This window comes from Streptomyces sp. NPDC048257, from assembly GCF_043201855.1.
Classification (GTDB): Bacteria; Actinomycetota; Actinomycetes; order Streptomycetales; family Streptomycetaceae; genus Streptomyces.
In genome coordinates this window covers 223459-281129 of record NZ_JBICZI010000001.1, presented here as the reverse complement: position 1 = coordinate 281129, position 57671 = coordinate 223459, and the positions used below count along the sequence as shown (strand labels likewise).

The window sequence follows — 57671 nt, the reverse complement described above, 5'->3', positions numbered from 1 at the left end:
AGGAACCACCCGTGAAGTACGCCTTCTCCACACTCGGCCTGCCCGGCGCACCGCTCGACCACTGCGCCGCCCTCGCGGCGTCCCACGGTTTCGACGGCCTCGAACTGCGCGCCCACCCCGGGGAACCCCTGCACTCGGACAGCCCGGCCGCCGAGCGCGCCGCCGCACGGCGGACCCTCGCCGCCTCCGGGATCGCCGTCCTCGCCGTCGCGGGCTACGCCCGGGTCGCCGCCCCGGGCCCGGACGAGCCGGTCCTCGCCGAGCTGCACGCGCTGGTCCGGCTCGCCGCCGATCTGGAGGCCCCCTACGTACGGGTCTTCCCCGGCGGCGGCGACCTCCCCGGGGAGACCGCCGACGCGCACGCCGGCCGCCGGCTGCTGGCCGCGGCCCCGTTCGCCCAGCGCCACGGCGTGCGGATCCTCCTGGAGACCCACGACTCGCACCGCACCGGGGCCGCGGCCGCCCGGGTGCTCGACAGGGTCGCGCATGCGGGGGCCGGCGCCCTGTGGGACGTGCTGCACACCTGGCTGGGCGGTGAACCCCCGGCCGCCTCCCGCCGGGCCCTGGCCGCGCACCTGGGCTACGTACAGGTGAAGGACGTGAGGTCGGCGCAGGACCTCACCCCCGTCGCGCTCGGCGCCGGGGTACTGCCCCTGGCCGAGGCGGTGGCCCTCGTACCGCCGGACGGCTGGCTCTGCTGGGAGTACGAAAAGCGCTGGCACCCCGCGGCCGCCGAGCTGCCCGGACTGCTGGCGCGGGGCCGCGAGTACCTGCACGGGCTGGTGGCGCACCGGCCCCGCAGCGTCCGGGGGGCCGGGGAGGAGCAGGAACTCCCCCTGCGGGCACCCTGACGGACCCGCTCCCCGCGGAGCGCCCCGGCCCCCCCGGGTCACTCCGCACGTCGACGCAGCGGTCGGCACTGGGCCGGTGCCCACCACGCCGGTGCCAACCACTCCGGATCCCGCTCCGGGGAAGCGGGCTACCAGCCCACCGCCACCAGCTACGACTACGACGCACCCATCGGCGAGGCCGGCGAACTCACCCCCAAGTTCCACGCGTTCCGCGAAGTCATCGGCAAGTACCTGCCGCTCCCGGACACACCGCTGCCCCAACCGCCGCCCCAAATCATCCCCGCCCTCGCCACCCCCGCAGGGACCGCCGAGCTGCTCGGCCACCTCGACCTGCTCGGCGGCCCACCGGTGCTGCGCCCCGCCCCCGAATCCATGGAGCGGCTCGGGCAGAGCCACGGCCTGATCCACTACCGCACCACCCTCACCGGCCCGCGGCCGGCGATGCCCGTCAGGATCGACGGGCTGGGCGACCGCGCGTACCGCTTCGCCGACGGGGCGCCCCTCGGCGGGCGTCCTCGACCGCAATGCTCCCGGCGAAGGGCTCGACCTGCCGGTCGGCGAGTCGGGCGTGGGGCTCGACGTACTCGTGCGGGCGCAGGGGAGGGTCAACTACGGGCCGCTGCCGCTCCTCGACGACCGCAAGGGCATCCGGCGTGGCATCCGGCACGGCCCTCAGCAGTTGTTCGAGCGGGAGATCCGGCCGCTGCCGCTCACCGACCCGAGCGGACTCGACTTCGCACCGAACCGCGCGGAGCCGGGCCGGCCGGCCCTCCACCGCTTCACCCATGACCTCACGGCGCACGGGCCGGCCGACGCCTTCGTCGACAAGTCGGGTGGGGGGACCGGCCCGGGTCTGGCTGAACGGCTTCCTCCTCGGCCACTACGACACCCCGCGCGGCCCGCAGCGCACGCTCTACGCCCCCGGGCCCCTCTGGCACGGCGCAGCGGCCGGCACTCGGACCACGAACGCGATCATCGTGCTCGAACTGGAGCGCCCCGGCACCGAACTGCCTCTGCGCGACCGGTCCGACCTGGGGCCGCACCACGGTCGTCACCGTCGAGTGAGAGAATTCCCCACGTGAAGCGCACGAGCACCCGCCTCGCCGACGGCCGCGAGATCCTGTACTACGACACCGGCGACGGCGCCGTTCGCGCCTTCCCCGACACCCGCCCGCTCGGGACGTCGGCCTCCGCCACCCGTTCCGAGGTACGTCGCGATCCGCTGCTCGGCGACCGGGTCGTCATCGCCTCCCACCGGCAGGGCCGCACCCACCACCCGCCCGCCGACGCCTGCCCGCTGTGCCCCTCCACCGAAGGACGCGCGAGCGAGATCCCGGCCCCCCACTACGAGGTGGCCGTCTTCGAAAACCGTTTCCCCTCCCTCGCCGGCGACACCGGCCGCTGCGAGGTCATCTGCTTTACCCCCGACCACCTGACCTCCTTCGCCGAGCTCGACGAGGAGCGCGCCGCGCTCGTCCTCGCCGCCTGGAGCGACCGCACCGCCGAGCTCTCCGCCCGCGAGGGGATCCGGCAGGTCTACTGCTTCGAGAACCGGGGCGCCGAGATCGGCGTCACCCTCGCGCACCCGCACGGCCAGATCTACGCCTTCCCCTTCGTCACCCCGCGCACCACCCGGATGCTCGCCACCGTCGCCGACCACCGCGCGCGGACCGGCGGCAACCTCTTCGAGGAGGTACTGGCCGCCGAACGGGCCGAAGGCACCCGGGTCGTCCTCGAAACGGAGCACTGGACCGCCTTCGTGCCCTACGCGGCGCGCTGGCCGTACGAGGTCCACCTCTACCCGCGCCACCGGGTCCCCGACCTCCCCGCCCTCGGCGACGCGGCCCGCGCCGGCTTCCCGCAGATCTACCTGGAGCTGCTGCGCCGCTTCGACCGGCTCTTCGACCGGCCCGAGCCGACCCCGTACATCTCCGCCTGGCACCAGGCCCCGGTGGCGGACGAGGGCCGCGCGGACTTCGCGCTCCACCTGGAGCTCTTCACCGTCCGCCGGACCGCGGACAAGCTGAAGTACCTGGCCGGGACCGAGTCCGGCATGGAGGCCTATATGAACGACGTGCGGCCCGAGGACGCGGCGGCGCGGCTGCGGGAGGTGGCGAGCGCGTGAACGACGCGGCGCAGGACGAGTTCCGCCAGCTGTACGGGTACCCGCCCGAGGGCGTCTGGGCAGCCCCGGGCCGGGTCAACCTGATCGGCGAACACACCGACTACAACGACGGCTTCGCCCTGCCCTTCGCCCTCCCGCAGCGCACCGAGGTGGCCGCCGCCCGGCGCACCGACGGGATCCTGCGGGTCCACTCCGCCGACGCCCCCTCCGGCGCCGTCACCCTCGACCTCGCGGGTCTGGATCCGCAAAGCCCTCCGCGGGGCGCCGCGAGCTGGGCCGCGTACCCGGCCGGGGTCGTGTGGGCCCTGCTGGACGCGGGACTTCCGGTCGGCGGCGCCGACCTGCACGTACGGTCCGATGTACCGACCGGCGCGGGCCTGTCCTCCTCCGCCGCCCTGGAGGTGGCCACCGCACTGGCCCTCACCGACCTCCACGGGATCCCGCTCACCCGGCCCGAACTGGCCGTACTCGCCCGGCGCGCCGAGAACGCGTACGTCGGTGTCCCCTGCGGGATCATGGACCAGATGGCCTCGGCGTGCGCCACCGAGGGACACGCCCTCCACCTGGACACCCGCACCCTCGAACAGCGCGGCATCCCCTTCGACTGCGCGTCGGCCGGCCTGCGCCTCCTCGTCATCGACACCCGGGTCAAGCACGCACTGGCCGACGGGGCCTACGCCCGGCGCCGCGCCTCCTGCCACCGGGCGGCCGAGACCCTCGGCCTGCCCGCCCTGCGCGACATCCCGTACGGGGAACTGGAGCGGACGCTGGCCCGACTCCACGACCCGGTCGGGCGCAAGCGGGTCCGGCACGTCGTGACCGAGAACGAACGGGTGCTGCGGGTCGAGGAGTTGCTGCGCGCCGGCCGGCTGCGCGAAGCGGGCCCGCTGCTCACCGAGGGACACCTCTCGCTGCGCGACGACTACGAGGTGTCCTGCCCGGAGCTCGACCTCGCGGTGGCCACGGCTGACGCGGCGGGTGCGTACGGCTCCCGCATGACGGGCGGCGGCTTCGGCGGCTCCGCACTGGCCCTGATCGACGCGGAGGCCGAGCAGGTGGTGACCCGAGCGGTGACCGACGCCTTCCGCCGGGCGGACTTCGCCCGGCCCCGCATCACGCCGGCCGCTCCGTCCCCGGGCGCCACCCGCCTCGTCTAGTGCTGTGACCGGAAAGGTTCACCGGGTCGCGACGCCCGGCACGGCACCTCGCGGCGTTGTCGGACCACGGAAGGACGTCCAGTACGAGCCGTAACCCTCCGCCTGGCGATGCACCGCACCGGACGCCGCGACCCGGCAACCCTTTCCGGCCACAGCACTAGGTCGGGGACGCGGACGGGGCCGACGGCACTGCCGTCGGCCCCGTCGCTCATCGGCAGGGATCAGCAGGTGCCGGCCGGCCGTTCCCGGACCACCAGGTCGGTGGAGCCGGTGGTCGCGTCCAGCCAGGCGACCTGGCGGCCCGCGCCGGCCGCCGGGTAGTTCTGCTCACCGCGGTTGCAGGAGACCCGCTCGCGGCGGGAGCCGTCGGTGGTCAGCTGCCACAGCTTGGAAAGCGACTCGTTGCGGTACCGCGTGTCGGGCGTCTGGGCGACGAGGGTCAGTGCGTCCTGCGAGACCGTCAGGTCGGAAGCGATGAAGGCGCCCGGCTTGTGCTCGCTGCTGACGATGAAGGCGCCGCGGCCGTCCAGGCCGGAGCTGATCACCGACATCAGACCGCCGTCGCTCTCGTCGGTGTCGGCCAGCCAGAACACGTTCTTGCTGTTGATGCCGGTCTGGCCGAGACTCACCGGCTCGTCCAGCTGCTCGGTCATGACCGCCTTGCCGGTGGCGAGGTCGACGACCTCCACGCCCAGCCGGTAGGAGCCGCCCTGCGGGTACAGCTTCGCGTAGGCGATCTTGTTGTCGCTGATGGAGGGGAGGGCGGTCAGGGTGTTCCACTTCCGTCCGTCGGTGAAGACCGGGGCCTTGTCGGTGGGCCGCAGGTAGCCGACGTGCCGGCCGCCGAGGATGTCGTACTCCTCGAACACGATCGTGTTCTTCTCCACCCGCAGGCCCGCGACGCCGGTCATCGAGCTGTAGAGCGTCTTGATCGGGCCGCCCGCCACGGGGCGGGAGAGGACGTCGACCGAGGTCGGTCCGTACGCCGTCCACACCACGGTCTTGCCGTCGGTCGCCGGGGCGGTGTGGTAGCGGCCGTCGTTGGGGCTGATCACCTTCGGGGCGCCCTTGCCGTCCAGGCGGCCGGCGTAGACCGAGTAGGGCTCGGAGCCGTCGTCGTTGGACTTGGAGGCCGTCCACCAGCCGCCGCCCGCACCCACTCCGGAGTCGGTGGTGTTCAGCTTGCCGAAGAGGGTGTCGGTGTCGACGCCGAGGGCCTGCTCCCAGCCCGGGACGATGCCGTGGGCGTTGAACGACCGCTTGACCGCGTTCTGCTGGCCGGAGTTCGCGCCCAGCGCCTTCGCGGCCGCGAGCACCGCGCCCCGGGCCTCGTTGAACCCGTCGATCGGCGTCATGTACTCGGTGACGGCCTTGTACACGATCTTGTCGGCCAGGTCGCCGCCCAGGTCCTCGCGCATGTCCCACAGCGCGCCGGAGAAGATCGTCGAGTTCAGGTGCACGCCGCCGTTGTCGGTGGCGAACGAGACGCCCAGGAAGCTCTTCGACGTGGTGGCCCCGTCGTTGAGGTCGCGCAGGGCGCAGTCTGCGGCCGCCTTCGTGCGGCACAGGTCCTCGCCGATCAGGCCGGCGGTCGGATCGCTCATCGGCGTCCCGCTGGCGGTGACGTCGATCGCATTGCCGAAGTAGTCGGCCAGGGCCTCGTTCAGGGCGCCGGACTGGCCCGCGTAGACCAGGTTCGCCGTGTGCTCGATGACCCCGTGGGTCATCTCGTGGCCGACGACGTCCGTGTCGGCCGACATCGGCTTGAACTCCGTGTCCCCGATGCCGTAGACCATCTTGGTGCCGTCCCAGAACGCGTTGGCGTAGGGCTGGCCGTAGTACGTCACGCCGACCAGGGAGTTGACGGCCCCGCCGTTCCCGTCGAGGCTGTCGCGCCCGAGGTTCTTCTTGTAGAAGTCGTAGACCTGGCCCGCGTTCCAGTGGGCGTCCACGGCTCCCGAATCCGTCGCCGCGGCGCCGAAGGCGGTGTTCGGGGAGGTGAACATCGTGATGCCGGAGGGCCACCGGCCCGAGGTCTCCGACACGGACTTGCCGCGGGCGTCCCACGTGCCCAGCAGGCTCTTGGTGGTGGCGCGCATGCGGCCCGCGTCCGCGAGGAGATAGCTGCCGGCCGCCGGGTCGTAGGCGATGTCCAGCGAGGTTGCGGCCCCGCTGAGCCGAGCCCCGGACCCGGTCTCCGGGACCAGGTTCGAGGGCGCGGCCGGCGGGCCGTCCGCCGTCGGGCCCTCGGCGGCCTCACCGGCCGTCCGAGCCGCGGGGGCCGTCATCGTCTTCAGCGCGCTGTACTGGAGCGCCGGGTAGCCCGAGCGGGCGTCCACGTACACCTCGTCCACGACCGGCGCCCCGGTGCCGGGCGCGGTGCCGCGCACGGTGACGCGGTAGGCGAGGACGCCGGCCCCCTTGGGCAGGACGACCAGGCCCCTGGCCTCACCGGTCATGCCGGTGGCCGCCGGATCACCGGACTCGGACCGCGGCGCCTGGCTCTTGTCGAGGGCCGCTCCCAGCCGGCGGGCCGTGGCGGCCACCGCGCGGCGGACCGCGACGTCCTCGGTGACCTGGGGGGTGACCTCGGTGCTCAGGGCGGTGAAGTAGTGCCCCGAGGTGCCGGTGACCACGCGCTTGCCGTCCTGCTTCTGCATGCGCACGACGTACTGGCCGCCCAGGACGTCGACTCCGCGGTGCTTCTGCTGCAACCGGACCGTCTCGTCCTTGGAGCCGGTGGCCGTCGTCGCCAGGGGAACGAGGTCGCTGCCCGCCCGGGGGATCTTGTAGCGGCTCTTGTGCGCGGCGAGGTGCTGCCGTGCCGCGTCGGCCGGGGCCGCCTTGGCGTCCACGGGCTCCCGTATGCCCTCGACGAGCACCGGGGTCGCGGTGTCCTGGCCCGGGACGGCGTTCGAGGGGCCGGAGTCCACGGCCCACGCCGGCGACGCCTGCAAGGTCATTGCGGCGGCGAGCAGAACCGCGATTCCTCCGGCGGAGCGGAGCTCTTTCCGCCATATCCGTCGTGCGGCAGGGGTGGGCGCCGACGAACCTGCGCTGAACTCGGACAAGGGGTCTCCTCAACCATGAGTGCCTGATGCGTTGCTGTGAGTCGTCGCCATGCAAGCGTCGCGGGCGGCTCCCGACCAGAGCCGAACCCCCCTCAGAAGTGGCCATGCACACTTGTGGGGGCTCTGTGAAGGCGGTCAAAATCCCCGGCATGATCGAAACCGACCCGCACGACCGGACTCCCGCCCGCACGCAGGACGACAGCAGGGCGGTGATCCACACGGCCGGCGACCCGGCCGCCGACCCGGCCGTCGTGCTGCGCGTACTCATCCAGCGCCGGCAGGCCCTCCTGCACCAGGAGTCGGCGGACCTGAAGTCCCTGCGCTCCTACGCCGACCGGCTGGCCCACCGGCTTCCGCCGCAGCCCGCGACGCCTCCCGAAGCCGCGGCCGGCATCGAGATCCTCACAGGCGCCGAAGCGGTCGGGGCCCGCCTCGACACCATGCTCGACGCCGCCGAGACGGAGGTGCTGATCCTCGACCGCACGGCGCAGACCCCGGAGGCGCCCGGCTGCGAGGAAGCCGGGGTGACCGGGGAAGCAGGGGAGGCAGGGGAGGCCGTCTTGGCCCGCATCCGCCGCCTGCTGGCGCGCGGCGTCGCCGTACGGACCGTCACCGACCGGCGCGGCACCGATTTCCCGGACCGGGCGAAGGAGCTGATCGCCCTCACCCGGCAGGGCCTCCAGGCCCGGATCGGACAGCGCCTGCCCACTGGCCTGATCCTCGTGGACCGGCGGATCTGCCTGCTGCCCCCGCCGCCTTGCAACGGCGAAGGGTCCGACGGAGCGGCCCTGGTGTTCGGCGACTCCCTGCTGCACCAGGCCGCGCTGCCGTTGTTCGAGTCGCTGTGGGCGCGCGCCACCCCCGTCGGCAGCCCCGGCAGTCCCCTCACCGCGGACCAGCAGGAACTGCTCGGGCTGCTCGCCTCCGGCCTGAAGGACGAGACCATCGCGCGCCGGCTCGGTGTGCACGTGCACACCGCCCGCCGGCGGATCACCCGCATGCTGGAGGAACTCGGCGCCGACACCCGCTTCCAGGCCGGCGTCCAGGCCGCCATCCGCGGCTGGCTGCAACCGCGCCCCGCCCCGGACGGCGAGCCCGAGGCGCCGGGAGGGCACTTCGCGAGGTCCGGCGGCGCCGGACCCGGCGCGGTGGTGAAGGGGCTGACCCGTGGGGGCGTGGCCACGCCGGTGTCGGTCCCGTGACGGGAGACGGCCGGCCTGGAGGCGGGCTGGTCTCGTCCCGTCGCGTCCGACTGCCGCGCGCACAGCGATCCGTGAGGGGGATGTGGGCGCGGGGCCGGCCCCCGGGGCGCCCCTGGGCGCCGAGTCGTCAGGCGGGCTGGACGGTGATGGTGCAGAGGCGCTTGGTGGCCCGGGTCAGGGCTACGTACAAGTCCCTTTCCCCACCGGGGCGGGCCGTGATGATTTCCTCGGGGTTCATGACGACGACCCCGTCGAATTCCAGGCCGCGTGCTTCGGACGCCGGCACGATGCGTGCGTGGTGAGCGATGCCTTGGGCCGTCAGCTCGCCCACCCTGGTGTCCGCGCAGATCACTCCCAGAAGCCCTCCCGGGTGCGCGGTGCTCTGGGCGCGGAGTTCCCGAACGACGGCGGTGACCAGCCCGTCCGGAGGTGTGGTCACGGTGCGAGGGCTCTCACCGCTTCGCAGTGACCGTGTGGGCTTCTGGTCCGGAGCGATCCGCGTGAGCAGGTCCCGGACGCTCTCCAGGATCTCCTGCGTGGTGCGGTAGCTGACGGTCAGGTTGTGCAGTTTGAACCGCGGTCCGACGTGGGGGCCCAGTGCTTCCTTCCAGTCGCGTGCTGTTGCGACCGGGCCTGCCTGGGCGAAGTCACCCACCAGCGTCATCGCCCTTGCGGGGCAGCGGCGGACGATCATCCGCCACTGCATGGCGGTCAGTTCCTGCGCCTCGTCGACGACGACGTGCCCGTACGTCTGCTCGGGGGGGGCCGTCGACCAGGCTCGCCGCCTCGTCCAGCAACGGCACATCGGCATCGGTCCACGGGTCGTCCGGACCGCGCAGCAGAAGGGACCGCTCCTGCGCGGTCAGGCGGGGCAGGTGCTCGGCGAGAGCGCCGGCGTTCGTCAGGAGCGCCTTCACGAGGTCACCGGGTACCAGCCGCGGCCACACCACCTCGACCGCTCGGTCGACGCCGGCGTCGTCGAGGAGATCGGCTCGGATGGCGTCCAGGTCCAGCTCGTGGACCGGACCGGAGTCGGCCGCACCTTCGGCACGGCGCTGGGCGGCTCCTGTGAACCGGTCGAGGTCCATGCCCGTCATCCTGGCGGCATCGGCGTCGATCCGCTCCAGGAGGTCGCCCATGTCTCGTTGCATCGCGTCGGTGACGGCGTCGACCAAGAGCTCCCTGAACACCTGGCGCGCGGGGTTGTGCCCCGGTGCGGCTGCCACGGCGGCGTCGCGTGCCGTGGCGACTTCCTCGCGGGACAGGTGGACCAGTTCCTGTCCGACCCGCACGCTGAAGTCACCGGCGGGGGCTTGCTGGACGCGCAGCAGGCCGGCCAAGGCGTCGGCGAGGTCGGAGCTGCCCTTGAGACGCGCCGTATCGAACGGGTCCACCGTGTCCGTGGACGCTCCGGCCAGTTCCCGGCAGGTCGCCAGAACGACGTCGTTCTCTCCGAGCGAGGGAAGGACCTGGGAGATGTAGTCGAGGAACCGGGCGTTCGGGCCCACCACCAGGACGCCCTCCTCCGCGGCGCGCGGGAACGCGTACAGGACATAGGCCGCCCGGTGCAGGGCGACCACCGTCTTGCCGGTGCCGGGCCCGCCCTGCACCACGGTCACCCCGCGGTGGGCGGAGCGGACGATCTCGTCCTGCTCGGCCTGCAGCGTCGCGACGGCCGCGTGCATCCTGCCCGTACGCCGTGCCGACAGGGCATCGGTCAACGGGCCGTCCCCCACGACGTCCTCGTCGGTCGGGGCGGTTCCGTCCAGCAGTTCGTCGCTCACCGAGATGACCGTGCGCTCCACGAGGTGCAGGTGCCGGCGCCGCCGCAGGTCCATCGGGTGGACCGGTGTCGCCTCGTAGAAGGGCCGCGCCGCGTTCGCGCGCCAGTCCACGAGCAGAGGCAGGTCATCCTCCTCCGTATGCAGTCCGATCCGCCCGATGCGCAGGGCCGTGCCATCCGTCCAGTCGATGCGCCCGAAGACCAGCCCCTTTTCGGCGCCCTCCAGCCGGCCGATTTCCATGGCCAGACGCTCGGCGGCGATTTCTCTCTCGTATGCCTCACCGGCGCTTTCCGCCGGGGCCTTCAGCACACTCGCCCGATGTGCTCGCGCCTCGGAAAGCCGCTCGGTGAGCAACTCATATAAGGAGGACACATAAGCCCGCTCCGATTCAACCGCACGCACAGCCGGATCGCTAATTTTCGACAACAGGGGGCTCCTTTGATTCGAGCCACACCCTACGGTCGAATTTCCCTAAAGGTAAGTCTTGACTTACTTGGCAAGCCATGGCCCCACGGCTGAATCCATGACGGCTGACCGTATGGCGTGTCATGCATTCCGCCGATCCGTATACCGCTATTGCGCTTCCGATGCCCACCTGCCTTATGGCGAGCCCGCCCTTGGATGCCGGCGATGTTTTGCCGTGCTCGGGAAAAGGGGGAAGAGCCGGCGAGGCGGCAGGCGCCATCGAGCTCACTGCCAGGGGGCATCTGTTCGCTTCTCTGGTGACCCGACCGAGGAGACGAGCACGCAATGGGTCAAGCCCTCGACCGGTCCACCACAGCCCCGACCCGCGCCGACGGCCCCATTTCAGGTCCGCAGCACCACGCCGCCGTCGGTCGCGGCCGACCCAGAGAACGGATCGGGGAACTCTCACCCGGTTCGCCGCCGCGACGCCCGGCGGCAGGCCCGTCCGTGCCCGGACCATCCGACCCGGCCCCGCCCGACCTGGAACCGCCGACCTTCGGCCCCCGCGCCTTTGATCTCGTCAAAGGAACGAATGGCGACAGGCGCGGCGGGCGTCCGATGAACCCGGGCTTTCCGGGGCCCGGCGTCGGCGCCGATCCGATCAGATCCGATGACGGCTGATGACAGGGTTTGCTGACAGTCAAGGGCTGTCCCGTAATCCCGGGCGGGCGGGCGCGCGTCGCCGGCTACGGCACCGCGCCGCGCTGTCGGCAACATCCGGATACGCCCCGTACGAGGACGTGCCTCCGCCTTGCGATGCACCGCATCTGACGCCGCGCGCTGATCCACCCGGGATGACGGGACAGCCCTGAGGGTCGAATGCGACCACCACAACGGGGAGCGGCATGGCCAACCTGCACCGCGACCGCCTCGCCCTGCGCATCCTCGATGGCGCGTTTTCCGCGAGGGACCTCACCGCCCGCCACCCGCGTACCGGCGACCTGCTGTCCGCCGTGAAATGCATGGTGCAGACCCTCGCCGCCGCCGGTGAACTCCCGCGCGACCTCCAGCGCGAACCGACCTGCGACGGGCTGCGGGCCGCCGAGGCGAAGGGCAACAAGGGCGGGCGCCGCCCCGCCGGAGAGCCGCAGCCTGTGCAGAGGCGTGCGTGCCCGGTCGGCCGCCGAGTGCCACGGCGTCCCGCATCGCCGGCCGCGCCCGGTACGGGAGCAGAGCCCCGATACGGCAGCAGGGCCCGGACCGCGCGTCGCGGTCCGGGCCCTGCCCCGTGCTGTGCCGCCCTGCGGCGGCGGTGCGTCAGTTCTGTGCGGTGTCGTCGCCCGCTTGCCCGGCGCCATCGGCTGCGCCGGCCTTCTCGCGCATCTTGCGCACCAGCTCCGCCTTCTGGTCGGCAGCACCCCGGCGGTCGAGGTTGCGGTGCGGCCCGTTGTTCTGCCGTTCGGCGCGGGACAGCCTCTTGCGCTGGCCGCCGCCCTGGCCCACGGGGTTGTTGATGTTCTTGCTCACGGTCACGGGTTCTCCCGGTAATGATGTGAAGTGATCTGTGGATTCATCGGTGAGGGACGGGCGGCGACGTCGGAGGACGTCAGCAGGGGCCCATCACGCGCTCACTCGTAAATCGGTGTCTGGAAGAACATGACAAAGACGTTACCCGGTTCCGTGGGTCCCGCACACCAACCTTCTCGCCGCCCGGCGTCGGCCGGGCCTTCGGCGAGCGCGCGGGGTCAGGCATTTCCTTCCGGGAGTCCCAGCACCCGCCAGCACCCGCCGGTGGTCGCCCCCCGCCCGGGGCAGGTGCAGACAGACGTTACTGGGCCGTCACCGCACCATCATCCACACCAGCTCAACCGTGCTCTCGCACACCCACCTCCCGCGGGAAGCGATCAAGGTGCGCACGGGAAGCAGGCGGCCAGTCGCTTCCCGGGCGTAGGGAACCCGCATCGACACCACAGGTGACCGAGGTGTCAGGCCCCGACATCCAGCGGCAGGACGCGGTCCGGCCGCGCGGGGCTCCATGGTGTCACGGCCCAGGCAGAAAGGGGCCCTCCCGAGCGAGCCGCTCGGCTCTCTCCCCGCCCCGGCCTGGGGCGAGAGGAGCAGCATGCTGGAGGCACACAGCATCTCCACAGGGTTTATCCGAAAGTGATAATTTCCCGCAGCCCGTCTCGGCGCATCCAACAATCCGGAAGATCTTCTTCCGACGGGTCCATGACAGGTCGCCGCGCTGCCTGCCACCCCGTGTTCCGACGACAGCAACGAGGCACGGCCGAGGGAAGACCGCAAGAACCGAAGCCTTATGAGCGCGGTACGGAGGCATCAACCCGCCCATTCAGCAAGAGGATTGACGATGCAGATGTCCTTCGGTCGGCTTCCCGCCTTCCCATCGGACAGGCCTCACCCCGGTATGAACGAGGAAAACGATGTGCGAACTCCTGAACCGCATCTGGTCCCGCCCCCGAGGCGAGTGGATCCGCGTCCTACGCAGGGAGCTCCCCGTGCTGGCCGACGAGATAGTGAAGGAGCTCCTCCACGGGACTCCGGCACTCACCGCACTCGTCGACGACTACGACACCATCGACGACGAAGCGCTCAGGCACTCGGTGGAAAGAGCGCTGTGCACCGCTCTCGGCTACCGGCAATCCAGTAGCCGGAACCCGAGCGGCGGCCACCCCCGCCCCGACCGCGTGAGCGAGGGCAGACCTGACGACAGAGCGGAGGAAAGCCCGCAGTTCGCCCCGGAGGTCGTGCGGAACATCAGCCCCGTAGCCGGGCACCGCGATGGCGGCGGGACAGAGGGCGCCGGAGCGCAATGGCACGAGTCCGCCGCACCGCCCGACCGGGCGCGTCAGGAGCTGTTCAAGGCGCTCACTGACGCCAGGGCCGCCTCAGATCGTTCCCTCACCGAGCTGGCCGAAGCGGCCGACTGGCCGCTGCCAGCAGCCGTACGAGCCGTCGTACTCGCCACCCCTGGCGAGACGCAGCAGCTGGCGGGCGTACCGGACGACTCTCTCGCCGGCGTGTTCGCGGGCCAGCCCTGTCTCCTGGTTCCGAGTTCGGACGAGGACCCCCGAGCCTCGCTGGAACTCCCGCTGCGCGGCCGCCTCGCAGCCGTGGGCCACTCGGTTTCCCTGACGGACACTGCGTCCTCCCTGCGTTGGGCCCTGCGCCTGCTCGCCCTCACCCCGGCCCGCCCAGGTGTGGAGACCCGGCCCGTCTTCGTCGACGACCACCTCTCCACCCTGCTGCTCCTCCAGGACCAGCCGCTGGCCCGTGCGTTGGCAGCCCACTGGCTACGGCCCCTGGCCGGCCTGACCCCACGCCAGAGCGAGCGCCTGGAGGTGACCCTCCTCGCCTGGCTCGAAGGCGGTGGCGCCCCCGAAGCCGCGAAGGCCTTGAGCGTGCATCCCCAGACCGTGCGCTACCGCATGCGGCAGCTGGAGAAGCTCTTCGGACCGGGGCTGCGGGACCCCCGTACCCGCTTTGAGCTGGAGATGGCTCTGCGCAGCCGCCGACTGATGGCACAGGTACGAATCCAGCACTCCCGGCTGGGCCGTAGGACGGGCCGCGCCATCACGACCAACTTCGCGCCGCTGGTCGTGGAGAGGATCGCCCGCGTCAACGGCCTGTGACCTGCGGAGTTCGACCCGGCCCGCCCCGGCCGCCCCTCGCGGGCGGGCCGGGCCGCCGCACAGACCGTCCACCGTCCGGGGCCTCTGGGGATCCAGATCTCGTCGTGCCAGGGCCGACCACGGCTCCGCACCGACCACCGGGCCCTGCCCGGGGCGTTCATTGCGGGGGTCTCCGCTTTCGGCTCGCCGACACCCGCCACGCGCAGTACCAGTCAGGGTGGATCTGCCCCCGGGCCCGGCCCGGCCGGCCCGGAGGCGACGTCCGGCACGTGTCATACGGCGTTCACACCGTGCTGCCCGGATTTCCGTTCCGGGGCCCGGGCGGTCCGCCTAGACTGAACATTCGGTTGATCATGTACCCGTCGAGTCGGAGGAACGAAAACGCATGCGCTATCTCCCCCTGGGCAGTTCAGGTCTGCAGGTGTCCGCCGTCGGCCTCGGCTGCAACAACTTCGGCGGCCGACTGGACGCCCAGGCCACCCGCGCCGTCGTGGACGCCGCCCTGGACGCGGGCATCACCCTCCTGGACACCGCCGACATCTACGGCGGCGCCGGCGGCTCCGAGGTGCACCTCGGCCAGGCCCTCAAGGGCCGTCGCGACCAGGTCGTCCTCGCCACCAAGTTCGGCTACGACGGCGTGGACATGAAGTACGGGCCCGCCGCCGGATCCCGCGGTGGCCGCGCCTACATCCGGCGGGCCGTCGAGGAGTCCCTGCGCCGCCTCGACACCGACCACATCGACCTCCTCCAGCTGCACAGCCCCGACCCGGCCACGCCGATCGCCGAGACGCTGGCCGCGCTCACCGAACTCGTCGCCGAGGGCAAGGTCCGCTACCTCGGACACTCCAACCTCTCCGGCTGGCAGCTCGCCGAGGCCGCCCACGTGGCCCGCGAGACCGGCTCGGTCCCCTTCGTGTCGGCCCAGAACGAGTGGTCGCTGCTGGAGCGGTCGGCCGAGCGCGAGCTGGTCCCGGCGGCCCTGCACTACGGCGTCGGCGTGCTCCCGTACTTCCCGCTCGCCAACGGCCTGCTGACCGGCAAGATCCGCCGGGGTGCCGCCGTACCGGCCGGCTCCCGCCTCGAGGGACGCGACTCGTACGTCACCGAGGAGCGCCTCGACGTCGTCGAAGCACTGGCCGCGCTCGGCGAGAAGCACGACCGGACCGTCCTCGAGCTCGCCATCGGCTGGCTCTCCGCCCAGCCCGGCTGCGCCTCCGTCATCGCGGGAGCCACCTCCGCCGAGCAGGTACGGGCCAACGCGGCCGTCGCCGACCGCCCGCTGGACGCCGAGCTGCTCGCAGCGATCGAAGCCATCCCGGGGGCGCAGAAGCCCGAGTGACGTCCGGCCGACACGCCTTAGGCGGGCGCGCCCGTCAGGACGCCCACCTTGCCGGTGTCCAGGGAGTAGTAGGCGCCGACGACGGCCAGGGCGCCCCTCTTCACGAGGGGTGCCAGGTCGGCGTTGGCGCGCAGATCGTCCGCGGTGACCCTGATCTGGTGGTGGATCATGGTGTTGACCGGGTCTGCGCCGGGGTTCTCGACCGTCAGCCGGTAGGCCGGCTCCACCGCCTCCACGATCGCCTGCAGGTTCCCGGGCAGCGGGGCGCCGTCCTTCAGCGACTTGTACGCGGCCTCGATGGCGCCACAGCGCCGGTGCCCGAGCACGACGATCAGCGGCGTGCCGCCCGTCATGGGCCCGTACTCGACGGAACCGGTCACCACCGGGCCGATCGCCTGTCCGCCGGTGCGCAGGACGTACAGGTCGCCGAGCCCGGTGTCGAAGACGAGCTCGGGCGCCACCCGGGAGTCGATGCAGGTGAGGACCACGCCGTACGGGTTCTGCGCCGCGGCGACGAGCTCGCGCCGCTCGGGATCCCGGTCGGGGTGTTCGAGGTCCCCGTTCACCCAGCGCGCGTTGCCCTCCATCAAGCGGCTGAACGCGGCCTCGGGCGTGTCCGGTCGCGGCTGCGGGGCGGTGGTCGCCGCCTTCGGGGTGCTCGCCGTGGAGCATCCCGAGAGGGCGGCGGCGCCGGCCGCGAGGCTGCCGGCCAGTACCGCCCTGCGCGCCGGAGGTCCTGCTGTGTGCATGGGTGTACCCCTCGGTCGTGATGACCGCGATTGTTCATCGGGCCGGGGGTGAGCGGGCGGCAGCCACACACGGGCGCGGCCGCATTGCCACGGACGGCCCACGGCCCACGCCGGGCGCCGGGTCGTGGGCCGTCCGTACGGGCTCAGGACACGATGTCCTTGCGGGAGAACCCGCGGAACGCGAGCGCGAACAGCACCAGCGCGTACGACACCGACACCACCGCACCCTTGACCATCCCGCCCCACTCCAGCTGAGGCTGCAGGGCGTCCGCCCACGCGAACTGCCAGTGCGCCGGCAGGAACTCCCGCCACGATCCGAGCGCCGTCACCGCGTCCAGCACATTGCCGACGATCGTCAGCCCGACCGCCCCGCCCACCGCGCCCAGCGGTGCGTCCGTCCGCGTCGACAGCCAGAACGCCAGCCCCGCCGTCACCAGCTGCGACACGAAGACGAAGGCCACCGCCAGCGCGAGCCGCGGCACGGTGTCCCCGGCCGCCAGCGCCCCGCCCGCCGGGAGCTTCAGCGGCCCCCAGCCGTACGCGGCCGTGCCCGCCGCCAGCGCCACCACCGGCAACAGCACCATCGCGGCCAGGCTGAAGCCCAGCGCCACCACCAGCTTGCTCCACAGCAGCCGCGCCCGCGGCACCGGCGAGGCCAGCAGGTAGCGCAGCGAGGACCAGCTCGCCTCCGAGGCCACGGTGTCCCCGCAGAACAGCGCCACCGGCACCACCAGCAGGAAGCCCGCCGAGACGAACAGACAGGTCGCGGCGAAGTTCGCGCCCGAGGCCGTCGCCGTGTCGATCAGGGTGATGCGGTTGTTGCCGCCGCCCCGGCTGTCCGGCCCGCCGCCCACCGCGAACGCGATGATCATGATGAAGGGCAGTGCGGCCAGCACCCCGCCCATCACCAGCGTCCGCCGCCGGCGCCACTGCCGCAGCGCCTCCACGCGCAGCGGCAGCGTGCGGCTCGCCCGGTAGCCCGGAGCCACCTCCTGCACCGTCGTCACCGTGCTCACGCCGCACCTCCGATCAGGGTCAGGAACGCGTCCTCCAGTCGCCGGTGCGGTCCCACTCCGGTCACCGGCACCTCCAGCCGTACGAGTTCGGCGATCAGGCCCGCCGCCGTCGCGCCTTCGAGCCGTACGAGCAGCCCGTCGTCGGCGGCCACCACGGAATCCACTCCCTCCAGCGCCGCCACCTTCTCGACGCCCACCTCGTCCACCGGCTCCGCCAGTGTCACCAGCAGCATGTCCCCGCCGCCGGTGATCTCGGCGACCTCGCCCGCCGCGACCCGCTGCCCGCGGTCCATGACCACCAGGTGCGTGCAGGACTGCTCCACCTCCGACAGCAGGTGGCTGGAGACGATGACCGTCCGCCCGCCTGCGGCGTAGCGGATCATCACGTCCCGCATCTCCCGGATCTGCGGCGGATCCAGGCCGTTGGTCGGCTCGTCGAGGATCAGCAGGTCCGGCATCCCGAGCATGGCCTGTGCGATCGCGAGCCGCTGGCGCATGCCCTGCGAGTACGTGCGCACCGCGCGCTCGAGCGCATCGCCGAGCCCGGCGATCTCCAGGGCCTCGGCCATGTGCGAGTCCTCGGCCGGACGGCCGGTGGCCTGCCAGTACAGCTCCAGATTGGCGCGGCCCGTCAGGTGCGGGAGGAAGCCGGCGCCCTCCACGAAGGCGCCGACCCGGGACAGCACCGGCGCCCCGGCCCGTACCGCGTGCCCGAACACCCGGATCTCCCCGGCGTCCGGCGAGATCAGCCCCATCAGCATCCGCAGGGTGGTGGTCTTCCCGGCGCCGTTGGGCCCCAGCAGTCCCAGTACCTGCCCCTTCTCGACCCGGAAGGACAGGTCCCGCACCGCGTACCGGTCCTGCGCCTTCGCGTACCGCTTCGTCAGGCCGGTGATCTCCAGGGGTACGTCGGCCAGTGCGGCCTCCGGCTGCGGCGCGCCCGACCGGGGCCCCGAGGAGCCCCGGCCGGTCCGCCGCATCCCGAGCAGTGCCGCGGCCAGCGCCGCCGCGCCCAGGGGCAGCCACCAGGTCCAGGCGGGCAGCCCGGCCGAGGCGGTCCGTACGTCCGCGGCGACGGGAACGGCCAGCGGGCCCTCCACCGCGACGGTGTACGCGGCGGGCGCAGCCGGGGTCGCGTAGCCGAGGTCGGTCGCGGCCACCACCAGCCGCAGCCGGTGGCCGGCGACGGCGGCGTGGTCGATCGCGGGCAGTCGCAGCCGCACGGTCGCGCCCTGCTGCGCGTTCTCCACCCGCACCGGGGCGACCAGCTGGCTCGGCAGCACCTGCTGCCGGCCGTCCGGTCCCACGTCGTACAGCTTGCCGAACAGAACGGCCGCACCGTCCGCAGCCGTCGACCTCACCTTCAGGGTGAGGGTCGGGGTGCCGGTGATGCGCAGGTCCTCCGTGAGCGGCGCCGAATCGAACCGGGCGTTCTGCCCGGGGAAGTCCAGCGAGAGCCCGGCTCCGAAGGCGGCGAGCTGCCCGCCGATGCCCGGCAGCGAGGACAGCGCGGGAGGTGCGCCGCCCGCCGGATTGGCGAAGGTCTGCTCCGGCCCCGTCAGGGCGAACTCCCGAGGGCCGGAAACCAGCCCCGGGTAGCGTTCGCCGCTCGCGCCGCGCAGCGTGACCTCGCCGTCGGTGGAGTCGATGCCGCCCGAGCGCGTGACCCGGAACGCCGGGCCGGTGCCGGCGCCCTCGTCCCCCTTGAGGTGGCGGTCGAACCAGGAGGCCACCCGGGCCTCGACCCGGTCGGCCTCGCGCATGCCGCCGTCGTGCCCGCCGGCCGCCCAGTCCACGGAGACGGGTGCGCCGTTCGCCGCGATGGCCTTGGCCATGGCATCGGCCTGGTCCAGCGGGAAGAGGGAGTCGTCCTGGCCCTGCACGATCAGGGTCGGCACCTTGATCCGGTCGCCGACCGCCGAGGGGCTCCGCTGCTCCAGCAGGGTCCGGGCTTCGGCATCGGGCTTGCCCGCCACCGCGACGCGTTCGTACATCGCGCACAGCTCGGGCTGGAACCGCCCGCAGCCGGGCGCGACCGACGGGTCCGACGGGTCCGGCCGCTGTGCCGGGCGGGCCTGCTGCATCCCGTCGGTCGAACCGCTGGTGAAGAAGATGCCGGACCACAGCTTCTTGAAGACGCCGTTGGGGAAGAGCGAGTCCGCGAGGTTCCAGTAGGTGATCTCCGGAGCGATCGCGTCCACCCGCGGGTCGTAGCCGGCCGCGAGCAGGGAGATCGCCCCGCCGTACGAGGCCCCGGAGACGCCGACGCGCGGATCGCCGGCCGCGTCGAGCTGCACCTCGGGCCGGGCCGCGAGCCAGTCGATGAGCCGGGAGACGTCCTTGACCTCGTACGCCGGGTCGTTCAGCCCGATCCTGCCCTCGGAGCGGCCGAAGCCGCGCGCCGACCAGGTCATGACGGCGTACCCGTCACGAGCGAGGCGCTCGGCCTGCTCGCGGACATCGTCCTTGCTGCCGCCGAAACCGTGCCCGAGGAGCACGGCGGGACGTTTCTCCGTACCCCCGCCGTCCCCCTTCCCGCCGCCCGCGGTGAAATACGAGGTGTCGATCCCGGCGCCGGGCATGTTCACGACCTGGTCCTGGCGGTGCACGGCGGGCGCGTCGCCGGCCGCGGACGCGACCGTCCACGTACCGGCCCCCGCCACGACGACGAGCGCGGCGGCGCCCGCGAGCAGACGGTCTCGGCGGCGCCGGGGCATTCGGAGCTTCATACGGGCACCCTAAAGGCCCGGTACCCGGGGTCCGAGCACCCACAGGCGGAACCCCAGACCTTCTCGAGGAGTAGACCGCGCCCCACGTGTACCGCATCCGCGGTACACGCGCCCGACCTGCGCGGTACGCCCGGCGGCGGGAGGATGGCCGCATGCTGCTGGCCGAGGTCGCTCGCGTGTCCCGGGAGGTCGCCGACACCTCCGCCCGCTCCCGCAAGACCGCCCTGCTCGCCGGGCTCTTCGCCGACGCGCCCCCCGAGGAGGCCGGCCTGGTCATCTCCTACCTCGCCGGGCGCCTCCCACAGGGCCGCCCGGGCATCGGCTGGCGCACGCTCGGCCAGACGGTCGAACCGGCGGCCGAGCCGACCCTGACCGTCCGGGACGTCGACACCGCGGTGGGCGAACTCGCCGCCGTGGCGGGCGCCGGGGCCGTGGAGCGCCGGAGCCGGGTCCTCGCCGCCCTGCTGGGCCGCGCCACCGAGGCCGAGCAGGTGTTCCTGCGCAGCCTGCTGTCCGGCGAGGTGCGCCAGGGCGCGCTCGACGCGGTGGCACTGGAGGGCGTGGCCGCGGCCGCCGGAGTACCGGCCGCCGAGCTGCGCCGGGCGGTGATGCTGGAGGGCTCGCTGCCCCGGGTCGCGGCGGCGGTGCTGGCCGACGGCGCGGAGGCGCTGCGCACGGTCACCCTGCGCGTGGGACAGCCCGTACAGCCGATGCTGGCGGGCACGGCGAAGTCGGTCGCCGAGGCGCTGGCCGTGCTCGGGCCGTGCGCGGTGGAGGAGAAGCTCGACGGGATCCGGGTCCAGGTGCACCGCGAGGGGGACGACGTACGGGTGTACACGCGCTCCCTCGACGAGATCACCGCACGGCTGCCGGAGGTGGCGGAACTGGCCCGGTCGCTGCCGGGGGAGCGGTTCATCCTCGACGGGGAGGTCATCGGCCGGGCGGCGGACGGCCGCCCGGTCCCCTTCCAGGAGATCGCGAGCCGCGTCGGGTCCCGGATCGACGTCGAGGCCGCCCGGCGGACGCTCCCGGTCGTCCCCTGCTTCTTCGACATCCTGGTGGCGGGCGAGGACGTCCTCCTCGACCGGCCGGTCCGCGAGCGGTACGAGGCCCTGGCCGCGCTCGTGCCGGAGAGCGCGCGGGTCCGCCGCCTCGCCGTCGAGGACCCGGGGGAGCAGCAGGCCGAGGCGGAGGGGTTCTGGGCCGAGACGCTGCGCCGCGGCCACGAGGGGGTCGTCGTCAAGGGGCTGGACTCGGCCTACGCGGCCGGGCGGCGCGGCAGGAACTGGCTCAAGGTGAAGCCGGTGCACACGCTCGACCTGGTCGTGCTCGCCGCCGAATGGGGCCACGGGCGGCGCACCGGGCTGCTGTCCAACCTGCACCTGGGGGCGCGCACCGCCGACGGGACGTACGCCATGCTCGGCAAGACCTTCAAGGGGCTCACCGACGAGATGCTGCGCTGGCAGACCGGGGCCCTGGGTGCGCTCGCCACCTCGGACGACGGCTTCACCGTGCGGGTGCGGCCCGAGCTGGTGGTGGAGATCGCCTACGACGGGCTGCAGCGCTCCTCGCGCTACCCGGCCGGAGTGGCCCTCCGCTTCGCCCGCGTCCTGCGCCACCGCCCGGACAAGTCCGCGGCCGAGGCGGACACGGTGGACACGGTCCTGGAGGCACACGCCGTCTGACCGGCACCCCGCGGACCCGTTCGTCCATGCGTCTATTCGCCGTCGAGGTCGCCGTCGTCCTCGCGCAGCCTGCGCCGGAGGCGGGTGCGGTGGCGGTCTCCTCGGGCAGTTCCACGTCCACGAACAGGAACCGGGACTCGGCGAGACGCTCGCGCGCCTCCGACACATGGCCGCGCGTCAAGGTGCCCTCCGGCATGGACATCATCGATACGATCATCGTCCCTCGCCGTAGGTCATCTGGTGCGGTGCATCCCAGCCTGTACCGGCGGGCACCCCGCGCAACCGAGCTGGCGCATTCGCCCGGTAACGCGCCCTCGAACAGGTGAGGGCCAGGGTCGCTCCCACCCTGGATTTGCCTCAGAGGCAAAGCGGTTTGCCAGACAGGCAAGACTCTGGCTCAATCGGGGCATGAAACCCGGTCCTCCGCCCGGCCCCGGCCCGGACCCCGGCCCCGGCCCCGAAGACGCGGCCGACGAGCTCCCCGCCGTGGCACCGCAGCTGCGCGAGCTGCGCCGTCGCGCCGGACTCACCCTGGAGGCCGCCGCCGCACGGGCCCGGCTCTCGCCCGCCCATCTGTCCCGCCTGGAGACCGGCCGGCGCCAGCCCTCGCTGCCGCTCCTCCTCGGGCTCGCCCGCACCTACGGTACGACCGTCTCCGAGCTGCTCGGCGAGACCCCCGCCGTCGCGGATCCCATCGTACGGGCCGGCGGTCCGGGCGCCCGCGAGGCCGACGGGTGGACGTACTGGCAGGCGGGCGGCTCCGGGCGGGGGATGCAGGCGCTGCGCGTGCACGTGCCGCACGGCCGCAGCCAGGGCGAGCTGGTCCGCGTACACCCCGGCGAGGAGTGGCTCTACGTCCTGGACGGGCGACTGCGGCTGCACCTGGGCGAGGCCGAGCACCTGCTGGAGCCGGGGGACAGCGCGCACTTCGACTCGCTCACGCCGCACCGGATCGGCGCGGCCTCCTCGGGCGGGGCCGACCTGCTCTTCGTCCACACCCTGCTGCAGAGCAGCCTGGCCGGGCTGTGCCTCGGCGGCGGAGCCACGACCCTGCCCGCGCCCACCACGACGACCACGCACCACCGATAGCGCAGGAGCCTTCCCATGTCCCCAGCAGAGAAGCCCGCGACCGCGACCGCGATGACGACCGAGCCCGCGCCCGTGACGGAGCCCGTGACGGAGCCCGTGACCGAGCCCGTGACCGAGCCGGTGACCGAGCCCGTGACCGAGCCCGTGACCGAGCCCACGACCATACGGGCCCGGTTCGAATCCAAGTTCCCGCGCGGCCTGGTGATCCGGCTGGTCGCCTACTTGTTCGTCGGCCACCTCTTCGCCTTCTTCGTCTACCTCCTCTTCGTCCTGGGGGGCCAGAACCAGTAACCGGCGGGAGCGGACGAGTTCAGGCCGCGCGACTCTGGCAACGTACGGGACCTGTGGCTACCCTCCGCGCATGATTTCCACGGTTGTCTGGGGTACCGGCAACGTGGGCCGTCTGGCGATCCGTGCCGTCGAGGCCCATCCCGCGCTCCAACTCAGCGCAGTCATCGTCCACGATCCAGCCAAGGTCGGCCGCGACGCGGGCGAACTCGGCGAACTCGACCGCCTGCTGGGGGTCGAGGCCACCGACGACATCGAAGCCGTACTGGCCGCCCGCCCCCGGGCCGTGGTCTACGCCGCGTCCGGGGACGTCCGGCCCGACGAGGCCCTCGCCGACATCACCCGGGCCGTCCGCTCCGGCGCGGTCGTCGTCAGCCCCGCCCTGTACCCGCTCTACGACCACCGGAGCGCCCCGCCCGAGTTCCGCGACCCGGTGCTCGCCGCCGTCGCGGAGGGCGGCGGCTCGCTCTTCGCCTCCGGTGTCGACCCCGGCTGGGGCAACGACGTGCTCCCGCTCCTGCTCAGCGGACTCGGCACCACCATCGACGTCATCCGCTGCCAGGAGATCTTCGACTACTCCACCTACGACCAGCCGGACTCCGTCCGTTACCTCGTGGGCATGGGCCAGCCCATGGACTACGAGCCGATGATGCTCATGCCCTCGATCCCCACCATGGTGTGGGGCGGGCAGATACGGATGATGGCCCGGGCGCTGGGCGTCGAACTCGACGAGATCCGCGAGACCTCCGACCGCCGGGCGCTCGACACCACGGTCATCACCAGGACCATGGGCGAGTTCGAGGCCGGGACCCAGGGCGCGATCCGCTTCGAGGTGCAGGGCATCGTCGAGGGCGAACCCCGCATCGTCATCGAGCACGTCACCCGCATCCACGCCTCGTGCGCACCGGACTGGCCCGTACCGCCCGGCGGCGGCGACGGCGCCCACCGGGTCGTCATCGAGGGCTGCCCCCGCATCGAGGTCACCATCGAGGCCACGGACGAGGGCGACAACCGCTCGGCCGGCGGCAACGCGACCGCCGTCGGCCGCCTGGTCGGCGCCATCGACTGGCTCACCGAGGCGGAACCCGGTCTCTACGACGCCCTCGACATCCCGCTGCGCCCCGCCATCGGCAGACTCGGAAGGAAACAGTGATGAGGATCGACATCCCCGAAGGCCAGCACCCGATCGAGTACGTGTGGGGCGACATGGTCCCCGGCATCGGCATGGCCGCCGCGAACTTCTCCCTGTCGGTGTACGCCCACACCACCCTGGGCCTGCGCGAGTTCGAGGCGGCCCGGCTGCGCGTCGCGCAGATCAACGGCTGTGTCTTCTGCCTCGACTGGCGCACGGAGCGGGAGGGGGAGAAGGTCGAGGAGGAGTTCGCCGACGCGGTCACCGAGTGGCGCACGACCGGTGCGTTCGACGAGCGCACCCGGCTGGCGGCGGAGTACGCCGAGCGGTACACCCTCGACCACCACGGGCTCGACGAGGAGTTCTGGGACCGGATGACCGCGCACTACAGCCAGCTCGAGATCGTGGAACTGACGATGAGCATCGGGTCCTGGCTGGCCTTCGGCCGGCTCAACCACGTGCTCGGGCTCGACAGCGTCTGCATGTTGCCGGGGCACTGAGCGCATCGCAGCCCACGCACGGCAGGCGCAGAAAGAGGGGCCGTTCGGTGAGTCCGAACGGCCCCGGCCGCTGGGGGGAGGACGCGGCCCTACGGGAGGTCGGTGGCGATGATCTTCTCTATGTTGCGTTCGGCGAGCGCCGTGATGGTGACGAAGGGATTCACGCTCGCATTGCCGGGGATGAGCGCGCCGTCGATCACGTACAGGCCGGTGTAGCCGTGCAGGCGCCCGTAGTTGTCGGTCGCCTTGTTCAGGACCGCGCCGCCGAGCGGGTGGTAGGTGAGGGTGTCGTTCCAGATCCTGTTGCCGCCGAACAGGTCGGACCGGTAGATCGTCCCCTCCTTCGAGTTGATCTTGTCGAAGATGGTCTTGGCCATGCTGATGGACGGCTGCTTCCAGGCGGTCTGCCAGCTCAGATCGGCCTTGCCCGTCGCGGCGTTCCACGTGAACTCGGCGCGATTGGGGTTCTTGGTGATCGACAGGTAGAAGGAGGCGTACGTCTCGATCCCGGTCGGGAGCGGCGCGACCTCGGCGAACGCGCCGCCCGCGTCCCAGTTGTCGATGCCGGAGCAGGGGATGGTCGACTGGAGCTTGCCGGTCGGGTCCCACAGGTGGTTGGCGCGGCCGCACATGACGTTCCCGTTCTCGCCCCAGCCCTTGCCGACCTCGCCGTTGAGGTTCGGCAGTGCTCCGGTGGCCTTCAGCTTGACCAGGAGCTTGCTGGTGCCGACGCTGCCGGCCGCGAAGAAGACGCGGTCCGCGGTCACGGTCTTGGTGGCCACGGCGTCGCCGGTGGTGTTGATCTGGTCGATGGTCACCGTGTAGCCCCCCGCCGCGGCGGGGGAGACCGAGGTGACCTTGTGCAGCGCCGAGATGGCGACCCTGCCGGTGGCCTTCGCCTGGGCGAGGTACGTCTGCACCAGCGACTTCTTGCCGTGGTTGTTGCCGTAGAGGATCTCGCCGGCCAGGGCCGACTTGGTGGCGGTGCCGGCGGCCTCGCGCTTCATGTAGTCCCAGTCGTACACGTCGGGCACGAAGGTCCAGGCGAAGCCGGAGCGCTGGGCGTGCTTGCGGCCGACGCGCGAGAACTGGTAGCAGTCGGCGGTGTCGAACCAGGCCGGGTCGATCATGCCGACCCCGAGCCCGGCGTTGGCCCTCGGGTAGTAGGTGTCGTACATCTCGTCCGCGTTCACCGAGGGGAGGACGGCGGCGAAGTTGGCGCGCTTGGGGGTGACCGCCATACCGCCGTTGACCAGCGAACCGCCGCCGACGCCGCGGCCCTGGTAGACCGTGATGCCGGCGAAGTCCTCGGCGTCCAGGATCCCGGTGTACTTGGGGACGTCCTTGTCGATGGGGAAGCCGAGGAAGTTGCTGAGCGGCGCCTTGGTGCGGGTGCGCAGCCAGAAGGAGCGGTAGTCCGGGGTGGTCACCTTCGGGAAGATCTTGCCGTCCGAGCCCGGGGTGTCCCAGGACATGCCCATCTCGATCATCTGCACGTCCACGCCCGCCTGCGCCAGCCGCAGGGCCGCGACGGATCCGCCGTAGCCGGTTCCGATGACCAGGGCCGGTACGCGGGCACCGTCGGCGACCGGGCCGGGTGGGGCCGCGGCGGCCTGCGCCGGGGTGATGTGACCCGCCAGCGCCACAGCCCCAATAATAGAACCGGTTCTACCGAGGAAACCGCGGCGGGAAAGTCCGTTGGAGCCGTTTTTGGGCAGGGATCTTTCGCTCATGTGACGTTCCTCACTCTTGGTGGAATGGGAACGAGTTCTACTGCCGCCCGCTTGTGAAGTCACTACATACGTCTAGGTAACTTTCGGTCGCTCACGTGACAGGGGGAGCGGCTTGCGGGCTCCGGACCCAGCCCGGGACCAGCAGCGACGCGGCCGCGGCGAAGGCGCACCAGGTGGAGGCGAATTCCAGCCGCCACAGCGCTGAGCAGGCCATGGCCCCTGCCGCCGGCACCACCCCGAGGGTCCGCAGTCGCCGGTCACCGCCGAGCAGCAGGGCGCCCAGGGTGGCGAACAGATGGCCCGTCGGGATCAGCGGCATCCACGGAACATTCACGCCGTAGCCGATGGTGTGGCCCCGGATCTCGGCGGTCACCGGCCGGGTCGCGGGGCAGTACGAGAGCGCACGGTGACCAGGCCGGCGGCCATCGGCCACCACAGGCGGCGCGGACCCCGGGCGCGCCGCCAGCAGCACCCCGGCCGGCACCCATACCGCCAGCAGCGGCATGGCGATCACGGCCCAGGCCGTGGCGCCCGGGGAGCAGCCGCCGCCCGTCCGCCAGACGGCGGCCTCCACCAGCTGGTGCGCACCCAGCGGCAGCGGCAGCGCGGCGACGGGCAGATCCCGGGGCCGCCGCACCCGGGCCACGCACACGACTGCGACGGCGCACACGACGGTGCCCGCCGCCAGATCGGCCGTCGCGCTCCAGCACACGGGATCAGCCCGGCTCCTCACGCGGTTCGAGCGGCGGGGCCGACACCGCGCAGTACGTGTGGCACTGCGGGTGGCACGCCTCGGGCGCGGGGGAGCGTACGGTCACCCAGGCCACAGCGGCGCCGACCGCGAACGCCCCGGTGCACCAGAGCATGGCCCGCCCGAAAGCGGCGTCGAACTGGGTCGCCGAGCGGTACGACTCCGGCCCCATGCCGGACAGCAGCGGCAGCGCGGCCACCGCGAGCAGCCCGGCGACGCGCGCCGCCGCGTTGTTGATGCCGCTGGCCAGGCCCGCCCGGCCGGGGTCCACCGAGGCCAGCACGGTCGACGTCAGCGGGGCGACCAGGGCCACCAGACCCATGCCCATCACGACCATCGCGGGCAGTACGTCCCGTACGTACGAGGCCGCGGGCCCCACCCGCAGCATCAGCAGCGTCCCGGCCGCACACAGCAGCGGCCCCACCGTGAGCGGGATGCGCGGCCCGATCCGCTCCCCGAGCTCACCCGAGCGCGCCGACAGGAGGAGCATCAGAAGCGTGGTCGGCAGCATCGCGGCCCCGGCGGCCAGCGCCGAGTAGCCGGACACCACCTGGAGCTGCAGCACGACGAGGAAGAAGAACCCGCCGATGGCCGCGTACACGCACAGGGTGACGAGGTTGACGGCGGTGAACAGCCGGGACGCGAAGATGTCCGGCGGCACCATCGGGTCGGGCCGCCGCCGCTCCACGTAGACGAACGCGACGCCCAGCAGGACCCCGAGCACCGCCGCGACGATCACCGCCGCCGTTCCCGACCGGGCTTCGATCAGCGCGTAGGTGACCAGCCCCAGGGAGCTCGCGCCGAGTACCGCCCCGGCCACGTCGAACCGGCCGTGCGCATGCGGGTCCCGTGATTCCGGTACGTGCCGCAGCGCGACCGGCACGCACACCGCGGCCAGCGGCACGTTCAGCAGGAACACCCACCGCCAGCCCGGCCCGTCCACCAGCCAGCCGCCGAGGAACGGTCCCACGGCCGCACCCACCCCGCCGAGTCCCGACCAGAGGCCGATCGCCCGCCCGCGGTCCTCGGCGCGGATCGACGCCTGGATCAGGGCCAGGGAGCCCGGCGCCAGCAGCGCCCCGCCGATGCCCTGCAGGGCCCGGGCGGCGATCAGCACCCCGGCGTTGGGCGCGATGCCGCACAGCAGCGAGCCGACCGCGAACCACACCACACCGAGTACGAAGATCCGGCGCCGCCCGAAGCGGTCGCTCAGTGACCCGCCCACCAGGATCAGCCCGGCCAGGGTCAGCAGATAGGCGTTCACCGTCCACTGGAGCACCGCCAGATCGGCGTCGAGATCCTCCCCGATGCGCGGCAGTGCCACGTTCACCACGGTTCCGTCCAGCATGGCCATGGTCGACCCGAGGACCGTGGTCAGCAGGATCCACCGGCCACGTGCGGACGCGATCGGGACACCGGCTCCGGACGGCTCGGCGGGCGCAGTCATGTCTTCAGGCTGGCCCGCGCGACCGGTACGGGCCACCGGGGCGGGCCGGAGTACGGCTGAAAAGCCCCCCTTGTAATGAGCATGACGTCTCTATCACCATGACCCGCGCACGTCACGCGCACCCTTCCCGCACAACCCGCACACGGCGTACGAGGAGACCACACGTGGCCCAACGCGACATCCGATCCTCACGGTCCTCAGGATCCACGGGATCATCACGGCCTTCCCGGCCCGCCCGGTCCTTACGCACGGCGCTCGCCGCCCTCACCTCGGTCCTGCTCCTGCCGGTCGGCGCGGGCGTCGCCGCGGCCGCGCCGGACCCGGCCCCCGCCCCGACGGCGGCCGAGCGCAAGATCGAACCCAAGCTCCGCGCCCAGCTCGGAGACTCTGCCAAGGCCGTCTTCTGGGTCTACCTCGACAGCGCCGCCGACCTCACCGCCGCGGGGAAGCAGCAGACCCGCGCCGCCAAGGCGGAAACGGTTCTGCGGATCAAGAAGGACCACGCCGCGCGCAGCCAGGCCGAGGTCGTCAAGGCCCTGAAGGGCGCCGGAGCCGAGTACACCTCGTACTGGATCGTGAACGCCGTGCGCGTCGTCGGCAGCGAGAAGCTCGCCGGGACCCTCGCCCAGCGCCCCGAGGTCGCCCGGATCGACGCCGACGACAAGGTCGACCTGCCCAAGCCCGCCGAGGGCAAACGGGAGAAGGCCGTCGCCGACGCCATCGAGTGGAACATCGACCGGATCAAGGCCCCGCAGGTCTGGGACCAGATCGGGGTGCGCGGCGAGGGCATCGTCGTCGCCAACATCGACAGCGGCGTGGACTACACGCACCCCGCCGTGAACAACCAGTACCGCGGCAAGAAGGCGGACGGTACGTACGACCACGCCTACAACTGGTTCGACCCGGCGGGCGTGTGCACCAACGCCGCCCCGTGCGACAACAACGACCACGGCACCCACACCATGGGCACGATGGTCGGCGACGACGGCGGCGCCAACAAGATCGGCGTGGCTCCGGGAGCCAAGTGGATCGCGGCCAAGGGCTGCGAGTCGAACTCCTGCTCCGAGGCCTCCCTCCTCGCCTCGGGCCAGTGGATCGTCGCCCCCACCGACCCCAGCGGCCAGAACCCGCGCCCCGACCTCGCCCCGCACATCGTCAACAACTCCTGGGGCGGACCGGGTGGCGACACCTGGTACCAGCAGATCGTCGACACCTGGCGGGCCGCCGGCATCTTCCCGGCCTTCTCCAACGGGAACTCCGGCCCGAGCTGCAACACCAGCGGCTCGCCCGGCGACTACGCCAGCTCCTACAGCTCCGGCGCCTTCGACATCAACAACACGATCGCCTCGTTCTCCTCGCGCGGCGCCGGCCCCGGCGGCATCGTCAAGCCCAACATCTCCGCCCCGGGCGTGAACGTCCGCTCCTCCGTCCCCGGCGGCGCGTACGAGGCCTTCTCCGGCACCTCGATGGCCTCGCCGCACACCGCGGCCGCCGTGGCCCTGCTCTGGTCCGCCGCACCCGCCCTGGACGGCGACGTCGCGCAGACCGAGTCGCTCCTGGACGGCACCGCCCTGGACACCGACAGCAGCCAGTGCGGTGGCAACGCCGCCGACAACAACGTCTTCGGCGAGGGCCGGCTCGACATCCTCGCCGCCGTGAACGCCGCCCCGCGCGGCGCCCTCGGTTCGCTCGGCGGCACCGTACGCTCCGGCGGCGAGCCCCTCGCGGGCGTGAAGATCACCGCCGACGGCCCGATCGACCGTACGACCACCACCGCCGCCGACGGCAGCTACCGCTTCGCCTCCCTCTCGGTCGGCGACTACGCCCTGACCGCCGCCAAGTTCGGCTACGGTCAGCAGACCGCGACGGCCACGGTGACCGAGAACGCCACCGCCACCGGTGACTTCACCCTCACCCAGGCGGCCTCCGGCAAGCTCACCGGCACCGTCTCCTCGGCCACCGGACCGGCCGCGGGCGCCTCCGTCACCATCGCGGACACCCCGGTCACCGCGACCGCCGACGCCCAGGGCCGCTTCGAGGTCACCCTGCCGCACGGCACGTACGACGTGAACGCCACCCACGCCTCCCGCTGCGTCACCGGCGGCACGGCCAAGGTGACCGTCGCCGGCGACGCCACCGTCGCGGTGAACCTGCCCGAACGCACCGACGGCTACGGCTACGCCTGCGCCACCGCGGGCGACCGCCCGTACGTCGAGGGCACCCGCCAGCTCGCGCTCACCGGCGACAACACCACCGAGCGCGTCGACCTGCCCTTCCCGCTGCCCCTGTACGGCACGACGTACGGCCAGGCCTGGATCGGTACGAACGGCACGGTCAGCTTCGGCGGCAACAACACCGGCGACGTCAACGGGGACCTCCCGAGCACGGCCACGCCCAACGCGGCCCTGTATCCGTTCTGGGACGACCTCATCGTCGGCGCCGCCGGCAGCGGCTCCGGCGTCTTCACCGGCGTCACCGGCACCGCCCCGCACCGCAGCTACGTGATCGAGTGGCGCCAGGTGGCCCACTGGTCGGCGCAGACCGAGAAGTTCTCCTTCTCGGCGGCCATCGGCGAGGACGGCACCGTCTCCTACTCCTACAAGGGGACCGGCGGCACCGGGATCAAGGGCGGCTCCACGGCCACCATCGGTGTGGAGAACGCGGCCGGAACCGACGCCTTCAAGTACTCCTTCAACACCGCGGTCATCACGGACGGCCTGTCCATCGCCTTCCGGACCACCAAGAGCGGTGTGGTGGCGGGCCGGGTGCTCGACGCCAACGACGGCAACGGCGTCGCGGGCGCCACGGTGACCGTCGGCACGGGTGACTCGGCGGTGTCGGCCACCACGGCGGCCGACGGCGGATACGTCGTCCAGAGCCCGTCGGGCCCCCGGACCGTCTCGCTGGCGGCGCCGCAGTACGAGTCCGCCACGGCGACGGTCGACGTCAAGGCCGCCGACGTCACGGCGGTGACGCAATCCCTGCGCACCGGAAGGGTCACCGCCTCCAAGCCGTCCGTGGAGGTCGTCCTCCCGGCGGACCAGCAGCGGACGCGGACCCTGGATCTGACCAACCCGGGCCTCGGCACGGCGTTCACCGTGACCGAGGACGCGGCCTGGCTGACGGCCACCCCGGCGAGCGGGAACCTCGCGACGGGCGCGAAGGTCCCGCTCACCCTTTCGGTGGACACGACGGGCCTGACCCCCGGAGCGGTCCTGACCGCCGACCTGAAGATCACCTCGGCGAGCGGCCGGACCCCGGTGCTGTCCGTCCCGGTCAAGGTCGTCGTCCCGCGCTACCAGGTCGCCCTGGACGCGGGATCCGGCTACACGACCACGGACGGCCTGGGTGACGCCTGGTCCCCGGACCGCAAGTACACGGCCGGCTCCTACGGCTACCAGGGCAACGGCACCGTCCAGTCCACCGGCCGCACCATCGCCGGTACGGACGAGCAGCGGCTCTTCCGCAACGCCCGCGAGGGCATGTACGAGTACCGCTTCGACAACGTGCCGAACGGCACCTACACGGTGGAACTGGGCTTCGCGGAGCTCTCCTCCACCAAGCCGAACAAGCGCGTCTTCGACGTTCTGGCCGAGGGCACGCAGGTCCTGCCCTCCCTGGACATCTCCCTGGAGGCGGGCACGTACAAGGCCCTGACCCGTACGTACACGGTCACGGTCACGGACGGGGTCCTCAACGTCCGCTTCGTCACGCACAGCGGATTCGGAAAGCCCCTGCTGAACACCCTGCGGGTGACCGACCGCCCGGACAAGAGCTAGCCCGGCAGCAGACCGAAGGGGCGGGGTGCCTGCGGGCGCCCCGCCCCTTCCCGATGCGGGGGCGCGGCGCGGGCGGGGCGCCCGGCCCTGCGGTGCGCGGCATTCGGGTGGCGGGGGCGGGATCGCGCCACGGCCTGCCGGGAGGCCGTGGCCCGGCTGGCTAACGTGGGCGACCATGACGCTCCTGAGCGACCAGGCCACCGCCGTCCGGGCCCTCGTGGACTCCGCCGACCCCGGAGCCGTGTGGGCCGTCGGCGGCCTCGAGGGTCCCCAGGCGGGTTCGGAGGCCGGACACCCCGCGGACGCCGCCTTCGACGTCGGCGGCCTCACCGCCGTCCTCGCGCTCTGGCCGGCCCTCGGCAGCCTCGTCGACGAGGGCGCGCTGCAGCTGCACACGCCGCTCACGGTCTACGGGGAACCGGCCGCCGAGAACGCCCCCGCCGGAACCACCGCCCACCACCTGCTCACCCACCCGGGCGGTACCACCGCCCTCACCCGTCTCGCCGAGCACCTCTCGGGCGGCCCGCTCGCCGACCTCGCGGCCACCCGGGTCTGGCGCCCCCTCGGCATGACCGGAACCCACTTCGCCGACGGCACCCTCCGCGCGCCCCTCGCCGACCTCGTCCGCTTCCTGCGCCACCTCCTGGCCCCGGCGGACCCGGCGGACCCGGCGGACCCGGTGAACCCGGCGGGCATCAGCCGCGCCTGGACCGCCGAGTCCCTCCGGATCCGCACCGGCGAGCTCACCCCCGCCCGCGGCCTGCTCTGGCAGCCCGCCCCACACGGCGTCTGGACCCACCACGCCCCCCAGGACGGCGGCCCGGCCCTCTGGATCTCCCCCCGCCACCACCGCTGGGCGGTCCTCCTCCCGGCGAGCGACGCAGGCGCCCTCCGCCACGCCTTCCGCGAGGCCGCGTTCGCCCCGACCGCCGGTGGACGAGGGCGGACGGACATCGCGGCGCTGCCGTCCGGGCCGGCCCCCCTGGCGTAGTCGCCCGTCCTCAGGGCGCGGAGTGCGCAGGTGGGACGTACGGTGATGCCGTTGTCGCCGAGCGTTGTCGCTCCCGCCGCGGAGGTACACGGATGCGTACGGTCCAAGGGGCCGCCCTCGACGGGCTCCGAGCCCGGGTACGGGCCCTCGCCGCCCGGCGACGTCCCGAGCGAGTCGGCCGGGCGGCCCGCGGTGCGGCGCCGCTCGCGGACCGCGGGCCCGCCCTGCCGGGGCTCGGCGCGGATGCCCCCGGCCGGCGGACATCCGTACAACAGTCGTTGCGGTACGCGGCCCCCGCCCCCGACACCACCGGCCGCGCGGCTCTCGCCGCCTTCGGCGGACTGCTGCGCGTCGCCCGGCCCCGTCCGGCCACGGTGCGCGCCTCCGCCTCCGCCGCCGCGCTGCGCGCCCTGCGCGCACGCCACGGGGACGCGCCCGCCCTCGTACGCACCCGCTCCGGGCGGACCTTCCTCGTCCTCCTCGACCCGAGGGACCTGCGCCGGTTCTACGACGAACCCGTCAGCGTCCTCGCCGCCGACCCGCCGGACAAGTGCCGAGACCTGAGCCGGAGCCACGAGGAGCCCGCCGACACAGGCTGCTCCCGCGGCGAACTCCGCGCGGAGCGACGGCAGGTCAGCGCCGAGGTGCTGGCCGCGGGCCGGCCCGTGCACCCCTCCTGCGGGCCCTTCCTCGCGGCCCTCGCCGAAGAGGCCCGGCACCTGACCGCCGCCCCCGCCCTCGACCTCGCCCGCGCCCGGTACGCCGTCCGCCGGGCCGCCCGGCGGATCGTGCTCGGCGCCGCGGCCGCCGCGGACGAGGAGCTCACCGGATGGCTCACCCAGCTGCGCGCCGAGGGCATGAGCCCGCGCGGCGGCCGGGTGCGCACAGCCCGCTCCGTGCACGACAAGGCCCGCGCCCGCATCGCGGCGTACGCGGGCCACGCCGACGCCGACACCCTCCTCGGGCGGGCCGCCCGCCTCGCCGACCCCACCGGAACCTTCGACCCCGTCGGCCGGGCCCAGCACTGGCTGCTGGCCATGGACGCCGTCCCGGACACGCTGCTGCGCACCCTGCTCCTGCTCGGGGCGCACCCCGCTGAGCAGGACCTGGCCGCGGCCGAGGCGGCCGCCGAGCCCGCCGCCTGTGCGGACCGGGGCGAGCTGCGCCGGCTGCGGGCCTGCGTCCGGGAGTCCCTGCGGCTGTACCCGGTGGTGCCCGACCTGATCCGCGTCACCCGCGCCGAGACCGAGTGGCGGGGCGTGAGTTACCCGGCCGGCACCTCGGTGCTGCTGCCCGCGGCGTTCCACCAGCGCGACCCCGAACGGGTTCCGGCGGCGCACGTGTTCGTGCCCGGCCGGTGGAAGAACCCGGGCGCGGACCAGGACATCCGGATGGCGCCCTTCAGCCACGGCGACGGCCGCTGTCCTGGCGACCAGCTCGGCCTGCTGATCACCGCCGCGCTCTGCGCCGAGGTGCTGCGGAGCCACCGGATCGGCCGCAGCCGGCCGGTGCTGGACCCTGTGGGACCGCTGCCCGCGACGCTCGACCCGCACGGCATCCGGCTCACGCTCACGCGCCGCTGACCCTCCCCGGTGCCCCGGCGCCCGAGGCTCCGCGATCGACCCTGCCCGATCCCGCCCCGCCCCCGAACCCTGCCGAACCCCACGAGGATGACATGCCCGACGCCGCGACCTCCGCGTCCACCGCCCCGGACATCGACCTGCTCGACGCCCCGTGCCGCGCACTCGCCGAGGCCGCCGACGCGGTCGGTGAGGCCGCCCGCTGCGCCTCCGCTCTGGCCTTCGGAGCCCGGCTGCCCGCAGCCGCCCTCGCCCGGGGCGGCCGTACCCGGCTCGGCTGGCGCACCCTGCTGCGTACCCTCACCGATCCGGCCGGTCTCGGCTGGGCCCCGCGCGGCCGGGGCGTCGCCCGGGCCGGCCGGCTCGCCGGAATCCTGGCCGGCCGCGAGAGCCTCGCGATCAGCATCGCCGTCTGCGGACTGAAGGCCCGGATCCGGGCCGCGAGTGCGGGCCACCCCGAACTGTTCGACGACCCCGGCGCGGCGGCGGTCCTGGGCGCGGTCGCAGCGGGCCACCAGGCCGAGGCCGTCCGGCTCTTCCGCGCCATCATGCGCGAGCGGGGCGCGCAGCACGCCTTCTCGCTGCTGGCCCCGTCCTTCGCCGACATCCTGGCCTGGAACGCCCTGACCGACGCGAACCCCTTCAACGACCACGCCGGCTGGCAGGTCGCCACCGGCCGGGCCCAGACCGCCGAACCCGTCCTCGGTCTCGGCGCCGCCTTCTGGGCCTTCTGCGACCGCGGCCCGGGTCTGCCCGAACGGCCCCCCGCGGCGGGGCCCGCGTCCGCGTCCGTATCCGGCCGCGGCCCGGCCCGCCGCCGTGTCGCGAACCGGCCGCCCCGTCCGGCGCCCCGGCCGCCGGACGGCGGCCTGTCGGGTCACGCCGCCGCGCTGCGCACCCACGCGGTCCGGCTGCACGGTGCAGCCGCCGCGCCCGGGTGGCACGGCCCCGAGACCGAGGCCCTGCGCGCCGAGGTCACCCGGCTGGCGGCCCGCTGCGCGACGGCGGCGGGCGGCCTCGCGCTCGCCGCCGCCCAGCTGCAGGACCGACCGGCTGCGGCTACAGGACCAGTGACAGCAGCAGGACGAAGCCCAGGCCGACCACCGAGATGAGGGTCTCCATCACCGACCAGGTCTTCAGGGTCTGACCGACGGTCATCCCGAAGTACTCCTTGACCAGCCAGAAGCCGGCGTCGTTGACGTGGCTGAAGAACAGCGAGCCGGACCCGATGGCCAGGACGAGCAGCGCGGTCCCGGTGGTGGACATGTCCGCCGCGAGCGGAGCCACCAGTCCGGCCGCCGAGATGGTGGCCACCGTCGCCGAGCCGGTGGCCAGGCGGATGGCCACGGCGATCAGCCAGGCCAGCAACAGGGTGGGAACGGCCCAGTTCTCCGACACGTCCAGGATCATCTGACCCACGCCCACGTCGATCAGCGTCTGCTTGAAGCCGCCGCCCGCGCCAACGATCAGCAGGATGCCCGCGATCGGGGCCAGGGACTTCTCGACCGTGGCCGAGATCCGCTCCCGGGTGAATCCGGCCGCCCGGCCCAGCGTGAACATGCCCACCAGGACCGCCGCGAGCAGCGCGATCATCGGGGAGCCCGCGACATCGGCCACGCGCTGCACCGGCTGGGTGGGGTCGTCGACCACGATGTCGACCAGGGCCTTCACGAGCATCAGCGCCACCGGCAGCAGCACGGTGAACACCGTGGCCCCGAACCGGGGGCGGTGCTCCGGCTCCGCCGAGGGGCGCGGCGCGATCATGTGCTCCGGCGCCGGGATGTCCACCCACCGCGCCGCGTACCGGGAGAACAGCGGCCCGGCGATGATCACGGTCGGGATCGCCACGAGCACACCGAGGGCGAGGGTGACGCCCAGGTTCGCGTCGAGCGCGTCGATGGCGACGAGCGGACCGGGGTGCGGCGGGACCAGCCCGTGCATCACCGACAGGCCGGCCAGCGCCGGGATGCCGATCCGCATCAGGGAGTAGTTGCCCCGCTTGGCCACCAGCAGCACCACCGGGATCAGCAGCACGATGCCGACCTCGAAGAAGAGCGGCAGCCCGATCACCGAGGCGATCAGCACCATCGCCCACGGCATGGCCCGGCCCTTGGCCCGGGCGAGGATCGTGTCCACGATCTCGTCCGCGCCGCCCGAGTCCGCCAGCAGTTTCCCGAGGATCGCACCGAGCGCGATCAGTACGCCGACGCCCGCGACCGTGGCGCCGAGTCCGGCGGTGAAGCTGGCGATCGTCTTGGCGAGCGGCGCGCCCGCGAAGACTCCGAGGGCCAGCGAGCCGACCGTCAGGGCCAGGAAGGCGTGCAGTTTGAAGCGGGTGATGAGCACGACGATGACGGCTATGCCCGCGAGGACGGCTATCCCCAGCTGGGTGTTTCCGGCCGAGGTGATCGGTCCGGTGGCGGCCGCTGCCAGTGTCTCGACGCTGAGACCGGTCACGGTGACGTTTCCTCAGTTCTCGTGTGGGGGGAGGTGGCGCAGGGCGGCCAGCGCCCGCTCGGTGATGTCTTCCGGGGACCCGGACACGTCGACGACGACGCCGAGTTCGTCGTCCTGGAGCGGCTCCAGCGCGGCGAACTGCGAGTCCAGCAGCGTGGTGGGCATGAAGTGGCCCTTGCGCGCGGCCATGCGCTTCTCGATCAGCGGGCGCTCGGCGGTGAGGTGGACGAATACGGTCCGGGGGGCCGCGGCGCGCAGCCGGTCGCGGTAGGCGCGCTTGAGCGACGAAGCGGCGACCACACCGCCGCCCAGATCGGCGCGGTTGCGGATCCACTCACCGATGGCGTCCAGCCACGGCCACCGGTCCGCGTCGTCCAGCGGCGTGCCGGCCGACATCTTGGCGACGTTGGCCGCCGGGTGGAAGGCGTCGCCCTCCGCGTACGGAATGCCGAGCGCCTCGGCGAGCAGCCGGCCCACGGTCGTCTTGCCCGTACCGGCCACGCCCATCACCACAATGACCCGCTGGGTGCTCACGCCTGCCTCGCTGTCCTCGTCGACATCGGTTCGTGTGGGCACCACTGAAGCCTATTAAGTAGTACTTATTCAAGCCTCAGGCCGGAAACATCACATCTTTTGTTGCCCTGGGCGTCACCGTACGCTTACGCCATGACCACCGAAGGCAGTCCAGGACAGGGACAGGGGCTCCACACCCGCGTGCTGGACACCCTCGGCCTCGCGATCACGGCGGGGGAGTACCGGCCGGGCAGTGTCCTGCGCACGGACGAGATCGCCGCACGCTTCGACGCCTCACGCACCGTCGTACGGGAGGTCGTCCGGGTCCTGGAGTCGATGCACCTGGTCGAGTCCCGCCGCCGGGTCGGTGTCACGGTGCGCCCCACCGACGAGTGGAACGTCTACGACCCGCGTGTGATCCGCTGGCGGCTGGCCGGCACCGACCGGCCCCGGCAGCTGCGGTCCCTCACCGTGCTGCGCTCCGCGATCGAACCGGTCGCGGCCGGACTCGCCGCGACGCTCGCCACGCCGCAGCAGTGCGCCGAACTCACCGAGGCGGCCCTCGGCATGGTCCGTACCTCGCGCGGCCACCAGCTCGAGGGCTATCTGCGGCACGACATCGCGTTCCACCGCGTGGTGCTGAACGCCTCCGGCAACGAGATGTTCGCCCGCCTCGGGGACGTCGTCGCCGAGGTCCTGACGGGCCGCACCGAACACGCCGTGATGTTCCACGATCCCGACCCCGCCGCCGTCACCCTGCACGTCCAGGTGGCCGAGGCGGTCCGCGAGGGCGACGCGGCGCGCGCCGAGGCGCTGACCCGCCGGATAGCGGTGGGCGCACTGGAGGAACTGGACGTGCTCGCGCCCTGAAGGTCCGTGTATCGCGGGCGTATCGAAAATCGGATACGCCACCACAACGGCCCTCCGTCTCCAATGAGCGCATGAACCACAACGCACCCCTGTCGGCACCGCCCCGCCGCACGCGCGGGATCGTCCTCATCGGCCTGGCGGTCCTCGGCGCGGCGAGCGCCCTGTACGTCGTGCGGATGCCGCTCATGATGTCCGCCCCGACGTGCAGGGCCGGGCGGTGGCACGGCTGCCTCGACACCTTCAACGGTGTGGTGCTCATGACGCTGGTCACGCTGCCGCTGGCCGTACTGGTGGCGTGGGCCCTGGCGCGCCGCCGGCGCGCCGCCGGCGTCACGTCCGCGTGGCGGATGTCGCTGGCCGAGGTGGGCATGGTCCACGGGACGGCGCCGTTCGTGTGGATGACCATGATGCCGGGCGGCGCGGCCGGCATCGTTCCCGCCCGGGTGAGCCTGGTACCGCTGCGGGACCTGGTCACGATGGGGCCGCTCGGGATCGGCGGCAACCTGCTGGTCTTCGCCGCGCTGGGGTTCTTCGCCCCGATCCGGTTCGCGGCCCTGGCGTCCGTACCGCGGATCCTCGCGCTCGGGGCGGGCTGCTCGGTCCTGGTCGAAACCGCACAGTACGTCCTGCAGCTGGACCGGGTGTCCTCCGTGGACGACGTACTGGTGAACGCGGCCGGCGCCGCGCTGGCCGGGCTGGCGTCGCGCCGCTGGTGGCGCACGACGGCGGGGGCGCCGTCGGACCGGCCGCGCCCCGCGCCGGTGCCGGCGGGCTGAGCCGCATGCCGGGTGTGCCGTCGGGTGCGCGGACGTCTCTTAGGCTTCGGACATGCGCGTACTGATCGTCGAGGATGAACCCTTCCTGGCCGAAGCCGTCCGTGACGGTCTGCGGCTGGAGGCGATCGCCGCCGACATCGCCGGGAACGGCGACTCCGCCCTGGAACTGCTCGGCGTCAACTCCTACGACCTCGCGGTCCTCGACCGCGACATCCCCGGCCCCTCCGGCGACGAGGTCGCCCGGCGCATCGTCGCCTCCGGCAGCGGCATTCCGATCCTCATGCTGACCGCTGCCGACCGGATCGACGACAAGGCCTCCGGGTTCGGGCTCGGCGCCGACGACTACCTCACCAAACCGTTCGAGCTGCGGGAGCTCGTCCTGCGGCTGAGAGCCCTCGACCGCAGACGCGCGTACGCCCGGCCCCCGGTCCGCGAGATCGCGGGCCTGCGGGTCGACCCCTTCCGCCGGGAGGTCTTCCGCGACGGCCACTACATCGCGCTCACCCGCAAACAGTTCGCCGTGCTGGAAGTCCTCGTCGCCGCCGAGGGCGGGGTCGTCAGCGCCGAGGAGCTGCTGGAACGGGCCTGGGACGAGAACGCCGACCCCCTCACCAACGCCGTGCGCATCACCGTCTCCGCCCTGCGCAAACGGCTCGGCGAACCATGGATCATCGCCACGGTGCCCGGCGTCGGCTACCGGATCGACACCGGTACGGACGCCGCCTCCCCCGGCAGGACGCATGCCGATGCCTAGACGCCCGGGGCTCAGCGCCCGACTGAAACTCACCCTCAGCTACGCCGGGTTCCTCGCCGTCGCCGGCGCCCTCCTGCTGGCCGTGGTGTGGATGTTCCTGCTGCGCTACGTGCCCGACAACTCCCAGGGCCTTCTCGGGATCTCGCCCAACCGCTACCTCCTCGTACGCACCTTCTTTCCCGCCGCGGCCGTGGCCATGGCCTTGCTGCTCGTGTTCGGCCTCGCCGGGGGATGGATCCTCGCCGGCCGGATGCTCGCACCACTGGGACGGATCACGAACGCGGCACGGATGGCCGGGAACGGCTCGCTGTCCCACCGGATCCGCATGCAGGGCCGCCAGGACGAATTCCGTGAACTCTCCGACGCGTTCGACTCGATGCTCCGACAGCTCGAGTCCCACGTCGCCGAGCAGCAGAGGTTCGCCGCGAACGCCTCCCACGAACTGCGCACCCCGCTGGCGATCTCGCGGACGCTCCTCGACGTCGCCCGCAAGGACCCCACCCGGGACCGGGGCGAACTCATCGAACGCCTGCACGCCGTCAACGCGCGCGCGATCGACCTCACCGAGGCCCTCCTGCTGCTCAGCCGTGGCGACCGCGGGAACTTCACCCGCGAAGGCGTCGACCTCTCCCTCCTCGCCGAAGAAGCCGCCGAAACACTGCTTCCCCTCGCCGAACGGCGCCGGATCACGCTCGACGTCACCGGCGGGGCGGCCCCGACCAGTGGCTCCGCGGAGCTCCTGCTGCGGATGGTGACGAACCTCGTCCAGAACGCCGTCGTCCACAACCTCCCCACCGGCGGCACCGTGACGGTCCACACCGAGGCGGACGGCGGCACGAGCGTGCTGCGGGTCGAGAACGCGGGCGGCCGGCTCCCACCGGAACTGGTGCCCACCCTGATCGAACCCTTTCAGCGCGGAGCGGAACGCGTACGCACCGACGAGCACGCCGGCGTCGGCCTCGGCCTCGCCATCGTGCACAGCATCGTCCGCGCCCACGACGGGACCCTCGACCTCGTCCCCCGCCCCACCGGCGGCCTCCTCGTCACGGTCCGGCTTCCCGGCACGCAATAGCCGGCCGGGTCAGCCGCACCCGCAGCCGCCGCACCCGCCGCACCCGCCGCCGCATCCCCCGCCGTAGCCGCCACCGGTGGAGGAGCCGGAGCTCCGCACTCCTCCTTCTCCCGCGCCCGTTCACGCCTTCGCTCCTCGTCCCGGCGCGCCTGCTCGCGGACGGCCTCGCGGAAGGAGCCGCCGGCCGGCTTCCACTCCCTCAGCCCGTGCCGGCGCAGCGGCAGCAGGGGGCGGCCGTGACAGCGGGACGAGGCGTCCGCCCTTCTCGTAGACGGCGCTCTCCAGCAGAGCGCCGTGCCGCGGCCCAGAAGAGGCGGCCGCGGCACGGAATCGCTACGGCCGCTTCCGGCCGTCGGACACGGGTGTCAGACGTCGAGCGCGGCGAGTTCGAGGGCGCCGAGCCGCTCCGGTTCCGCCACGATGTCGATCTCGGTGATCAGGCCGTCCTCGATGGTGAAGCCGAGGACCAGGAACAGACGTCCCAGCGGGGCCATCGCCAGGCCGACCACTCCGTCGACCAGGGCCGGCGCCGTGGCCTGCGCCCGCTGCATGGCGGCCATCGCACCCGTGGCGACGGTGACGGCGCCGCGGATGAGGAGGGGCGCCGGGGTCGGTCCGACGGCCTTGTCGGCCCGGAGCACCACATCGGGGTGGAGCAGGGTGACGAGCGCGTCGAAGTTCCCGCCGCGGGTGGCGGCGAGGAAGGCGTCCACGACGAGGCGCTGACGGGTCAGGTCGGCCTCGGGCACCAGCGGGGCCCCCTTGATCCGGCGGCGGGCGCGGCTCGCGAGCTGACGGGTCGCCGCCGGGGACTTCTCGATCATCGGGGCGATCTCGTCGAACGGGACGGCGAACAGGTCGTGCAGCACGAACGCGAGCCGCTCGGCCGGTGCCAGCTGGTCGAGCACCACCAGCAGCGCCAGCCCGACCGAGTCGGCGAGTACGGCCTCCTCCTCGGGGTCGACCGCGTCCTCGCGGCTGACGGCGGGGTCGGTGGGATACGCGTCCATGGAGTCCTCGCGCCGGGAGTCGCGCGAGCGCAGGATGTTCAGGCACACGCGCGACACGACCGTCGTCAGCCATCCGCCGAGGTTCTCGACATCGCCGACGTCGGAACGGTTGAGGCGCAGCCAGGCCTCCTGGACGGCGTCGTCGGCCTCGGCGAGCGAGCCGAGCATGCGGTAGGACACCGCTCTCAGATGAGAGCGGTGCTCTTCGAAGCGTTCCGTCAGCCGGGAATTCTCGTCCATCGGTCCCCCTATCGATATCACTCAACAGATCATCAAAATAGATCATGAGGAAGAAGCCCTTGCGAGGGGGGAGTTGGCGCCTGTCCCGGCCCGTTCCGGCCCGTTCCGGCCCGTGCGGACCAGGCCGGCCCGCTCCTGGATAATGGCCCCCTGAACAGCAGAAGCGAGTGGAGACGCCGGGTCCACGGAGTGGTCCGGCCGGAGAGGGAGCCCCCGATGGACGTGCAGCACTTCGAGCGGATCACCGCATTCATCGAGGCACGGCTCACCCCGTTGTTCGACGAGGAAACGGGCAGCGAACACGGATTCGCCATGGACGACACCTCCCGCGCCCTGCGCGCCCTGCGCAACTCCGTCCTGGAGGCGTCCGCGATCAAGGGCCTCATCGAGAAGCGGGAATCCGCCGAACCGGCCATGCGCCGCGTCATCGACCAGTCGGTGGAGCACAACTGGGACGTACTGCGCGGCATCGCCCGCCAGTGGGAGGACCACGCCGACTTCCGCCACGAGTTCAAGCACCACGCGTGGGAGCTCGACCACCACCACGCCGCCGCGGACGCATGAGCCCCACGCGCCGTGTGCCGCCGCGGGGATGAACCCTCACCGCGGCGGTTCGGGCGTGACGCGGCCGGTCGCCACGAGGTTGCCGTCCGGGGTGCGCCGCGCCAGATCGCCGGTGCGGAGGTAGCCGTCGGCGGTGAAGGCGCGCGCGTTGTGGCCGGGCGCCCGGTAGTAGCCCCGCGGCGTGCAAGGGCCGCGGGCGAGGAGTTCGCCGGGCTCCCCGTCGGGCACGTCCTTGCCGTCGGCGTCGACCAGGCGGATCTCGTCGTCGGGCGAGAGCGGGCGGCCCTGCGTGGTGAGCACGCTCTCGTCCGGATCGGCGGGCCGGGTGAGGGTGAGCAGCCCCTCGGCCGTGCCGTGTACCTGCTGCAGGCGACAGCCCAGTTCGGGGCCCACCCGTTCGGCGGTGGCCCGGGACAGGGGCGCGCCGCCGATCTGCACGAGCCGCAGACTGCTCACGTCGGCCCGGACCGCGGGAAGCGCGTCGAGCCAGAGGCGGGCGACGTCGGGCACCACCGTCGTGACGGTCACCCGCTCCCGTGCGATGACCGGCAGGCACGCGGCCGGTTCCGGGGTCTCGGCCAGGACGACGGTGGCGCCGACGGACAGGGTGCCGAGGATGCCGGGGCTGCCGAAGGTGAAGTGGTGCTCGACGGGCAGCGCGGCGAGGTACACGTCGTTCTCGGTGAGCGCCACCAGCTCGGCGGCGGCCCGCGCCTGGTAGGCGTAGTCGTCGTGGGTGCGCGGGACGAGCGCGGGCGGCGCGGTGGTACCGCCGGAGAGCAGGAAGAGCGCCACCTGGTCGGCGCCCTGCGGGAGCGCCGGCCCGGGCGGGGAGTCCAGGGACCCCAGGGGGAAGTGGTGACAGCCCGACGGGTCGGTCGTGAAGCCGCCGTACGGGGACGAGGTGCCCGGCGGCTCGTACGTGAACACCCGCCGTAGGAAGGGCCCTTGGGTGGCGATCTCGGCGGCCATTGCCGTGTGGTCGAAGCCCTGGTGCGTCGCGGGGCCGACGTAGCCGGTGGCCTCGGCGACCCGCACGACGTGGGACACCTCCGAAGTGCGGTACGGGAGCGGGCAGAGCACGGGGACCGCGCCGGCGCGCATCAGCGCGAAGACGGTGACGACGAACTCGGGAACGTTCGGCAGCTGGACGACGACGCGCTGCCCGGCACGCAGGCCGCGCAGCCGGAATCCGGCGGCCATGCGGTCCGCGCGCCGGTTCAGGTTCGCGTACGTGAGGCGGGTGGTGCCCTGCACCAGCGCGGTCCGCGGCCCGTGGAGCAGGGCCCGGTCGCGGAGCAGCCCGTCCAGCGTGTCGCCACGCCAGTGCCCGGCGGCCCGGTAGCGGTCGGCGAACTCCTCGGGCCAGGGGGTGCAGCCGTCGAGCACGGATGTCATTCGCTTCCTCGGTGCAGTCTCGCCGTCTTGACCCGGGCAAGCCAATCCCCCAACACCCTTGTACGCAATGTGCATTCCGGACCAGGGACGCCGAATGCCCTCGGCGGAACGTCCAACGATCGCCGCTGACCAGGAAGAATGGGCGGTGCGAGCGAAGGCTCGAACACCGCCCACGCGTCAGGGCGTGTCCGCCGTCTTGCGCGGGGTGGTCTGCTGGACCGCCCAGCCGTTGCCGTCGGGGTCGGAGAAGTAGACGAAGGAGCCCCACGGCAGGTCCTGGATCTCCGTCACCTCCACCCCCCGGCCGCGCAGATCCTCGTACGCCTCCTCGATGTCGGTGACGACGACCTGCATGTTGTCCAGCGACCCCGGCGTCATCCGGGTCAGCCCCTTGCCGATCGCGATCGAGCACGCCGAGCCCGGCGGGGTCAGCTGGACGAAGCGGATGTCCTCGCTGACGGTGACGTCGTGGTCGGCGTTGAAGCCCAGCTTCTCGTAGAAGGCCTTGGCCCGGTCGATGTCGGTGACGGGGACGGCGACGAGTTCCAGTTTGATGTCCATCAGAGCATCATGCTCCCGACACCGGCGCCTCGCCGCCCGACACCGCGAACTGGGTGCGGTACAGCTCCTCGTACCGCCCGCCCGCCCCCAGCAGCTCGGTGTGCGTGCCCCGTTCCACGATCCGGCCGTCCTCGACCACCAGGATCAGGTCCGCCGCCTGTACGGTCGACAGCCGGTGGGCGATCACCACCGCGGTCCGGCCCGCCAGGGCCTCGCCCAGCGCCTCCTGCACCGCGGCCTCGGAGGTCGAGTCCAGGTGCGCCGTGGCCTCGTCGAGGATCACCACACGCTGGCGGGCCAGCAGCAGCCGGGCGATGGTCAGCCGCTGCCGCTCCCCGCCCGACAGCCGGTAGCCGCGCTCCCCGACCACCGTGTCCAGCCCGTCCGGCAGCGAGGCGACGAGCCCGTCCAGCCGCGAGCGCCGCAGGGCCTCCCAGATCTCCTCCTCGGAGGCCTCCGGGCGGGCCAGCAGCAGGTTGGCCCGTACCGACTCGTGGAAGAGGTGCCCGTCCTGGGTGACCATGCCGAGGGTCTCGCGGATCGAGTCGGCCGTGAGGTCCCGTACGTCGATCCCACCGAGGCGGACCGCGCCCGCGTCGGCGTCGTACAGCCGCGGCAGCAGCTGCGCGATGGTCGACTTGCCGGCGCCGGACGAGCCGACCAGGGCGATCATCTGCCCCGGCTCGGCCCGGAACGACACCTCGTGCAGCACCTGCGTACCGCCCCGGGCATCCAGGGTGGCGACCTCCTCCAGGGAGGCGAGGGAGACCTTGTCGGCCGCGGGGTAGCCGAAGGAGACCCGGTCGAACTCCACGGCCACCGGGCCCTCCGGGAGCCGGCGGGCGTCCGGCTTCTGGGCGATGAGCGGCTCGAGGTCGAGGATCTCGAAGACCCGCTCGAAGCTCACCAGCGCGCTCATCACCTCGACGCGGGCGCCGGCGAGCGCGGTCAGCGGCGCGTACAGCCGGGTCAGGAGGAGCGCGAGGGCGACGACGGAACCGGCGTCCAGGGACCCGCGCAGGGCGTAGAACCCGCCGAGCCCGTAGACCAGCGCGAGGGCCAGGGCAGAGACCAGGGTGAGGGCCGTGATGAAGGCCGACTGGGCCATCGCCGTACGGATCCCGATGTCCCGCACCCGCGCCGCCCGTGCCGCGAACTCCGCGGACTCGTCGGCAGGCCGTCCGAAGAGCTTGACCAGCGTCGCGCCGGGAGCCGAGAACCGCTCGGTCATCTGGGTGCCCATCGCGGCGTTCAGCGTGGAGGCCTCCCGTTGCATCGCAGCCATCCGCGTCCCCATCCGGCGGGCCGGCAGCACGAACACCGGCAGCAGCACCAGCGCCAGCAGGGTGATCTGCCAGGAGATGCTCAGCATCACGGTGAGGGTCAGCAGCAGGGTGACGCTATTGGCCACCACCCCCGACAGGGTGTTGCTGAAGGCCCGCTGGGCGCCGATCACATCGTTGTTGAGGCGGCTGACCAGCGCTCCCGTCCGGGTCCGGGTGAAGAAGGCGACCGGCATCCGCTGCACGTGGTCGAAGACCGCCGTCCGCAGGTCCAGGATCAGCCCCTCGCCGAGGGTGGCGGAGAGCCTGCGGGTCAGCAGCCCGAGCCCGGCCTCCGCGACCGCGATCAGCGCGATGAGCAGGGCCAGCCGGGTGACCGCCGAGCTGTCGCGGCCGTCCACGATGGCGGTGACGACCCGGCTGGCGAGCACCGGCGTGGCCACCGCGAGCAGCGCGGTCACCACGCTCAGCAGGAGGAAGAGGGTGAGCCCGCGCCGGTGCGGGCGGGCGAAGGCGGCGACGCGGCGCAGGCCGGCCCGGGAGAACGGGCGACGGTCCTGCGTGGCGTTGATCGCGCTGTGCAGCGAGGTCCAGGCGGTGACTTCCATGTCCATGACCGGCACGCTAGGACCTCAATCAAACTCGAGGTCAAGCTTTCGGTCCGGAACCGCCCGTAGGAGCCGCCAACTCCCGCCCGGACGAGCGATTTTGCCGACCCCCGGCCGTTGTCGGTGCCCGGTGGCATCATCGGTCCATGACGCAGGGATCCGAGTCCGTACGCTTCGGCAAGCGAACCACCGACACCGTCCTGCACCGCTTCGGGCAGTGGGCCCGGGACACCCCCGGCGCCCGCGCGCTCGTCGCCGGCCCGGACAGCCTGACCTACGGGGAACTGGACGCGCGCGCCGACCGGCTGGCGCACCGTCTGCTCGACTCCGGCCTGCCGCCCGGCGGGCTCGTCGCCGTCGGCACCGCCCGGCAGGCCGAACTGGTCGTCGCCCTCCTCGCCGTCCTCAAGGCCGGCGGGGCCTACACCGTCATCGACGTCGAGACCCCGCGCACCGGGCGCCGGCAGCTCAGCGCGGCCGAGCCCGTCGTCCTGCTCACCGACCCCGCCCACCGGGCCGCCCTCGACAACGGCAGCGGCCTGCGGGTGATCCCGCTCGACGCGGAGGGTCCCGTGATCGCCGGGCCGCGCACCGAACAGCCCGCCGACCGGCCCCCCGGGCTCCCGGCGGCCCCGGCACCCGGCCGCACCGCGGCCGTCCTGTTCACCGGCGCGGCCGAGCCGCGCGCGGTCCCGATCCGCCACGGGCTGCTCCTCGCCGCCCACGAGAGCTGGGCCGAGGTGGCCCGGCCCACCCCGCAGGACCGGCACCTGATCACGGCCGGTCCGGACGTCACCGCCTTCGCCGCGGGCTGGACACGGGCCCTGTGCTCGGGCGGCGCCCTCGTCCTCTCCCGGCGAACCCCCTGGAAGCCCGAGGACATCCGCGCCGCCGTCGAGACCGACCGCGTCACCGTCCTGCACACCGACCCGGCCGGCGCGGCCCGGCTCCTCATCCAGGACGCGGAGCCGGGAGCCGCCACCCCGCCGGCCCACCGCGGGGCCGACCCCGCCTGCCGGTCGCTGCGCCTGCTCGCCGTCTCCGGCGACCGGCTCTACCTCGACGAGCAGGCGACCCTGCAGGTGCGGCTGCGCCCCGGCGCGCGCGTGCTCAACGTCTACGGTCCCGCGGAGTGCGCCGGCATCGGCACCTGGTTCGAACTGCCGCAGCTGCCGCATCCGTTGGACGACCCGGAGGAGATCTCCCTGCTCGGCACCCCGTTCCCCGGCTGCCGGGTCGAGGTAGGCGGCGGGGAGATCCGCCTCACCCCGCCGGACGGCGGCGACGCCCTGCCCACCGGCGATCTCGGCCTGCTCCGCGAGGACGGGCTGCTGGAGTTCGGCGGCCGCATCCGGGACCGGATCACCCTGCCCGACGGCCGCCGGCTCGACCCCCACCCCCTCGAATCCGCCATCCGCAGCCACGAGGGCATCGGCGCGGCCATCGTGAAGGGGGTCGACGGCCCGCGCGGGCCGCGGCGGCTCGTCGCGTACGTGGCCCCGCCGCCCGGCGGCCGGGCGTGGCCCGTCGGCGCCTCGCTGCCGGACATCGAGGAACTGCGCGAGCACCTGGCGGGGAAGGTGCTCCGGGAGGAGTTCCCGCGCACCGTGATCCGGCTGCGCAGTCTGCCCCGCAACGCGGCGGGCCGGGAGGACCGGGACGCCCTGCCGCTGCCCATCCTGCCCGCGGCGGCGCAGGCCGCCGGGAGCAGGTCCGGCAAGTACGGGGCCGCGCCGAGCCAGGGTGAGGTACCGGCTTCCTGCGCGGCCGGCTGCGGGGGAGTCCTGGGCCTCGTCGCCCTGATCGTCACCAATCTCCTGTGGCCCGGATCGACCGACCTCACCGGAGTGCCCCAGCCCTGGGCGTTCCTGTTCTCCCTCCTCTACCTGTTCGAGTGCCTCGCCTTCGGCGTCGGCGTGGTCTTCCTGTTCGGCGGCCGCGCCCGGATGCTGCGCCAGCGCCGGAGCCCCTCCCTCACCGTGGCCGCCCATCTGGCGGTGTCCTACCTGCTGTTGTCCTGGTGGCCGCAGGACAACTTCTACCGGCTGGCCGCCAAACAGGACTGGTCGCGCCAGGCCGCGCTCGTCTACACCTTCAACATCCCGCTGATGATCGCGGGAGCCGTCGTCGCGGCGTACGTCGTCAGCAAGCCGGCCGATCCCTTCGACTTCCACGACCCGGTGGACGACTGACCGGACCGCTGACCGGCCCGGATTCCCGCGGCAGTCCAGAGGATCATCAGCACGCGCGCCCATCGGAAAGGCGGGACGTTCTGCTGCCCTCTGCTGCCCCTTGCTGCCGTTTCCGGCTGTCAGTCGAAGATGTCCAAGAGGTCCATCCAGGAGCCCGCGTCATCGGTGCGACGGGGCCGTACCGGGAGCGGATCCGGGTAGTTCTCCACCGCGGCCCTCGCGCGGACGACGTCGGGCCCTCCGCACGCCGCGATCGCGAAGGCGCCGAACACCTTGGCGAACGCGGCCGGGTCGCGGAACTCCACGCCGAACGCCCGGCCGTCCCGCAGCGGCACCCACACCACACGGTCGAACCGCGTCCATTCCCCCACCGGCTGGTCGTCCGCGGTTGACCGCCCGTCCAGCCACAACCGCGCCACGTGCAGCAGATTCACCTTCTCCATCGGCAGCCGCTTGCGCCGCACCCGCAGTTCACGCGCCGTCAGCTCGGCGCGCTGGTCTTTGACCACCCGCGACGCCCCCTCCGCCCTCCTCTGGGAGTCGCGGGACGTCACCGTGCGGGGCCCAAGGCCCGCTGTCTGCACGGCTTCGGCTTGTGGGCCGGCTCAGCGAGAACATCACCGTTGACGGCAACGAGTTCCGGACCGATCCGGCATCGCACGGGCCCGGGGGAACCCGGAAGGGGTATGCGTGAAGGGTGAGAGCGTGCGCGGGGGCGACCGCGGGGCCAGGGCTCGACGTACCGCGCGGCGCGGGGCTACGACAGGCCGAACACCGCCCCGACCGCCAGGGCCTCGGACCGCACCAGTGCCTCGGCCGCGTCCAGCACCTCCGTGCTGCGCGCGGCCACCAGCACACCCAGCCAGGGCGCGGGATCGAAGGCCCCCGTCGGGATCGCGGGGACGAACACCGCCCCGAGCTCCGCACAGCCCCGCACCAGGGCCGCGCACAACTCGTCGAGCTGCGCCTCGGGCAGCCGTGCGCCCAGCTCCACCCGGTCGGCGATCCGCACGAGGTGCCCCGCGCCGCGCAGTACGTCGAGCCGGGCCGCCACCATGAAGGCGATCGACGGCCCGGTCAGCCGCAGGTTCGTCTCGGTCGGCGCGAGCCGCCCCTGCGCGTCGGCGACGAAGTCCACGTCGAACCAGCCCCGGTAGCCGGACTCCGCCAGCTCCCGGCCCACCTCCGCCCCGAAAGCGACGAGGGGTTTCTCCGCCCACCCGGGCACCACTCCGGGCCCCACCGTGGCGCCCCGGTAACAGCCGTCCGTCACCTCCATCACCGCCCCGCCCACGTCGTGCACCCGGCCCGCGTCGTCGACGAACCCGTCGTACGTGAGATCGCGCGGGCCCCCGTCGCCGCCGGCCGCGGTCGCCGGACCGCCGACGTACTCCTCCACGAGCAGCGGCCCGCGCGGCAGCCGCCGCAGCACGGCCCGCGCCCCGCCCGCGGCGCGGACCTGCGCCGGGCTGAGCACCGTGGTGCCCGAACCCCCGACACCGTGCTCCGATTTCAGAACAGTGCTCTCGCCCGCCCTGGTCCGGGCCGCCAGCAGCCGGGCCGCCGCCCACCGCCCGTCGGCCCGCCACTGACGGGGGAGCACGATTCCCGGATGCCCACCGCCCGCCAAGATCCGCCCGAAGAGCCCGTGCGCCGCGGACTTCGACTCGTAGCGCAGCTCCCCGGCCCGCCACGGCCGGCCCACCAGCCGTCCGAACGCCCGGGTGCGCCCCCACGGTACGAGGGGCAGCCCGGCTCCCGTCAGCAGTGCGGCCAGCGCCGGCCGGGACCGTACGGCCTCGGCGAGGCCGGGATCCCGGTCCACCACGCCGTCGTACACCTCGACCCCGGTCCAGCCGAGCTGGCGGCACACCAGCTCGGTCCAGCCCCGCGGCACCGGCCGCGGCAGCACGAGCGCGGCCGGGTACGGGCTGTAGAAGGCGGCGAGGCAGGCGTAGTGGTGCGCGGGCCGCTGCTCCCGGTCCAGGGTCGCGTCGGCGAACTGCACGTTGAACTCGGCGACGTTGCCCAGGTGTACGGCCCGACCGCCGCCGGTCCAGGCCCGCGCCCAGCCGGCGAGCGGAGCCGGAGCCACCTCGAACCGGACCAGAGCCGGCGCCGGGGCGGGAGCCGGGTCCGGCGCGGCCACCGCGCCCATCGCCCGGTAGAACCCGGCCGCATGCGGATCGGAGTCGATCACCAGCCGGCGCACTCCCAGCTCCACCGCCCGCTGCAGCGCGTCCCGGTACAGCAGCCGGCCCACGCCCTGTCCGATGGCGGACGGCTCCACGAACAGCAGCCCGAGCGCCGCCAGCGGGGGAGTCCCCTCCAGGGAGGCGACGCCGAGCACCTCTCCCCGCCCGTTCTCGGCCACGACGACACGGCGGGCCGTCACGTCGTCGGCCCGGATCCGCAGTTCGTCCGCGCACGCGGCGAGGAAGCCGGCGGCGTACCCCCAGTGCGCCTTGGACCGCATCACCAGCCCGGTCAGGTCCTCCGCCTCGGCCGGTCGCGCGGCCCTGACCTTTACCATCTGCTGACCTCCCCATGGTCCGGGTCAAGGCCGTGCGATAGATTCGGCCTCCCCACGGCAGATACTTTCCCACCCACGCGGAGACAGGCTTCTCAATGAGCGACATCATCAACGGACTTGGCCGCACCAGCGCCTACGGCGCCCTCGGACTGGTCCTGCTGATCCTCGGCATCGTCCTCGTGGACGTGCTGACGCCCGGGAAGCTTCCCAAGCAGATCTGGGAGGAGCGCAACCGCAACGCGGCCCTCTTCCTCAGCTCCGCGCTCCTCGGCATCGGCGGCATCGTCTTCACCTCGATCTGGACGACGTACGCGGACTTCGGCAAGGGGCTGCTGTCCACCGCGGCCTTCGGCGTGCTCGGCCTGATCCTGATGGCGGTGGCCTTCCTCGTGCTCGACCTGGTGACCCCGGGCAAGCTCGGCGCCATCGTCGTCGACCCGGAGCCCCACCCGGCGGTCTGGGTCTCCGCCGCCTGCAACATCGCCGTCGCCGCGATCGTCGCCGCCTCGATCGCCTGACGGAGCACCCGTACGTGACGAGAGCGCCGCTCCCTCCAGGGAGCGGCGCTCTCGTCACGTACGCGGGGCCGGGACCGCTGCTCAGGCCAGGCCGAGCGCGAACACCGCGAACCCCGCCGCCAGCACGCCGGCCACGGTCCCGCGCAACGCGCTCGCCCCGCGGCCCTCCCGCGGCGGGCCCTCGAACCGGCGCGCGTAGCGGGCGAGACCCACCAGCAGCGCCGCGAACACCGGCATCCACGCCAGGCGCGCCGCGATCCACCCGAGGCTGTCCGGCGCCGTCGTGAGCCCGGCCAGCTCACCCACGAACGAGCCGGGTACGGCCGCGGCCAGCATGGCCGTCTGGTGCCAGCACAGGATCGTCATCGCCGACAGGTTGATCACGACCACCGGAGCCCACAGCGCCGGCCGGGCCAGCAGCTTCGCCAGCCGGTCGCGCAGCAGGACCGCCGCCCCCGACTGCGCCGAGGCCAGGGCCAGCACCAGCAGCGACGGCGGGTGCGAGTTGGTCCGTACCGCACCCGGTACGCCCACCATCGACGCCGGATAGTGGAAGACCGCCAGCAGCGCCGCGAACAGCAGCGTCCCGCCGGCCAGCAGCAGCCAGGCCCCGCGCCGCCCGATCCGCCGCTCGCCCCAGGAGACGCCGAGCTGGTAGGCGAACAGCCAGCCGGGGAGGACGTTCACCACGGAGAGCCAAGGCGGTACGTAGTCGGCGAACGGCCCGTAGCGCAGGAAGTCCACCACGGCGACCGAACCGAGCAGCGGGGCCGCCGCCCAGCCGCCGAGGCGCCGCGCCGCCCGCACGCAGTACGGCGTCAGCGCGGTGACCACCACGTACACCCCGACGAACCACAGCGGCTGGATCACCAGCTTCGCCCCGGTCCGCAACGACGCCTGCGGCACTCCGGCCGCGTACAGCACCGGCGCGGCCAGTGCCCACACCACGGTCACGCCGAGCACCGGCCGCCCCAGCCGGACGATGCGCCCCTTCAGCCAGGCGCCCGTCGAGCCGGTGCGGCGCCCGAAGGAGAGTGCCGAGGCGTACCCGCCGACGAGGAAGAAGATGCCGAGCATCTGGAGCACCCAGCCGGCCGGTGCCAGCCCGCCGAACGCCGACAGCGGGCTGGCGTTGTGCAGACCGCCGTCGGGGTCGAGGGTGAAACCGCCGAGCAGCCAGTGGCCGGTGGGCACCGCCAGCAGCGCCAGGGCGCGCAGCCCGTCGATCGCGCGGTCGCGGCCGGCGGGGGTCTGCCGGTCGATCCGCGCGGCGGCCTTCCGCAGCGGGGCCAGGGTGGCGGAGGCGCTCATCGGGCCTCTCCCTTCGCGATCGCGGCGAAGGCCGTCAGGGACTGGGTGCCGGGCGTGAAGTAGCCGGTGTGGCCCCGTACGTCGCCTGCGGGCACCCGGCGGGCACCGAAGGCCGCGGAGGTGGGGTCGGCGCCGTGGCCGATCCCGGCGAGCTCGACGTTCGGGACGTCGGCGATCCAGTCGGAGGGGCCCCGGGCCGCCCAGACCCGTGCACCGGTGCGCAGCGCGGCCGCGGTGTCGGCGCGCATCCCGGGGGAGCCGAAGACCACGACGTCGGTGGCGTCGGTGTGCCGGGCCGCGAGCCCGCACACCACCGAGCCGTAGCTGTGGCAGAACAGCACCGGGTCGGGTGCGCCGACCGCGTCGAGTCCCGCGGTGAAGCGGGCCAGACGGACCGCTCCGGCCCGGGCCAGCCGGCCGTCTGCGGCGTCCAGGCCGACGCCGACCGGAGTCGTGTAACCGGCCCACGCGACGACGGCGGTCGACCCGCCGGTGGCCTCGCGCAGCGCCCGGGCCATCCCCGCCGGTCCGGTGTGGGGCTTGCGCCGGTTGTCGTGGGTGGCTGCGTCGTTGTCCGAACCGGGCACGATCACCGAGACGTGCCGCGCGTGCTCCAGGTCCCCGAACACCTCGGCCACCTGGCCCCGGCCGCGCGGATCGAAGGCCAGGATCTGCCGGTCCGGCGCGGCGAGGGAGGCGTAGCGCGCCTCACCCGTGGCGGCGACCGCGATCCGGTTGGCCTCGTACCGCAGAGGGAGCGGCGCCCCCTCCAGATTGCCGACCACCAGCGGGTGGGACCGTACGAGTTCGCGGCGCGCCGCGTCGTCCAGTCCGGCGAAGAACGCGGCCACCTCGCGCGGCGCCGCGGTCGCGGGATCGGGCAGCGACCGGCCGGACACCGTATCGGCCCGCCAGGCGACGGTCCCCGGCGGCGGTCCGGTGACCGCCGTCTGGCTGTCGCCCGAAGCCCACCCGGCGGTCCCCCCGACGACGCCCACCGCCAGCGCGGCCGTGACCATCGTCCTTCCGAAGCGGCGCATGCCCCTTCTCCTCTCCTCGTGACGAGGAGGAAGGTAGGTAGGGGGTATCCGCGCCCACGTCCAACCGTGGAGCCAAGTCCGGTGTCATACCCCGGTAGGGGGTGGAGGAGACAGCACCGGGCGCGCAGCCGTCAGGCGGAGTCGCCCGGCCGGACCAGACCCGCCTCGTACGCGAAGACCACGGCCTGCGCCCGGTCCCGCAGGTCGAGTTTGGCCAGCACCCGACCGATGTGCGTCTTCACCGTCTGCTCCGCCAGCACCAGGTGCCCTGCGATCTCCTGGTTCGACAGCCCGCGCGCGATGAGCTCCAGTACCTCGGTCTCGCGCGGGGTGAGCCCCTTCAGCCGCAGCGCGGGGTCCTTGCGCGGCGCCGGGCGCTGCTGGACGAAGTCCGCGATCAGCCGCCGGGTCACCGAGGGCGCCAGCAGTGCCTCGCCCGAGGCGACGACCCGGACCGCCGCGATCAGATCGGCCGGCGGGGCGTCCTTGAGCAGGAACCCGGAGGCTCCGGCGCGCAGCGCCTCGTACACGTAGTCGTCGATGTCGAAGGTGGTCAGCATCAGCACCTTCGGCCGGTGCACCACCCCCGGCGGGGGATCGAGGATCTCCCGGGCGGCCGTGAGCCCGTCCATCTCCGGCATCCGCACGTCCATCAGCACCACATCGGGATGCGTCGAACGGGACACGTGCACCCCCTGCCGTCCGTCGGGGGCCTCGCCCACCACATCGATGTCGGCCTGCGCCGACAGCAGCGCGGCGAACCCGGCCCGCACCATGGCCTGGTCGTCGACGATGATCACGCGGATGGTCAACTTGAGTCCTCGGTCGGGTCGTTCAGCGGCAGCCGGGCTGCGACCCGGAAGCCGCCGTCGGGCAGCGGGCCGGTGTCGAGCGTCCCGCCGGTCAACCGTACGCGCTCCCGCATGCCCACCAGGCCGTGCCCGGTGCCCGAACTCTCCAGCTCCACCACGACGTCCCGGGCCGGGCCGTTGACCACGAGGACGAGGACCTCGTCCTCGTCCACGGTCACCGAGACCCGGGTCGGCGCGCCGGGCGCGTGCCGCACCACATTGGCCAGGGCCTCCTGCACGATCCGGTACGCCGACAGGTCCACCGCCGGCGGCGCCGCGTCGGCCGCCCCGGCCGCCAGGGACAACTCCACCGGCTGCCCGGCCCGTACGGTCGCCTCCACCAGCTGCTGCAGCCGGTCGATCCCGGGCTGCGGGGCCCGCTCGCCGTCGGCGCCGTTCGCGCCGCCGGCCCCGTCGCCGCGCAGCACCGTCAACAGCCGCCGCATCTCGCCCAGCGACTCCCGCGCGCTCGCCGCGATCGCCGCGAACTCCTCCCGTACCGGCTCCGGCATCCCCGGCACCCGGTACGGCGCCGAATCGGCCTGCACCGTGATCACCGACATGTGGTGGGCCACCACGTCGTGCAACTCGCGGGCGATCCGGGCCCGTTCCTCCAGCAGCGTCCGCCGGGCCCGCTCCGCCTCGCTGATGCTCTCCTGCTCGGCGACCCGCTGCTGGGCGTCGCCGAGCCCGCGCAGCGCGCCCGTCAGCACCAGCATGACCCCGCTGAGCACGAAGAGCAGGGCGGTGGTGTTCGTCACGCCGTCGGGTTGGGAGAAGCCCAGCACCGTACCGACGGCGCCGGTCACCAGCCACACCCCGACCAGGGTCCGGATGGACTCGCGCAGTCCCAGGCAGGCCATCAGCGCCAGATAGCCGACGATGGTCATCGGCGGCCACGGCCAGGAGTGCCCGGCCACCTTGTCGGCACCCATCAGCAGTACCGCGGCGACGGTGTCGGCGGTCAGGACGACGGCCCAGGCGTGCATCGGCCGGGTCACAGCGAGGAGCAGCGGTACGGTCTGCGCCACTCCCAGCGCGCCCGCCCAGCCGCCGCCCGCCCCGTAGTCGTTCGCCAGCACCGCGATCGTCACCGGCAGCAGGGTCACGACGAAGATGCCGACGACGACGAACGGCAGCGCCCGCTGCCACCGCTTGGGCGCCCGCGCGAACAGGGGCTGCGCCGCTCTGGCAGGCGTGCGCAGCACCACGGCGAGCTGCCCCAGCGCGCCGGGCATCCGGGCTCCGGAGGCCGAGGAGGAGGTACGGACGCGTTCGCGGAACCGGCTGCGCCCGGCGCGGGCTTTGTCGCTCATGATCGGACCAGCCTATGCTCCCTCCGGCTCCCTCCGGCTCCGTCAGGGCTACGCTGCTTGCCTGTCGATCATGGGGGATACGGGGATGGGTGGCGCAGCCGCGTTGGAGAAGCTGGTGCCGGTTCTGCTGGCCTTCGGCGGCGGGGTGCTGCTCGCCCGCCGGAAGATCGTTCCGGCCGAGGCCTCCAAGGTCTTCTCCGACTACGCCTTCCTCTTCGCCGTCCCCTGCTACCTCTTCGGCAACATCTACGCCAGCGACCTCGGGGCCCTGTTCAACTGGCGGGCGATCGGCGGCTACGCCGGGACCGCGGCCCTCGCCGTGCTCGCCGTGGCCGTGGCGGCGGTCGCCCACGGCCTGCGCGAACCCCGAGACGTGGCGCTGCGCGTGATGGCCGGAGTCCAGGTGAACACCGCCTACTTCGCCGTCCCCGTCTTCATCACCGTGTTCGGGACGGCGGCGCCGATCTTCCCGATCCTGCTGTTCCAGGTCTGCGTCCTGTCCCTGGTCGTCATCGCCCTCATGGAACTGGGCCGCGCGGGCCCCGAGGCGGGCGGCCCGGGCCGCCGCCTCTCCCGGGCCGTCGGCGCCTCGCTGGCCACCCCGCTGGTCCTCGCCTGCAACGCGGGGATCCTGCTCAACCTGCTCTCGGTACGGGTCCCGGACGTCGTCCTGGACGGCGCCGCGTTCGTCGGGGACAGCGCCTCCCCGGTGGCCCTGTTCGCCCTCGGCCTCCACCTGGGCGGCCTGGGC

The 57671-nt window shown here is 73.1% G+C and carries 44 protein-coding genes and 3 pseudogenes (1 of these 47 running past the window's edge); 26 read left to right on the top strand and 21 right to left on the bottom strand.

Annotated features, from left to right (window positions below; translation table 11 throughout):
• Window positions 1–11: 11 nt before the first annotated feature.
• The 5 genes and pseudogenes from ACGFZK_RS01280 (at window position 12) to galK (ending at window position 4133) form a co-directional block, all read left to right on the top strand.
• Window positions 12–851 (top strand): sugar phosphate isomerase/epimerase family protein, encoded by an 840-nt coding sequence (locus ACGFZK_RS01280; protein ID WP_393846748.1) that lies wholly within the window; start codon window positions 12–14, stop codon window positions 849–851.
• 96 nt (window positions 852–947) lie between these two features.
• Window positions 948–1640 (top strand): annotated as a pseudogene (locus tag ACGFZK_RS01275) (beta-galactosidase); the annotation flags it as partial.
• Window positions 1641–1684: 44 nt separating this feature from the next.
• Window positions 1685–1933, top strand: coding sequence for a hypothetical protein (locus tag ACGFZK_RS01270; RefSeq protein ID WP_393846747.1), 249 nt, complete (start codon window positions 1685–1687; stop codon window positions 1931–1933).
• Window positions 1930–2976 (top strand): galactose-1-phosphate uridylyltransferase, encoded by a 1047-nt coding sequence (galT, locus tag ACGFZK_RS01265; RefSeq protein ID WP_393846746.1) that lies wholly within the window; start codon window positions 1930–1932, stop codon window positions 2974–2976. Before ACGFZK_RS01270 ends, galT begins: the two co-directional genes overlap by 4 nt.
• Window positions 2973–4133, top strand: coding sequence for a galactokinase (gene galK / locus ACGFZK_RS01260; RefSeq protein WP_393846745.1), 1161 nt, complete (start codon window positions 2973–2975; stop codon window positions 4131–4133). Before galT ends, galK begins: the two co-directional genes overlap by 4 nt.
• A 221-nt stretch (window positions 4134–4354) precedes the next feature.
• On the opposite strand, the gene ACGFZK_RS01255 is transcribed toward galK, so the two are convergent.
• Window positions 4355–7096: a M4 family metallopeptidase gene (locus tag ACGFZK_RS01255; protein ID WP_393846744.1), complete on the bottom strand. Its 2742-nt coding sequence runs from the start codon at window positions 7094–7096 to the stop codon at window positions 4355–4357.
• 257 nt (window positions 7097–7353) lie between these two features.
• Between ACGFZK_RS01255 and ACGFZK_RS01250 the strand changes: the two genes are divergently transcribed.
• Window positions 7354–8406 (top strand): hypothetical protein, encoded by a 1053-nt coding sequence (locus tag ACGFZK_RS01250; protein ID WP_393846743.1) that lies wholly within the window; start codon window positions 7354–7356, stop codon window positions 8404–8406.
• Between the two features lie 127 nt (window positions 8407–8533).
• Here the strand turns inward: ACGFZK_RS01250 and ACGFZK_RS01245 are convergent.
• Window positions 8534–10562: pseudogene (locus ACGFZK_RS01245) on the bottom strand (HelD family protein).
• A gap of 938 nt (window positions 10563–11500) precedes the next feature.
• Between ACGFZK_RS01245 and ACGFZK_RS01240 the strand changes: the two are divergent.
• Window positions 11501–11734 (top strand): annotated as a pseudogene (locus tag ACGFZK_RS01240) (hypothetical protein); the annotation flags it as partial.
• A 178-nt stretch (window positions 11735–11912) separates the two neighbouring features.
• Here ACGFZK_RS01240 and ACGFZK_RS01235 read toward each other — a convergent pair.
• Complete coding sequence (locus ACGFZK_RS01235; RefSeq protein ID WP_393846742.1) at window positions 11913–12128, bottom strand: DUF6243 family protein; 216 nt, start codon at window positions 12126–12128, stop codon at window positions 11913–11915.
• A 908-nt stretch (window positions 12129–13036) separates the two neighbouring features.
• Here ACGFZK_RS01235 and ACGFZK_RS01230 point away from each other — a divergent pair.
• A complete protein-coding gene (locus tag ACGFZK_RS01230; RefSeq protein ID WP_393846741.1) occupies window positions 13037–14245 on the top strand; it encodes a PucR family transcriptional regulator in 1209 nt (402 codons plus the stop codon).
• A 385-nt stretch (window positions 14246–14630) separates the two neighbouring features.
• The gene (locus ACGFZK_RS01225) at window positions 14631–15584 is read left to right on the top strand and encodes an aldo/keto reductase (protein ID WP_393846740.1); all 954 of its coding nucleotides are present in this window, start codon (window positions 14631–14633) and stop codon (window positions 15582–15584) included.
• A 17-nt stretch (window positions 15585–15601) separates the two neighbouring features.
• On the opposite strand, the gene ACGFZK_RS01220 is transcribed toward ACGFZK_RS01225, so the two are convergent.
• From ACGFZK_RS01220 to ACGFZK_RS01210, 3 genes are all read right to left on the bottom strand, one after another.
• Window positions 15602–16333, bottom strand: coding sequence for a carbonic anhydrase (locus tag ACGFZK_RS01220; protein ID WP_393846739.1), 732 nt, complete (start codon window positions 16331–16333; stop codon window positions 15602–15604).
• A 143-nt stretch (window positions 16334–16476) separates the two neighbouring features.
• The gene (locus ACGFZK_RS01215) at window positions 16477–17349 is read right to left on the bottom strand and encodes an ABC transporter permease (protein WP_393846738.1); all 873 of its coding nucleotides are present in this window, start codon (window positions 17347–17349) and stop codon (window positions 16477–16479) included.
• The gene (locus ACGFZK_RS01210; RefSeq protein WP_393846737.1) at window positions 17346–20078 is read right to left on the bottom strand and encodes an alpha/beta fold hydrolase; all 2733 of its coding nucleotides are present in this window, start codon (window positions 20076–20078) and stop codon (window positions 17346–17348) included. The genes ACGFZK_RS01215 and ACGFZK_RS01210 overlap by 4 nt, the downstream gene beginning before the upstream one ends.
• Window positions 20079–20230: 152 nt before the next feature.
• On the opposite strand from ACGFZK_RS01210, the gene ACGFZK_RS01205 reads away from it, so the two are divergent.
• The 5 genes from ACGFZK_RS01205 (at window position 20231) to ACGFZK_RS01185 (ending at window position 24772) form a co-directional block, all read left to right on the top strand.
• Window positions 20231–21763 carry an ATP-dependent DNA ligase gene (locus tag ACGFZK_RS01205; protein WP_393846736.1) on the top strand — a complete coding sequence of 511 codons (1533 nt, stop codon included), beginning with the start codon at window positions 20231–20233 and terminating at the stop codon, window positions 21761–21763.
• A gap of 408 nt (window positions 21764–22171) precedes the next feature.
• Window positions 22172–22852, top strand: a complete 681-nt coding sequence (locus ACGFZK_RS01200) for a helix-turn-helix domain-containing protein (protein WP_393846735.1) — start codon at window positions 22172–22174, stop codon at window positions 22850–22852.
• A 15-nt stretch (window positions 22853–22867) separates the two neighbouring features.
• On the top strand, window positions 22868–23143 hold the full coding sequence (locus ACGFZK_RS01195; RefSeq protein WP_393846734.1) for a DUF6126 family protein: 276 nt from the start codon (window positions 22868–22870) through the stop codon (window positions 23141–23143).
• Between the two features lie 70 nt (window positions 23144–23213).
• Window positions 23214–24293 (top strand): dihydrodipicolinate reductase, encoded by a 1080-nt coding sequence (locus ACGFZK_RS01190; RefSeq protein WP_393846733.1) that lies wholly within the window; start codon window positions 23214–23216, stop codon window positions 24291–24293.
• Entirely contained in the window at window positions 24293–24772 is a 480-nt protein-coding gene (locus tag ACGFZK_RS01185; RefSeq protein WP_393846732.1) for a carboxymuconolactone decarboxylase family protein, read from the top strand. The genes ACGFZK_RS01190 and ACGFZK_RS01185 overlap by 1 nt, the downstream gene beginning before the upstream one ends.
• 89 nt (window positions 24773–24861) lie before the next feature.
• Here the strand turns inward: ACGFZK_RS01185 and ACGFZK_RS01180 are convergent, their stop codons facing one another.
• The 3 genes from ACGFZK_RS01180 to ACGFZK_RS01170 all read right to left on the bottom strand — a co-directional run bounded on the left by ACGFZK_RS01180 (window position 24862) and on the right by ACGFZK_RS01170 (window position 28703).
• Window positions 24862–26505, bottom strand: a complete 1644-nt coding sequence (locus ACGFZK_RS01180; protein WP_393846731.1) for a GMC oxidoreductase — start codon at window positions 26503–26505, stop codon at window positions 24862–24864.
• A gap of 91 nt (window positions 26506–26596) precedes the next feature.
• Entirely contained in the window at window positions 26597–27217 is a 621-nt protein-coding gene (locus tag ACGFZK_RS01175) for a DUF6629 family protein (RefSeq protein WP_393846730.1), read from the bottom strand.
• A gap of 4 nt (window positions 27218–27221) precedes the next feature.
• Entirely contained in the window at window positions 27222–28703 is a 1482-nt protein-coding gene (locus ACGFZK_RS01170) for an MFS transporter (protein WP_393846729.1), read from the bottom strand.
• A 164-nt stretch (window positions 28704–28867) separates the two neighbouring features.
• On the opposite strand from ACGFZK_RS01170, the gene ACGFZK_RS01165 reads away from it, so the two are divergent.
• From ACGFZK_RS01165 to ACGFZK_RS01150, 4 genes are all read left to right on the top strand, one after another.
• Window positions 28868–32482: a S8 family serine peptidase gene (locus tag ACGFZK_RS01165; protein ID WP_393846728.1), complete on the top strand. Its 3615-nt coding sequence runs from the start codon at window positions 28868–28870 to the stop codon at window positions 32480–32482.
• A 175-nt stretch (window positions 32483–32657) separates the two neighbouring features.
• Window positions 32658–33473 carry a hypothetical protein gene (locus ACGFZK_RS01160; protein ID WP_393846727.1) on the top strand — a complete coding sequence of 272 codons (816 nt, stop codon included), beginning with the start codon at window positions 32658–32660 and terminating at the stop codon, window positions 33471–33473.
• A 92-nt stretch (window positions 33474–33565) separates the two neighbouring features.
• Window positions 33566–35056 (top strand): cytochrome P450, encoded by a 1491-nt coding sequence (locus ACGFZK_RS01155; protein ID WP_393846726.1) that lies wholly within the window; start codon window positions 33566–33568, stop codon window positions 35054–35056.
• Window positions 35057–35148: 92 nt separating this feature from the next.
• Window positions 35149–36165: a hypothetical protein gene (locus ACGFZK_RS01150; RefSeq protein WP_393846725.1), complete on the top strand. Its 1017-nt coding sequence runs from the start codon at window positions 35149–35151 to the stop codon at window positions 36163–36165.
• Here the strand turns inward: ACGFZK_RS01150 and ACGFZK_RS01145 are convergent.
• Together ACGFZK_RS01145 and ACGFZK_RS01140 are read right to left on the bottom strand one after the other, a co-directional pair.
• On the bottom strand, window positions 36113–37510 hold the full coding sequence (locus tag ACGFZK_RS01145; RefSeq protein ID WP_393846724.1) for a gluconate:H+ symporter: 1398 nt from the start codon (window positions 37508–37510) through the stop codon (window positions 36113–36115). The two genes, ACGFZK_RS01150 and ACGFZK_RS01145, sit on opposite strands and share 53 nt — an antisense overlap.
• A gap of 12 nt (window positions 37511–37522) precedes the next feature.
• The gene (locus ACGFZK_RS01140; protein ID WP_393847255.1) at window positions 37523–38044 is read right to left on the bottom strand and encodes a gluconokinase; all 522 of its coding nucleotides are present in this window, start codon (window positions 38042–38044) and stop codon (window positions 37523–37525) included.
• A gap of 132 nt (window positions 38045–38176) precedes the next feature.
• Between ACGFZK_RS01140 and ACGFZK_RS01135 the strand changes: the two genes are divergently transcribed.
• The 4 genes from ACGFZK_RS01135 (at window position 38177) to ACGFZK_RS01120 (ending at window position 41495) form a co-directional block, all read left to right on the top strand.
• On the top strand, window positions 38177–38893 hold the full coding sequence (locus ACGFZK_RS01135; RefSeq protein WP_393846723.1) for a FadR/GntR family transcriptional regulator: 717 nt from the start codon (window positions 38177–38179) through the stop codon (window positions 38891–38893).
• Between the two features lie 71 nt (window positions 38894–38964).
• Window positions 38965–39669 (top strand): VanZ family protein, encoded by a 705-nt coding sequence (locus ACGFZK_RS01130; protein WP_393846722.1) that lies wholly within the window; start codon window positions 38965–38967, stop codon window positions 39667–39669.
• 52 nt (window positions 39670–39721) lie between these two features.
• Complete coding sequence (locus ACGFZK_RS01125; RefSeq protein WP_393846721.1) at window positions 39722–40423, top strand: response regulator transcription factor; 702 nt, start codon at window positions 39722–39724, stop codon at window positions 40421–40423.
• Window positions 40416–41495 carry a sensor histidine kinase gene (locus tag ACGFZK_RS01120; protein WP_393846720.1) on the top strand — a complete coding sequence of 360 codons (1080 nt, stop codon included), beginning with the start codon at window positions 40416–40418 and terminating at the stop codon, window positions 41493–41495. Before ACGFZK_RS01125 ends, ACGFZK_RS01120 begins: the two co-directional genes overlap by 8 nt.
• A 365-nt stretch (window positions 41496–41860) precedes the next feature.
• Here the strand turns inward: ACGFZK_RS01120 and ACGFZK_RS01115 are convergent, their stop codons facing one another.
• On the bottom strand, window positions 41861–42745 hold the full coding sequence (locus ACGFZK_RS01115; protein WP_393846719.1) for a sigma-70 family RNA polymerase sigma factor: 885 nt from the start codon (window positions 42743–42745) through the stop codon (window positions 41861–41863).
• A gap of 216 nt (window positions 42746–42961) precedes the next feature.
• On the opposite strand from ACGFZK_RS01115, the gene ACGFZK_RS01110 reads away from it, so the two are divergent.
• Entirely contained in the window at window positions 42962–43309 is a 348-nt protein-coding gene (locus ACGFZK_RS01110) for a hypothetical protein (protein WP_393846718.1), read from the top strand.
• Window positions 43310–43345: 36 nt separating this feature from the next.
• On the opposite strand, the gene ACGFZK_RS01105 is transcribed toward ACGFZK_RS01110, so the two are convergent.
• From ACGFZK_RS01105 to ACGFZK_RS01095, 3 genes are all read right to left on the bottom strand, one after another.
• Entirely contained in the window at window positions 43346–44707 is a 1362-nt protein-coding gene (locus tag ACGFZK_RS01105; RefSeq protein ID WP_393846717.1) for a (2,3-dihydroxybenzoyl)adenylate synthase, read from the bottom strand.
• Window positions 44708–44884: 177 nt separating this feature from the next.
• Window positions 44885–45268, bottom strand: a complete 384-nt coding sequence (locus ACGFZK_RS01100) for a VOC family protein (RefSeq protein ID WP_393846716.1) — start codon at window positions 45266–45268, stop codon at window positions 44885–44887.
• A gap of 7 nt (window positions 45269–45275) precedes the next feature.
• Window positions 45276–47165 (bottom strand): ABC transporter ATP-binding protein, encoded by a 1890-nt coding sequence (locus ACGFZK_RS01095; RefSeq protein ID WP_393846715.1) that lies wholly within the window; start codon window positions 47163–47165, stop codon window positions 45276–45278.
• 140 nt (window positions 47166–47305) lie between these two features.
• On the opposite strand from ACGFZK_RS01095, the gene ACGFZK_RS01090 reads away from it, so the two are divergent.
• Window positions 47306–49351 (top strand): AMP-binding protein, encoded by a 2046-nt coding sequence (locus ACGFZK_RS01090; protein WP_393846714.1) that lies wholly within the window; start codon window positions 47306–47308, stop codon window positions 49349–49351.
• A gap of 119 nt (window positions 49352–49470) precedes the next feature.
• Here ACGFZK_RS01090 and ACGFZK_RS01085 read toward each other — a convergent pair whose 3' ends face one another.
• Both ACGFZK_RS01085 and ACGFZK_RS01080 read right to left on the bottom strand, forming a co-directional pair.
• Window positions 49471–49860 carry a hypothetical protein gene (locus tag ACGFZK_RS01085; protein ID WP_393846713.1) on the bottom strand — a complete coding sequence of 130 codons (390 nt, stop codon included), beginning with the start codon at window positions 49858–49860 and terminating at the stop codon, window positions 49471–49473.
• 248 nt (window positions 49861–50108) lie between these two features.
• Window positions 50109–51884, bottom strand: coding sequence for a GNAT family N-acetyltransferase (locus tag ACGFZK_RS01080; RefSeq protein WP_393846712.1), 1776 nt, complete (start codon window positions 51882–51884; stop codon window positions 50109–50111).
• Between the two features lie 95 nt (window positions 51885–51979).
• Between ACGFZK_RS01080 and ACGFZK_RS01075 the strand changes: the two genes are divergently transcribed.
• Window positions 51980–52402, top strand: coding sequence for a DUF350 domain-containing protein (locus ACGFZK_RS01075; protein ID WP_393846711.1), 423 nt, complete (start codon window positions 51980–51982; stop codon window positions 52400–52402).
• 81 nt (window positions 52403–52483) lie between these two features.
• Here the strand turns inward: ACGFZK_RS01075 and ACGFZK_RS01070 are convergent, their stop codons facing one another.
• The 4 genes from ACGFZK_RS01070 to ACGFZK_RS01055 form a co-directional block, all read right to left on the bottom strand.
• Window positions 52484–53713 (bottom strand): acyltransferase, encoded by a 1230-nt coding sequence (locus ACGFZK_RS01070; RefSeq protein ID WP_393846710.1) that lies wholly within the window; start codon window positions 53711–53713, stop codon window positions 52484–52486.
• Complete coding sequence (locus ACGFZK_RS01065; protein WP_393846709.1) at window positions 53710–54753, bottom strand: alpha/beta hydrolase; 1044 nt, start codon at window positions 54751–54753, stop codon at window positions 53710–53712. The genes ACGFZK_RS01070 and ACGFZK_RS01065 overlap by 4 nt, the downstream gene beginning before the upstream one ends.
• Window positions 54754–54884: 131 nt before the next feature.
• The gene (locus ACGFZK_RS01060; RefSeq protein WP_393846708.1) at window positions 54885–55565 is read right to left on the bottom strand and encodes a response regulator; all 681 of its coding nucleotides are present in this window, start codon (window positions 55563–55565) and stop codon (window positions 54885–54887) included.
• Complete coding sequence (locus ACGFZK_RS01055; RefSeq protein ID WP_393846707.1) at window positions 55562–56920, bottom strand: sensor histidine kinase; 1359 nt, start codon at window positions 56918–56920, stop codon at window positions 55562–55564. The genes ACGFZK_RS01060 and ACGFZK_RS01055 overlap by 4 nt, the downstream gene beginning before the upstream one ends.
• 85 nt (window positions 56921–57005) lie before the next feature.
• Here ACGFZK_RS01055 and ACGFZK_RS01050 point away from each other — a divergent pair, with 85 nt between their 5' ends.
• Window positions 57006–57671, top strand: partial view of an AEC family transporter gene (locus ACGFZK_RS01050; RefSeq protein ID WP_393846706.1) — the 5' portion only. Its footprint extends 282 nt past the window's final position; the window shows 666 of its 948 coding nt (coding positions 1–666); the start codon lies at window positions 57006–57008; the stop codon falls past the right edge of the window.

What these genes read in the sequence shown, in the direction of transcription:
- ACGFZK_RS01065 (WP_393846709.1), bottom strand. Translation starts at nt 54,753, where the DNA reads ATGCGCCGCTTCGGAAGGACGATGGTCACGGCCGCGCTGGCGGTGGGC.
- ACGFZK_RS01185 (WP_393846732.1), top strand. Translation starts at nt 24,293, where the DNA reads ATGAGGATCGACATCCCCGAAGGCCAGCACCCGATCGAGTACGTGTGG.
- ACGFZK_RS01225 (WP_393846740.1), top strand. Translation starts at nt 14,631, where the DNA reads ATGCGCTATCTCCCCCTGGGCAGTTCAGGTCTGCAGGTGTCCGCCGTC.
- ACGFZK_RS01230 (WP_393846741.1), top strand. Translation starts at nt 13,037, where the DNA reads ATGTGCGAACTCCTGAACCGCATCTGGTCCCGCCCCCGAGGCGAGTGG.
- ACGFZK_RS01125 (WP_393846721.1), top strand. Translation starts at nt 39,722, where the DNA reads ATGCGCGTACTGATCGTCGAGGATGAACCCTTCCTGGCCGAAGCCGTC.
- ACGFZK_RS01110 (WP_393846718.1), top strand. Translation starts at nt 42,962, where the DNA reads ATGGACGTGCAGCACTTCGAGCGGATCACCGCATTCATCGAGGCACGG.
- ACGFZK_RS01135 (WP_393846723.1), top strand. Translation starts at nt 38,177, where the DNA reads ATGACCACCGAAGGCAGTCCAGGACAGGGACAGGGGCTCCACACCCGC.
- ACGFZK_RS01195 (WP_393846734.1), top strand. Translation starts at nt 22,868, where the DNA reads ATGTCCCCAGCAGAGAAGCCCGCGACCGCGACCGCGATGACGACCGAG.
- ACGFZK_RS01100 (WP_393846716.1), bottom strand. Translation starts at nt 45,268, where the DNA reads ATGGACATCAAACTGGAACTCGTCGCCGTCCCCGTCACCGACATCGAC.
- ACGFZK_RS01210 (WP_393846737.1), bottom strand. Translation starts at nt 20,078, where the DNA reads ATGAAGCTCCGAATGCCCCGGCGCCGCCGAGACCGTCTGCTCGCGGGC.
- ACGFZK_RS01220 (WP_393846739.1), bottom strand. Translation starts at nt 16,333, where the DNA reads ATGCACACAGCAGGACCTCCGGCGCGCAGGGCGGTACTGGCCGGCAGC.
- ACGFZK_RS01170 (WP_393846729.1), bottom strand. Translation starts at nt 28,703, where the DNA reads ATGACTGCGCCCGCCGAGCCGTCCGGAGCCGGTGTCCCGATCGCGTCC.
- ACGFZK_RS01090 (WP_393846714.1), top strand. Translation starts at nt 47,306, where the DNA reads ATGACGCAGGGATCCGAGTCCGTACGCTTCGGCAAGCGAACCACCGAC.
- ACGFZK_RS01055 (WP_393846707.1), bottom strand. Translation starts at nt 56,920, where the DNA reads ATGAGCGACAAAGCCCGCGCCGGGCGCAGCCGGTTCCGCGAACGCGTC.
- ACGFZK_RS01250 (WP_393846743.1), top strand. Translation starts at nt 7,354, where the DNA reads ATGATCGAAACCGACCCGCACGACCGGACTCCCGCCCGCACGCAGGAC.
- ACGFZK_RS01160 (WP_393846727.1), top strand. Translation starts at nt 32,658, where the DNA reads ATGACGCTCCTGAGCGACCAGGCCACCGCCGTCCGGGCCCTCGTGGAC.
- ACGFZK_RS01105 (WP_393846717.1), bottom strand. Translation starts at nt 44,707, where the DNA reads ATGACATCCGTGCTCGACGGCTGCACCCCCTGGCCCGAGGAGTTCGCC.
- ACGFZK_RS01150 (WP_393846725.1), top strand. Translation starts at nt 35,149, where the DNA reads ATGCCCGACGCCGCGACCTCCGCGTCCACCGCCCCGGACATCGACCTG.
- ACGFZK_RS01115 (WP_393846719.1), bottom strand. Translation starts at nt 42,745, where the DNA reads ATGGACGAGAATTCCCGGCTGACGGAACGCTTCGAAGAGCACCGCTCT.
- ACGFZK_RS01070 (WP_393846710.1), bottom strand. Translation starts at nt 53,713, where the DNA reads ATGAGCGCCTCCGCCACCCTGGCCCCGCTGCGGAAGGCCGCCGCGCGG.
- ACGFZK_RS01200 (WP_393846735.1), top strand. Translation starts at nt 22,172, where the DNA reads ATGAAACCCGGTCCTCCGCCCGGCCCCGGCCCGGACCCCGGCCCCGGC.
- ACGFZK_RS01180 (WP_393846731.1), bottom strand. Translation starts at nt 26,505, where the DNA reads ATGAGCGAAAGATCCCTGCCCAAAAACGGCTCCAACGGACTTTCCCGC.
- ACGFZK_RS01130 (WP_393846722.1), top strand. Translation starts at nt 38,965, where the DNA reads ATGAACCACAACGCACCCCTGTCGGCACCGCCCCGCCGCACGCGCGGG.
- ACGFZK_RS01255 (WP_393846744.1), bottom strand. Translation starts at nt 7,096, where the DNA reads ATGACCTTGCAGGCGTCGCCGGCGTGGGCCGTGGACTCCGGCCCCTCG.
- ACGFZK_RS01080 (WP_393846712.1), bottom strand. Translation starts at nt 51,884, where the DNA reads ATGGTAAAGGTCAGGGCCGCGCGACCGGCCGAGGCGGAGGACCTGACC.
- ACGFZK_RS01190 (WP_393846733.1), top strand. Translation starts at nt 23,214, where the DNA reads ATGATTTCCACGGTTGTCTGGGGTACCGGCAACGTGGGCCGTCTGGCG.
- ACGFZK_RS01095 (WP_393846715.1), bottom strand. Translation starts at nt 47,165, where the DNA reads ATGGACATGGAAGTCACCGCCTGGACCTCGCTGCACAGCGCGATCAAC.
- ACGFZK_RS01120 (WP_393846720.1), top strand. Translation starts at nt 40,416, where the DNA reads ATGCCTAGACGCCCGGGGCTCAGCGCCCGACTGAAACTCACCCTCAGC.
- ACGFZK_RS01155 (WP_393846726.1), top strand. Translation starts at nt 33,566, where the DNA reads ATGCGTACGGTCCAAGGGGCCGCCCTCGACGGGCTCCGAGCCCGGGTA.
- ACGFZK_RS01075 (WP_393846711.1), top strand. Translation starts at nt 51,980, where the DNA reads ATGAGCGACATCATCAACGGACTTGGCCGCACCAGCGCCTACGGCGCC.
- ACGFZK_RS01205 (WP_393846736.1), top strand. Translation starts at nt 20,231, where the DNA reads ATGCTGCTGGCCGAGGTCGCTCGCGTGTCCCGGGAGGTCGCCGACACC.